The organism is Verrucomicrobia bacterium CG1_02_43_26 (assembly GCA_001872735.1).
Classification (GTDB): domain Bacteria; phylum Verrucomicrobiota; class Verrucomicrobiia; order Opitutales; family CG1-02-43-26; genus CG1-02-43-26.
This window is the reverse complement of record MNWT01000014.1, coordinates 115343-170855: the sequence shown is the minus strand read 5'-3', so window position 1 is coordinate 170855 and position 55513 is coordinate 115343. Positions and strand designations below refer to the sequence as shown.

The following is a 55513-nucleotide window of genomic DNA, read 5'->3' as shown; positions in this document are numbered from 1 at the left end:
TGTACTTCTGTTTCCCATTCGGTGCCTTTCCGTTTTTTACAACATCTTCACTCCCGCAATGATAGCATTTGATCGTTTCTTGAACCACTCCTTCATTACATCTCTTTACTTACCTTTTTTAAACTCTTTTTTGCCTCGTCATTCGAGTCGTAATCATTACCCCAAAAATCAACAATTGAAACTTCTAATAAGCCTATTGAACTCAGAGAACTGACAACACTCAGCAAAGAATCTGAGTTTAGACTTTCTGATAAAGCAAGAACGGTGGAAGAGATCCTCAACGACGCTGTTTCAGAAAAAAATGGCGATTTAGTGGAAAGTTTATTAACCTTTAGCGAAAAAAGCAAAATGCGCCCAATAGATTTTCTCGCCAAAGAGGGAAACCTTTTGGAAACACTAAAAGAATATTATAATGATGGGAGACTTACGAAACATGAAATTGCAACAGTGCTATCAGAACCTTTAGACAGCAGTAAGCCAATGTGGATTTTATTTAATCTTCGAGGTTCTGCGAATCAATGTGCTCTCCGGGATATTTTAGGTGAGGGTAAGATTTTTACTGATTCTAAAGAATTAGCAGATTTTATTCATGACCGTCTGGAAAAGAGCAAAGAAGAAGAACTTTTGGGAAAACTACAGGAACACTATAATAATAAAAATCTCACAAAAGATGAGTTTAAAGAATCAGTATTAATATCAGCATCAAGGCGTGATGATTGTAATAATTTGATCAATTGGCTAAAAGAAATAGGGTGTGATGGCGTTGAACTCCTGAGCGTAATTGAAGACAATCCCTCTGTTAAACGGGGCCAAATTGATTACCGAATTTTTTTTAACCCAATACGTATGGAAATCGAGGAAACTCTGGTCGATTGGGAAGTAATAGACCAGAAGAAAGAGGAAAGGGATCAGTAAATACACTAAAGTAGTGAACGCAATGGTCAACCGCTGCGGAGAATAGATAATCCTTTTCTGAAAGCGGGCTAGAAAACATTTTAAGCCTGATCTTGCTGCTAAATCTGGAAAATCATGGGCGATGGCGGTATTACCGATTACCAAGTTCGCATCGTTGACAATGCCTTACACTTCTTTCAATAAAATACTACCCTTTTAGCCTTTACCTTCCCTCAGAATTCCATAAACTACTTAAAGGCTTATGTTTATTGACGAAAAAATAGTCCGCTTAAAGGCGGGTAATGGTGGTAACGGGTGTATGAGTTTTCGTAGAGAAAAATACATCCCCAAAGGTGGCCCGGATGGTGGCGATGGCGGCAAGGGTGGCGATATCGTTCTCGTTTGCGATGAGAACATGAATGACCTCACGCCTTATCATTTTAAAGCCCACTACCAAGCCAAAGCCGGCCAAGATGGCGCCGGCAGAAACTGTACCGGTGTCAGCGGAGAAAGCTGCGAGCTCAAAATGCCCCCGGGTACAATCGTCTATGATCAAGATTCTGGCATAAGGGTAGCCGAGCTCCTCGTCCCTGGCCAACGCGTTGTGCTGCTTCAAGGCGGCAAGGGCGGCTTGGGCAACATCCACTTTAAATCTTCCGTAAACCGCGCTCCCCGGCAAGCCATTCCGGGCGAACAGGTCGAGGAAAAGGAGTTCAAGCTCGTCCTCAAATTTATAGCAAACATCGGCCTGGTAGGTTTCCCTAATGCTGGTAAATCTTCCCTGCAGGGTTTGCTGACAAAAGCCCATCCAAAGACAGCTCCTTATCCTTTCACAACAAAGGTACCTAATATCGGTGTCATCGAATACGAAAATCACTACGATCGTCTTCTTTTGGCAGATATCCCAGGGCTCATCAAGGGTGCTAGTGAAAACAAGGGCCTTGGCCATCGTTTCTTAAGGCATATCGAGCGTTGTAGCCTCTTGCTGTTTATTTTAGACATGGCTGGTGTAGATAACCGTGACCCTTTAGAGGATTACGCCCAACTGCGTGAAGAGCTCCGCTTATTCGATCCTAAATTGCTGGAAAAACCGCACATGATTGCCGCCAATAAGATGGACCTCCCAGAGGCTAAGGAGAATTTAAAGCGTTTTCAGAAAAAGCATAAGGGTCTTTTTATTCGCCCTATATCCTGCCTGGAGGGCACAGGAATTAAAGAGCTCAAAGAAGACTTATACGCAGACTTGCGTTCTTCAGACATTTCTGATAATTAATAGGGTAAGGACAACTCACATCCTTTCCCCCCCATTCCCTCTCCTGAGGTTTCCCCCTTCCCCATTAACAATGGAAAATTTCAGATCTCTTATCCTACGCTCAAATCGTTATTTGGGCTCTGCTTTGCTTGAAGCCAATTACATTACCCAACAGCAGCTAGAAGAAGCAAATGATATTCTCGTTGCAAAGCTAAAAAGCGGTAATTGGCAGGATTCTTCTCTCCTCAAAATCCTTTTATTTGATCTCAATGCTTTTCAGGAATCTATCCTCTGGGAAACATCACAAAACACATTGATCGATATCGCTTCGTATAATATCCCAGACCCCAAAGCACTCGGCATATCCCATGAGCTCTGTAAGTCCACTTGGTGCCTGCCGTTCGGCCATGAGGAAAAATTTTATTTCATCGCCACCTCCTATTCCCTCTGCAAGCCCGCGATCGATTACTGGGAGGATAAGCTCGATGGTAAAATCATTTGGTACACCACCCCCATGGAATCCTTGATTGCAATGCTACACAAGCTCCCCAATACCCTCCAAAGCGCTATTTCACATTAATCTTAAGAAAGGATTACCCCTATGCCCAAAAGTATTTTAATTCTAGATGATGATGAAACGTTTAATACACTGTTAACCGACATTTTTGCCCACGCGGACTACAGTGTCACTTCCATTAAAGATCCCGAGCTCGCCATCGAAAGTTTCAAAAACCATCACTACGACCTCGTGGTAACAGACCAAAAAATGCCCAAGATCTTAGGCATCGATTTCATCAAACAAATCAAAAACATACGCCCCGAAATCCCTTGCATCATGGTATCCGGTTACCTGGATCCCGAATCCATCAGGCAACTGGTCAAAGAAGGCGTTGGCGGTGTTTTCCTAAAACCGTTAAACGTTTTTTCTTTATTAGACAAAACAGCTGAGCTTCTCAAAAGTCTCCACCCTGAAATAAAAAAGGGGCGCACCCTCCCGTTGCCAACAGCTGAGAATCATAAGGAACGGCATAGTACAGACACGCTTCACCCTTGCTCTTTTAAGGCTTTCCCCTGCAATTCCCCAAAAACGAACGAATTCGCCTACTGGCTCTACACGCACCATAATTTCAAAACAAGTCTCGTTCTAATCGCGCCTCCAGGAACGCATCTCAAAGAAATCTCGTTCGACTTAAATCGTTTTCCAAAAAATGTAAACGAAAATTTTGTCTTCTTAAATAAAGAAGATATCGAGCCCAATGCCATCCTCAAGGCCATCAAACCCGCCGAACATCAGGATCGCATCACAATCGTCACCCCTATGGTCACAGACCTCTCCCCCGAGCAATTGCGCGTCCTCGAGGATCTGGTTTCAAAAAAGAATAAATTTGAGGAAATTAAAAAGCCTATGCGTTTTTTATTCTTCTTTAGTAAATCTCCGGATCGTCTTATCGAGGAAAATAAAATCCCAGAGGGCTTGTACTTATTCCTGGGCACACTCGAGTTCACGGTTCCTAAACTCTCCGAATGCCCGGAGGATGTCCCCATACTAGCCCAACACTTAGTTACCCAAGAGGCTAAAATATTGGGCAGAAGAGAGATTCCAAAACTAAACACAGCTGCCTTAACTCATTTAGCCCAACAATCTTGGCCCAATAATTTCGAAGAACTCAAGGCGCTTATCGAAAAAGCCGTTAAACGAGCTACCAACAATCAAATCACAGAGGAAGACTTGAAAAAGGCCAGTGAAAGCACCCCCGTTGTCCTGGATTTGAAAACATTGCTGAAAGCGGATCGAGATGATTATATGCAGGCGGTCTACGTTCTTACTGGCTACGATATCGAAACAACGAAAGCGTTACTCCGTATCTAAATTCAAGGTTGCTCGTTTTCGGCTTTTAGCTTAGCATTACAGGGGTATAACAATGTCCCAGGGTAAAAAATACGCGTTTTCTCAAAAGGAAACGGAGCTCATCTCAGAACTCCGCGGTATCCCCTATCCCTCCCGAAAACTTAACCTCTCCACCCTCTTTTCCATAGACAGCCTCCTGGAGCGGAATTTCAAGAAATACAACATCGGCCGCAAAACCTCAGAAATGGTCATTATGGAAAACTGGAAGGCCATTGTCGGTTCCCAAAGAGCCCATCGTTGCTGCCCATCTAAAATAATCGAGGGCGGAGTTCTTATTATCACTATTAATAACCCCATTCTGCGTAACGAGCTCTATTTCGAACGCAGACAGATCTTAAACAAAATTCACGCCCTCCCGGGTTGCGAATCCATTAAGGATATCCTCCTGGATCTTGGGTAGATAGGCCAACGATTAAGGAGGAAATACATTACAGGCTACCGAGCATCGCCTGCATATCAACAATAATGAATCTCTTCATTTTCCCCTTGCTTTTGTCCAACAAATACCGTCTAATGATCAACAGCGTTAGAGAACCGCTCATTCAGGCGCTTCTCCGTAATTTACTCAAATTGAGGTTTCTAACGGAATTTCTGGCGAGGGGCTGGAAATTCGATCCGCTAAGGGGCAGATCCGCAAATTACGAATCAACAGATATATAAAATGACACAAGGTATAGACAAACAACAGATCATCGAAGACTTCAAAATCAACCCGAAGGATACCGGTTCCAGCGAGGTTCAAATCGCCCTCGTAACCGCTCGCATCAAGCACCTCACAGGTCACTTGAAGCTTCATCCAAAGGACTTTCATTCTCGCAAGGGTCTCATCGCCCTAACAAACCTGCGCAGAAAGCATCTCAATTATTTGAAGAAAAAAGATTTGGAAAAATATAACGACATGCTCCAGCGCTTAAGCCTGCGTCGATAATTGGATGTTCTTGCCCACCCATCGCGGTATCAACCATCCCTATAATGTAATGTTTGTCAGCTAATAAGCGTCCTAACCGCCTATTAGCTTTTAATTTTTAAAGAGAAAAGAAATATATGAAACAAAAACACACTGTAACTGTGGACGAACTGGGAATCACTTTTTCCACCGGTTCCATCGCTAAACAAGCTAACGGGGCTGTAGTAGTAAGCCTGGCAGACACCAATGTCTTCGTTAGCGCCGTCGTCGCAAACTCCGTAAGACCCGATCAGGACTTTTTCCCATTAACGGTAGACTACCGGGAAAAATTCTCTGCCGCAGGTCGCTTCCCTGGAGGTTTTATCAAAAGAGAAGGCCGCCCCAGCGAAAAGGAAATCCTCACGTCTCGTCTGTGTGACCGCCCACTCCGTCCTTTATTCGATAAGGGTTTTATAAACGAAGTTCAGGTCATCGGTATTCTATTGTCCGCAGACATGGAAAATGAGCCCGATATCTTAATGGTAAATGGTGCTTCCGCTGCTCTCATGTGCTCCGATATTCCTTGGAATGGACCTGTAGGTTGTGTTCGCGTAGGCGAAATTGATGGCGAATTTGTGGCAAACCCAACAAACGATCAGCTTTTTGAATCCACTCTGGACCTCATTTATGTCGGTACGGAAAAGGAAATGCTTATGATCGAGGGTAGCGCAGACCAGCTCCCGGATGAGCGTTTTATCGAAGCGTTAGAGTTCGCTCACCAAAAGGTTCAAAAAATCATTGATGCCCAAAAGGAGCTCGCTAAACTCGTCAATAAGACCAAGAAGGAGTTTAAACTCATCAAGGCAGACGAAAAGGTTCTCGAAATCTGTAAAAAGGTTGCCGATAAAAAAATCGCAGAAGCTGTCTTCCAAGACCAGCGTTCTGAACGCGATGCCGCAGTCTCTGCTATTAAGGAAGAGGCTATTGAGGCCGTAAAAAAGGAGCTCGGCGAGGAAAACTTTGACGGAAACCAAGTTCGCTTGGCTTTCGAAGAAATTCAAGAACACGTATACCGTCACAATATCCTTGATGCCGGTAAACGCGCGGATGGTCGCGGGCCTAAAGATTTGCGTACAATTGAATGTGAGACAGATGTTCTGCCTCGTGTTCACGGTTCCGCTATCTTCGCTCGTGGCGAAACGCAAGCCCTCGTCTTGGCAACCCTCGGCACTAGCCGCGATTCCCAAGATCTCGATGGCCTCACCGGCGGTGCGCAATCCAAGTCCTTCTTGCTACACTATAACTTCCCTCCTTTCTCCGTAGGCGAAACAGGGCGTTTTGGTTTCACAAGTAGGCGCGAAATCGGCCACGGTGCCCTCGCAGAAAGATCTCTCCTTCCGGTCTTACCACCAGAAGAGGATTTTCCTTACTCAATTCGTCTCGTCTCAGAGGTTATGGAATCTAATGGATCAACGTCCATGGCTTCCATTTGCGGCGGTTGCTTAGCTCTCATGGATGCTGGTGTTCCTATCAGCTCCCCGGTAGCAGGCATCTCCGTAGGCCTCGTCACTGAAAATGATAACAAGGGTGACATATCTAAATATGTCCTCTTAACTGATATTTTAGGTGCTGAAGACCATTTCGGTGATATGGATTTCAAAATCGCCGGAACAAGTCAAGGTATCACAGGCTTCCAGCTTGATCTCAAAATTAAAGGCCTTCCTTTAGAAATAGCTAAAGAGGCTATCCAACAAAACAAGGAAGCCCGCTTCCAAATCTTAAACAAAATGAAAGAAGAACTCCCAGAACCAAAACAAGAACTCAAGGCGCATGCCCCAAGAGTACACCAAATGCAGATTGATCCAGACAAAATTGGTCTATTGATCGGCCCAGGTGGTAAAAACATCAAGAAGATCACCGAAGTTAGTGGTGCTCAAATTGATATCAATGAAGACAATAGTGGTCGCATCTCTATCTTTGCGACTAGCCAGGAATCTATGGATCGCGCTATCAGCGAGGTCAATGCGATCACCAGCGACATCGAACCAGGTCAATCCTACAGCGCTACCGTTAAATCAGTACGCGAATTCGGTGTATTCGTAGAATGCCTACCAGGCAAAGAAGGTCTCGTTCACGTATCCGAACTTGCAGAAGGTCCAGTCGACAATGTCGAAGATGTCTGCAAACTAGGTGATGTTATGACCGTTAAATGTATCGGTATCGACGAAAAGGGCCGTGTACGCCTAAGTCGTCGTGCAGCTATTTGTGAAGAACAGGGTATCCCTTACGTTGCTAAAGAACGCCCAGCGTTTACTGGCAATCGTGAGCGCGGCGGTTTCGACCGTGGTGGCGATCGTGGCGGACCTCGTCGTAGTGGCGGTGGCGGTTTCGACCGTGGCGGACCTCGTCGTAGCGGCGGTGGCGGCGGTGACCGTGATCGTGGCAACAGGCGCGAGCGTTTCGACCAACGATAAGAAATTATTTTCAAATCAATCTCCAAAAGAGCCATTTATTATAAATGGCTCTTTTTTATTGCCTAAAAATATTCAACTCAACCAACATGCCAAAAAATATAGGATCGACTTACCGTAAAAAATATACACAATTCAACATCATGAATAATAATACTGAAACCATAAGACCAAGCAAAAGACAGAAATCTAATTATAAACTCGATACAGCAACAATCCCCAATGAACTTTGGTGTAAAATTATATCTTTTAGCAAAGTGTCAGGAACTGGGAAAAATTATTATAATAGATTTTTTCTCTTAAATCGTGACCTTTTCGAGAGAAAAGCAGAGATTATTGAGGAATATAATGCTCCTTACAATTATAGCACGGCTATTGCGGATCGTGAAATGGATACCATTTTAGAACAATACGAGAAGATTCAATCTAAAATCAAAAGAAAAGAAATCCTTGAACTCAAAAATAAAGTACATGGCTTATCTAAAAATAAAATATTCCTCGATGCCTTTATTAACCGTTTTTATAACGAGTCAGTAACGGATCCGCTGACGTGGAGTAAATCCGATAAAATGTGGAGTTTACTCGTAACAAGTCCCCATTTAGCTTACACCAAAAGGGAAATTTTAGAAAAAATTGGCAAGGCGGCAAAGGTTAACAAAAACCTAAAAAATTATTGCTCCACGAATATTGCTCGTAAATTCACTTACTCTAAAATTAAGCTCGATGAAGTTATAAATGCAATGTCACTGGTAATCGACCATACAGTTGATCGTATTGATCCCGCGCGCAAGAAGTTTGATGTAGCATTCTCCGCGAGGCTTAATAATTTGATCGATGATAAAAATAATATTAACCTTCCGCAAGCCTTTCAGCTACACGGGTTAATGAGGCAGGAATTGGAGGGTACTCCTTTTCTTAATCCCCAACACGTAGAGCTACTTAATCTTGAAAGCGTAGCGTTAATGGCTGAAATCTATCTCGTCTACAAAGCAAGAGAAGACTCAGTGAACGCAAATACATTCCTCTCGATGATAGAAAAATCGCTTCGTGGTAAGGGTAGCAAAGCTAAGGCATACGGGTTTATTGCACGTCTATATAAACAGGAGCAACCTTATCTGCGGGATGTTCCTGACTGGAACTATGACTCTCACACGAGTTCTATCCTTACCCAAGATTATTCTTTTTCGCGCAATCATTACTTCAGCGTTGCAAAGGATGCTATGGCTCGATTAAGGCAGCTCAATAATGATCCAAGGATCCCAACGTTCCAAAAGGCAGAAATTGCTAACGAATATAAAGCTACGCTCGCCCATTATGTCAATCACTGCATCGAAATGGGTGAACTCGATGAATTAAAACAGTATATTCCTGAAGTCGAGCTATACTGTAATGATTCCAAACATCATGCGGTATTAGCCTATGTAAAATGGTGCGTTATCTTAAATAAATTGGATGATGCAAAACAGTATATTTCCGAATTAGCTTTAAACACTCAAGAGCTCAAGTATCGTGTAGCAGTAGCTGCCTATGTTGAAGCGTGCGTTATGTCGAAGAAATGGGATGAAGCAAAACAGTATATTGCCACCACTCAAGATACTACTCTCTATTATACGGCTTATAGCACCATCAAAATGAAAAATCCGGAAGATGCCGAAGTCTTCCTTTCTGAACTTCCAGAGGACATTCAGGCGTTTATCGTCACCAAAGAAAGCGAATAGGCAAAAAAAATCCCAGTAGTGGCCAATAAACATTCTACTACGATCAAGAGCATATACTCTCTCAAAAAGGCCTACTCCCATCAGTAGGTCTTTTTATTAGTGTCGAATTTCCCTAAACAGAACCCCTGTCCCGTACCTCTCTTTTTTGCGTCACATCTCCCCTCGCCCCCTCCATCATAAAGAAGTTTAACCTTGACCTTTCTCCCCATATAAGGCGTTATAAAGGGGTTTATTTCAATAATTTAAGGATATTACTAGTATGGCTGTCGATCGACTAAAGGGTGTTAAGGATAATTACGATGTTATCGTCATAGGAAGTGGTCTGGCTGGGCTTTCCGGGGCAAATTATTTGGCCAAACAGGGGCACTCCGTCCTCCTTCTCGAGCACCATTACAAATTCGGGGGTCTGGCTACGTGGTTCACCCGTACACGGGGTCATATTTTTGATATCTCTCTGCACGGTTTCCCGTTCGGTATGGTCAAATCTGCCAGAAAATATTGGTCTAAAGAAATCGCAGATTCTATCATCCAGCTCAAGCACATCCGTCTCGTAAACCCGGATTTTGATATCGATACGTCTTTCAATCGTGAGGACTTTACGCGCATCCTTAACGAAAAATTCAATGTCCCGATGCAAAAGATCGAGGATTTCTTCATCCACTTGCGTAATATGAATTTCTATGATGATGACAAGCGCACCACAGGCGAACTATTCGAAGAGTTCTTCCCTGGCCGCTCAGATATCCATCGTCTATTAATAGAACCTATCGCCTATGCTAATGGTTCCACACTAGACGACCCTGCTATCACCTTTGGTATCGTTTTCTCAAACTTCATGAGCAAGGGCGTTTTCCTCTTCCAGGGGGGCACGGATACCTTGATTGGTAAAATGATAACTGAGCTCGAAGCCAATGGTGTTGAAATGCGCAAATTCTGTCTCGTGGAAAAGATCCTCACGGAAAAACTAGGCCCGGATCAAAAGGAAACGGTACGAGGCGTACGTGTCAATGGCCGGGACATCTCTTGCAAAGCCGTTTTATCAAACTCCAACATCAAGACCACTTTATTTAACCTTTTAGGCAAAGAACACCTACCGGCAGACTTCGCCGCCGAGGCCGAAGCGGTTCGAGTAAACACGAGTTCTTGCCAGGTCTACATGGGCTTAAGAGCGGGTGAAAAGCTCCCTGAAATCGGCGATTTAATTTTTACTTCCGAGGCTACGCCTTTCTCTAGCAACGAGCTCACAGACTTCCATACAAAAAGTCGTACATTCTCCGTTTACTACCCAAACACACGTCCACACGCAAAAGAAGAGCGTTACGCCGTTGTCGCTTCGCTCAATGCTAAGTGGGAAGACTGGGCCTATTTGTCAGACGAAGACTACGCTCGCGAAAAGCAAAGGCTTGCGGACGAATCCGTCGCACACTTGGAAAAATTCGCCCCTGGCATCACTGAAAAGCTGGACTGGATCGAGGTCGCCACGCCTAGAACGGTTCACAAGTACACGCGTCACGCCAATGGTACCTCTTTCGGCACCAAGTTCGAGGGGCTTAAGGTTTCCATGGAAATTTCAGAAAAGGTCACCGGATTATACCATGCGGGCTCCGTTGGTATCATCATGTCTGGCTGGCTAGGTGCCATTAACTACGGCATCATCACCGCAAACAAGATGGATAAGTTCCTCTACAACCCGGAAGCCAAAAACGTCCCAGAAGAAGCGCTCGCAACATCATGAACACCTCCGCTCCAAAAGCTTTAGAAGAAGTCCTGGCAACAATCCCTCATCGTCCTCCTTTTCTCTTTGTCGATGAGGTCGTTTCACTATCCGAGGACGCTATCATAACCAAACGCGTCATCCGCGCAGAGGAGCCTTACTTCGAAGGCCATTACCCGGGCAACCCTATCATGCCGGGCGTCCTGCTCAGCGAAGCCGTCTTTCAATCCGGTGCGATCTATTTAATCAAAAAGCTCAAAGCCGAGGGTATCTCTGCCGAGGACAAAACACCTGTTCTCTCTCGCATCAAGGAGGCCAAATTCAAACGCATGGTCAAACCGGGCGACACGCTTTTCATAGAAGTAAAATTGCAGGAAAAAATGGGCCAGTTCTTCTTCATGCAAGGCACTATTCGCAAGGACGAAAAAGTTGTCATGACAATTGAATTTGCTCTAGCTTTGGTAGACGAGTAATGAAAAAGCTTGTGGCATTATAAGATTGACTTCATGTACATATCATGTACATAATATAAGTATGAAAAGTGATCTTGCAAACATACACTGCTTAATGCCAGTCTCTACCAAGAAAAAAGCCGAAAAGGTCTTCAAGCGATTGGGCATTAATAAAACAGAAGCCATACGCATGTTTTTTCAGCAGGTAGCTTTGCGTAATTCCATTCCTTTCGAAGTCAGCGTTCCAAACAAAGAAACGATTGCAGCCATAGAAGAGGGCAGAAAAGAGCTTCATAAACTAAAATCCTACGCCACAGTTGAGGAAATGTTTGAGGATTTAGAAAATGAAATTGAATGAACCTCGTCAAGTAATCCCAACAACTCCATACAAAAAAGATCTTAAATCTATCAAGAAACAGAAAAAAGATCTCGAGCTTTTAAAGGAAATTTTAAACAAGTTGCGAGTTGATGAACCACTACCTCAAAATAACCTTGATCACAACTTGAAAGGTTCCTATCACACCTGCCGCGAATGCCACATTACTCCAGACTGGCTATTGATTTATGAAAAAATTCCAGGCAAGCTCGTTCTGCATCGCACCGGTTCGCATGCCAAGTTGTTTGAAAAGAATCGTAAATAGTTGGACATTTAAAGCTATTACCATTAGCATTTTTTCGGTACGCAGCTGCTTTTCCTACCCAACCAACAATGGCTAACTTCCTAAATCTAACCGGCAAAACATTCTTAATCTTCGGAGTCGCAAACCGTAAGAGCGTCGCCTACTTCATCGCTAAAACCTTAGAAGAAGAGGGCGCCACTGTCCTCTACAGCGTTCGTTCCGAAAAACGCAAGGAATCCCTCCAAAAACTCTTGGGAAACAAGCCTGTCTACATCTGCGATGTCGAGTTCCCGGAGCAAATCAAAGCGCTTGCCGCGCAAATCAGCGCCCAGCACCCCAGTCTGGATGGCATCGTCCACTCCATTGCGTTTGCTAACTACTCCGAAGGCTTAAAACCGTTTCACGAAACCAATCGTAAGGACTACCTTCAAGCCACGGTCATCTCCAGTTTCTCGCTCATAGAAATCGCTAATGCGTTTAAACCTTATTTAAATAAACACGCTTCCGTAGTCGCTATCAGCATTTCCTCCCAAGTCACCGCGGAAAACTACGGCTACATGAGCCCCATAAAGGCTTCTCTAGACTCCTCCGTCCGCTACCTCGCAAAATCTTTTAGCAAAGACACCCAAGTCCGTTTCAACACCGTCAACGCTGGCCCGCTTAAAACCAGTGCTTCCGCAGGTATCCCGGGTTATATGGACAACTATATTTTCGCGGAAAAATTGACGCTTCGTAAACAAGCCCTCACCACCCAAGAGGTAGCAGACACCGCTGTATACCTTCTAAGTGAGCGTTCTAGCGGCATCAATGCCCAGGGTATCGTTGTAAACGCAGGCATGGACTGGAATTACTTTGACAACGAAGTCGTCCACGCTGCCACTCGCCTACCTTCTTCTGTTTAATTTTTTCCAGCCATGCGTTTCGAAAATGTCGTCATAGAATCCATCGCCTACGCGCTTCCGGATAACATTATAACTTCAGACGAAATTGAGCAACGTCTCGCGCCTCTATACGACAAATTAAAACTCCCTTACGGCCGCCTGGAGCTCATGACGGGTATCAAGCAACGCCACCACTGGCCGATCAACATGCTACCGTCCGAGGCTTCTGCCCTCGCTGGCAAAAGGGTTTTAGAGAACTCTCAATTTAAGCCAACGGAAATAGACCTCATCATCCACTGCGGCGTCTGCCGAGATCGTCTCGAGCCCGCCACCGCAGCCTACGTACATGGTCTCTTAGGCCTTAGTCCAAACACCCAAATCATGGACGTCTCGAACGCTTGCCTAGGTTTCCTAAACGGTATGATCGTCGCGGCAGGCATGATCCAAAGTAACCTCATTCGCTCCGCCTTGGTCGTCTCCGGCGAAAACGGCCACTCTCTTTTAGAAAACACCATACAAGAGCTCTTACAAAAAGACCTCTCCCGCAAAGCCATCAAGCCCTACTTCGCAAACCTCACGATCGGCTCCGGCGCCACCGCCGCCATTCTTTCCCATAACAAAATCGTAAAAGAACCAAAACTACGCCTCCACTCCGCCGTCATAGAAACAGATTCTTCCGCAAACAAGCTATGCGAAGGTGGCAGCACGACAGAGGGCCTCCAAATGCAAACAGACTCCGAGCAACTCCTGGAAGCCGGCATCGCAGTTGCCTCCCGCGCCTGGAGCAAATTCGCCCAAACCTCAAACTGGAATAACAAAGACATAAACCGCGTCATCTGCCACCAAGTCGGCCGCCAACACCAAAAACGTCTCTTCGAAGCCCTGAACCTTCCCCTAGAGAAAGACTTCTCCACCTACGAAACCCTCGGCAACATCGGCTCCGTCTCCGTCCCCATTACGCTAGCCAAAGCCCTCGAAGCAAACCAAATTTCCCCCAACAACAAAATCGCCCTCCTGGGCATCGGCTCCGGCCTCTGCAGCATCATGATGGGCCTGGAAAGCTGAAATTCACAATTCAAGTTTTTCTTGAAGGGCGCTATACTGTTGTTGATGTTTTACCGAATTCATTTTCATCAACTTTCTTATATTTTGCAGCTTCCATTTAACCGCGGGAAGTTCTTTGAGCCTCGCAATGTTTATTAAGCTCCACTCCGGCCTGCCTTCTTTAAAGCTAAGTAGAAATCTCTTGTCGTTAACTGTAAGAGTTTGTTTGATCTCCCTAACCAAGCGTCTTCGAGTTTCCTCATACATCTCATAAGAAAATTTGGCATTTGCCATACCTTCAAACTTATTATTATAAACAGCTTTCTGGTCCGTCATGTTAGGCGTTAGTAATTCATTTATCGGCCTACCATGGCTCAATAAGCCGGCAATAAACCCCTGTTTTATGTCTTCACCCATACCTTCATTTTCAAAAAGATAATAAATATCAAAGAGATCTCGTGGATGTTGTCGATCCAATGCGGCACAGATTTTTCCGCCGTACAATTCTCCATTCGAAATCACTTTCATTTCCACGAATGCTTCAAATTCTTCAGCAACCTTTGGAGCGCATGTCAACAAACGAGTATCTAATAATGCTCCACGCATAACTGGGCTAACTTCAATTTTAACTTGTGCCTCGTCTTGAGTACATATCAATTTTACTTCACTATCCTCTGAGCAAGGTTTGGATTGTATCGTCATATCTTTAAAAACTCGTTCGAGTTTTTTCTTGATCGACTTGAGCGCAAGGCCAATATTATGCAGAGTCGCTTTTCTATCATCAAAAAGCGTGTAAGTTAAATCGATATCGACAGACAATCTTGGAAAATCACGTACAAACAAATTGATTGCCGTCCCTCCTTTCAGTGCGAAACACTCTTCTTCTGCAACAAAAGGAATAATCCGCAAAAGTAATTCTACTTGTGCTCTGTAACTTTCAAACATAATCTATAAGCTCTTTGGGCAAACAAAGCTGATACTTCTTATCGTAAACACCTTTCTTCACAATCATACGATCGCCGGAACCCAGATCAATCTCTCCCAATTTTAAATGCTTAAATACGGGCAACTGCGCTTTGTCTGCCATATACAGAAAAAGTCGTTTCACTTTTATCGAAGAACACTGAACGAGTAGATCCTGAACTATTTGCGGCCTCAAATTCACCAGTCCTTCCAATATTTGATAGCACTCCAAAAGATCAAATTTATCAGGGCAAAGGTACAGGCTCTCCAGTATCGCTCTTTCCAAGCTCGATACAGCTATTCCCACGCCTTTGTAATCAAGAGAATTGATGGCGACTTCTTCCGGTAACATCGATGTCTTCACCTCCTCTATCACTAGTCCCCAATCATACTCTAAAAACCATTTAGGCAATCTTGTGTTTACTAAAGAAAACAAAAAAACTTCATCGGACTTCAGCCTTACATAATGTGCATTGCCTCTCAAAAATAACGCTGTCGGTCCTCCTACGTGTATCGGCAAACCTACCTGCTTCTGTAAACTACTCAACCCGCCATACCACTTCACTTCATCATTCACCCTTTTATACGCGCCCCAACCAATAGACTCTATCCACTTATCCCTTATATAATGCTGAACCAGTTGCGTGGATATCGATAAATCCTTAAACCAAGCAGTAGTAGCCACTGTCCCAAATGGCCACTTTTCTAACAAATTCTTTAATTTTTTTCCTCCTTCCATACCTATGGTTTGTTTATAAGCATATTTTTAATGACTTTCAAGTAAAAAACTTTAAAATTATCACTAAAAACATACCTGTGGCTTGTTTCTGTTGATTTATTTAAAGATTTTAAAACTAAAGCACGCTCCTACTGTTCATCGGCTCCGGCCTCTGCAGCATCATGATGGGCCTGGAAAGCTAGTAAAACTTCCCCCTATTTAAATGCCAGCATCCAGATTTGCCTTTCTTACCATGGTAAGGTAAGGTTCATTTAAACAACCCCCATTTACCCCTATGGCGCCTACCCCACCCACTCGTTTTGCGTGCATCGCCGCACGCTGGTTCTGGATACTCATCTACGCCCTCATCGGCGTCCTAACGAGTGCCTACACAGCGCCGATCTTCCAAAAATATATCCTGCCGCTCTATAATACGCTCTACTATCGCCTAGGCTGGAATAAATGGGAAATCTTCGACATCCCCTTATCAGAATACGATTTTCTCTTTTTCATCCTCCTCATCGGCCTCCTTATCGCCCGTCCGCCCATGCCCACAAGGAAGTTCTGGCAATGGGATTACTGGGGCAATCAGCTCTGCTACCCTTCCATCTTCTGGTCTATATTATTAGGGGGCATCATGATCTCATTGTCTTTCAATGCCTGGCTATGGGCAATGGGTGTTGCCATTACACTCTGTATACTAGGAGTTATATGGTCGTGTATAAGTAAAAAAATAGATTGGAAACCCGGAATCGGCCTAGGTGGTTTACTAATACTAATAGCTTTTATATCATTCTCATTTTTCAGTTTTACAGCAGACGTTTCTTCCAACTCCGAAGGTTACTGGTTATACACCGTATTTAAACAACCGGTAATGATTTTTACAGACGATGGATGGACACCTTATTTTATAGTAGCTTTGGTAAAATCGCTCTCAGCATTTTATAATCCCTACTGGTCATTTCGTTTAGAATATATTTTCGGTTTCTTCCTCCCAACATTTGCCTTGGCGCTTTTGTTCTTTTTCTTAGGCTCAGAAATTAAAAGATTAATCAAAAATCAAAAAACTAAAGAAAAAAAACTATCTAAACCCCTACAAAAAACACCAGATAACAATGATCAAGTACCATTTTGTTTTACAGATCCCAATACAGAATCAATAAGCGCCCTCATCCAATGGATTGAAACAGATAACCCCATTGAAGAAAACGGCGATCGTTTTCATTACAAAGAGCATGCTCATTACCTCTCAGACTACTTATCTGACAACAACAAAGACTCCTACTGCCTCACTATCCTAGGCGGTCACGGAAGCGGTAAAACCACGCTCACAAATCTTATCAAAAAGGAGTTAAAAGAGAAGAAAAGCAATATCCTCTTTGTAACACGTCAAACCTGGGAATCAGATAACTATAAAAACACAATCAGCATTATACTCGATGCCATCATCCATGAACTCTCACAGCACGTAGAAGCAGCCGGCCTAAGAGACATAACCGGGAAATATCTGGATTCCATCCTAGCCAAAAACAGTTCCTTATGGTCTTTCCTAACACGCATCTTCACCAGACATTTCACCTCAGAAGATGTCTTAAGACGCATTTCCAAAGCCCTCATCGCCATAGACAAGCGCATATGCGTTGTCATAGAAGACATCGATCGGAACATCCTCCTCCTAGACGACAAGCCTAACGGCAGAAACCAAAAAGCCAAAGAAGCCTTTGAAGGTTTCCTATACAGGCTCAAAGAAGCTACAAACATATCTTATATCCTGAATATAGACCCCAGAGCCTACCAATTCATGGATCTCCAAAAGCTCTCTGACAAAACCTTTGTAATACCAAAAATAAAACCGGAACTAATAGAAAAAATTGTCATTCCTATAAGAAAGTACTTAATAGAATACAGTGAAACAGAAGGCGATATCGATCCCTGCAAAGCAGAACGGCCCAAACCAAACGAATTACCAATACCCAACTACTTGCTAGCTTATTTTTTAGAATACCCTAGAATCTTAAAGCTAGCCCTGCGCAGAACACTAAACGCCTGGGGGCATAATAAAATTCGGGATGATATGAACAAGCTACACGGCGAAATTGATCTAGACAGCCTATTACTACTAAACGCCTTCCAAGAAAGAATGCCAAAAGTCTTTGCATTGTATTCGAATTATCAATACTATCGTGCTGAAAACATTAAGAAACACGAAAATAAAAATCCAGAGAATCCTTATCAAATAAGCATTAATACCATAACAGAAGAGGAAAATTACGACAAGGAGTATATTGATGTTCTGTTTGAATACTTGGATGATCGTTTCATCAAACCAGACCAGGAGGCTTCTGTACCGATATCAATACAAGGAATGGCGAATGATACTTGGCTAGTAAGCTATTTTGAGCGTTCTTTAATGGGTTATGTTCCTTCAACAGAGATTAAAGACCAAGAGATCATAAAATTCATAAAAAGTTTGTGCGAGGGAGAGGCCACCAATACACCACTAACCCAAGGAAAAGTTCTCAATAGTGAATATGCAAATTATGCCAAACGCGTGAGTCACTTTAATCGATACACCAGTATGATTTGCAGTACTGAGGCTTCATTAAATAAGTTTTTGGACTTATTGAGCGAAAATTACAAAGCCGCAATTAATAAATCCATTGAAAATGAACTAAACCCATATGCAGACATGGGGTGGGATGATCTAGTCATGCAGGATAAAAAAGTCTTATATGCTGACGATGCAAAAAATCAATCAATTATAACTGGGCTAGAGTTGTATCAAGGCATGAAAACAACAACTCAACAAAATCAATATCTCATTGATTTAACAGGTATGAACGAGTTAAGCAGACTCAAAAAAGAGGGTGACTTTAAAGAAAAAAGATATTCATCAGTCCTCAAATGGTTTGAGAAGATGATGGAATTCATCAAGGAAAAGGACTCGAAATATTTTATTCCATACTCTATCGGCATATTGAACCAAGCTTTGCATTTCTTTTATGATAATAAAATTGAACAGGAAATCATCAATGATTTTCAGAATGAAATAGCCAAAAGAATTGGAACCAAGGACAAGAAAAGTACTACCGTGTTTGACAATAATCGTTTGATCAATTTTTTCCATGCGTTGGATGGGAGGTTTAACGATCGAATAGAACTCAATCCAAAATTCACAGACTGGTTTGAGAAGATGCTAGATAACGATAAGGTCGCAAAGTCTATAGAACCTCAATTAGATTGGATTGAAATCGTAGAATTCAAAAAGAGCTTAACAAAGAATAAGCGCGAAATCGAAGAATTTAATAAAATCCTTAATTCGGACGAAACCAAACGCGAAGAATTCAAAATAACTTTCAAAAAAGATGCAATCGGACAAGATGAAATTCTAGAAGTCCTTAATTCGGACGAAACCAAAATTGTGGACTTTATAAGGATAATCAAAAGAGATGAGACCGGATACACTCAACTTAAAAAACGGTTTTATAGTAACAATGATTTCTGGGATAAAGTCTGGCAAAAGTTGCATAAGCCTCAGTCGTAAATCCCTGAAAAATAATGTCACAGAATCTATTTATCAATTGTAGAAAAATCAAAATCTAAGATTGAATCATAACTATCCCTGATTGTAAGCTTCAAAGGTTCTATACCAAATTTTTCGCTCCAGCCCTTTTCTTCGCAACCTTTCCTTTGTACGACAATAATAGAAGTATCTGAGTTTTTATAATCTCGAATTGCCTGATTAATGTGCTCATCTCTACCTCCATATCCTAAAACGATAATTTTTTTTGATTGCGAAATAAGCTTTTCGAAACGGTTGAAATAAGCATCTAATAGCGGTGATTGCTTAATAAGATCTAGCTTCTGACTTGGATTACACAAGACAATATGGGATCTCTTCGGTTTGTTATCCTCCAAGCTATAGCTTCTTTTCGACTTATAAATTTTACCATCTGCGCCCGTGTAGAACAAAGGAGATCCGTGCAAATGCAAATAATTTCCAAACCAATTACCACATTGTGGGGGGGGAAGATTCTCATAAATAAAACCATTACGGGAAAATCCGTCCCCTAGATAAGTTCTTGAAGGAAGGCATTTCAACACAGCATGTTCATCAAGAAACGTTTCATAAAGATAAGAGTCATAATTCAAGGTTGCGATGTGAACAGTAATCCCTTCTTTATCCTTTTTGGTCTTTATAAAGTCAGCTAACCCCTTAGTGAAGTTGTTTAGTTTTTCGAGTTTTTCTTTCCTATCGCATTCTTTATCATTTGTACACGATCGAACCTTTTGGTAAAAATAGTGTGCGACAGCAAACAAATAGCTAATATAGCTTTCGTTAAACTCGGAGATGCGTTTCTTGAAATCTTCCAGCATTATCTTTTCGCTCAAAGCATTCGGCAATCCACCTAAATCCTTCCGAATTCTCTCTAATCTAAAAAGGCAGTTTTGTACGTTCTCTAGCTCCACTTCATTTTTTGGACATCGCTCTTCTCCTAAACAATCATAAATAATTTTTTTCAAGTCTTCATCACCCTCAATATCTTCCCAAGCTTCTTCCATTCCACTTTCCAGACGAAACTTGTCATCGTCAATAGCTCGATTAATCCCGTTGCCAATCAAAAATAAATAATCGCGCATCATACACCTCCACCTATGCTATCCTTAACTACAGTATAGTCTTGGTTGAACGAAACTTCAAATTGTCATCAATCTTTCTGGAAGGGACCGCCATTACAGTGAACATAAAAACACTTAAATCAGTACACCCATACCGTATTTAAAAACCAAATACATCCATGCGACTTCTCAATCAACCCTAATCCCCCCATTTCCCTTTTTTTTCCTCGACCTCTAAAAAGGCGACCCTTTCCCTCCGTCCGCAACTATAGCTTCACCAGTCAACCCTTCAACAAAAATTAATCGACACTCCAACCCCGCCGCTCGCTCCGCTCGCGTCAGGAGACATCGTAGCCCTCATCCATCCGACTGCTTTTATGTAAAAAATACACAAAATCAAGACGGACCACCTTTTGCTTCCTTGACTCAAATAGAGGCACCCTGCCCTAACACCCTTTAAATAAATACTGCTCAAAAGAGCACTTCTTTTGTTTCAGGTGAAACAAACCTTGCCTTTTTATGCCTAACTAAAAAACAAAATATTATTAATAATAAACCGAAACGTGTCAATTTTACACGCTTTTATTACGAACAAAACAAGCCCCTCTATGAAGAAATAAATAACAACTCCGCCAGCATCGAAATAAAGAACTTATTAAAAAATAAAGTGTTACTTTATTTATAAAAATAATGTGTTATAATTAAATATAAAGGCATAACCAATAGCTAATCCCCCTATATGAAAAAACTCCCCAAACTTACCCTTTTTTCCGGCCTAATCGCGCTGCTCCTGACGGCATGCGCAGCAGGCGCATTAGCGCGCGCCAACACCCTGGATAGCGACCAGCCCTACAACGATGTAATTTCAACCTGGGGGAACTCATCAGGCTCTGAAGCCCAATACCCTGTCTCATCAGTTATCCTGAAAAGCTCTACGTCAACCACCCCTTTCTCTGTATCCTTTAAACCCATCCCAGGCTCCGAGGAAACGGTCTACATTGGCTATGATGTCACCCAGGTACCTAAACTGGATATCGCCGGCAAAAACCTCGTCCTAAAGGATGAAATTACCATCCCAAAGGGCGCACTGGCTGTCACCGTCCACGCCTCCACCATAGACGTCACGCTCATCAATGATGAGATCACCATCCCTATCAGCGGTACCTCAAAAATCATCCTAAGTCACCCCGCCCCCTACACATTAACGGTCAACCTGAAATCAGAGTACAAGTACAGCAATGATGGCACTTGGACGCTCATCCTCTACCCCAAAGAACAGGATCTCCAAACAATCCACACCGCCATCAATCCGGCTTCGGATACAACAGAATCAAATTAACCTTCCCCAAAACGAACATATTTATGAAATCACTCGCCCATTCCACATACCTGGCCGGCATAATTGCCACCGCTCTTCTGATCTCGGTTAACACCTCTTTCGCTGAAGCAGAGCGAGATTACGGTAATGGAGGGGAACCAAATCACACATACATCGCTCCAGAAACCAGTAAGCCAGTCGAAACAGTCGCACTTTTCAGCAGCAATACATTAAATTCAGTTTCTGTAGCTTTTAAACCAATAAGCCAGAGTCCCAAAAGTCTATATATCGGCGAAAACCATACCCCTGCATCCTCTATTAACTTTACCGGAGACAACGTAACACTCGAGTCCGACATCGATAACACCTTCCAGCGGGGCGCTATCTTAGTCACCGTCTACGGACCACACACCAACATCGTTCTAAGCAGTAACGCATTTTATGCCCCCTTAAATGGCGGCGTAAATATCTACCTAACAAGCCCAAGCACTCCCATCACCCTAAACGGCCATTTACAAACCCAATACTCCGATAGCAACGGCGGAACCTGGACAGTCATCATAACCCTAGACAACGGCCAGCTCGGTCAACTCCGTATCGCTGTAGGTCTATAAGAGGCAGCAGCCCGAAAGCCTGTCACCCCTCTTCCCCATCCCCCACATATAGCGGCAAATAACGTTCAGACAAGTACTCCAAAAAGTACTGGGAGGACATTTCTTTTCCCGTAGCCATCTTCACCAGCTCCTTCGTAGAGTACTGCTTCCCATACTGGTGTATATTCTCACGCAACCAGACCAATACCGGCGCAAAGTTACCCAAAGCGATCTCCTCATCCACATTCGGAATATCCTGCCGCAACTGCGCCCACAGCTGCGCCGCAATCATATTCCCCAATGCATAACTCGGAAAATACCCAAACGCCCCAATTGACCAATGTACATCCTGAAGAACACCCTCCATATCATTTTTCGGCGTATACCCCAAAAGTTCCTCCGAAAGTTTATTCCACGCCACCGGCAAATCACGAACTTGTAGCGAACCATCAAGCAACTTCTTCTCAAGCTCATACCGCAAAATAACATGCAAGTTATACGTAACCTCATCCGACTGCACCCTCACCGGATTAACCTCAACCGCATTAATCGCCCTATAGAAATCCTCCGAACTAATATCCCGAAGTTGCCTATAAAATAACCGCCTGTATTCACCTTCCCAATACTCCCAAAACACTCTACTATGGCCAATTTGATTCTCCCACAGGCGACTCTGAGACTCGTGCATCGCCATCACTAACGCCTCTCCTAACGGTGTACCAAGATACTGTTCCGGCTGCCCTTGCTCATACAGCCCGTGCCCAGCCTCATGTAATCCACCGAACACAGAAAATAAAGGTGCATCCTTAGCATAGTTAACCGTAATTCGGCAATCCTCACTAGATCCCCCACAAAACGGATGGATCGTTTTATCTAAACGGCCCTGCTCAAAATCAAATCCTATCCTGCCTATCACTTCCGTGATGAAAGCTTTTTGTTTTTTCACAGAAAACCCTTTCAATATATCCCTGGAAGGTTTTACAGAAGAGGCCTGTATCTGCGCGACAATGGGAGCAATTCCAGACTTCAATTCACCGAAGTATTGATCAATATCTGCCGCGGTAAACCCAGGATCATACCGATCCACCCAATACGCATAAGGATCATCAGCATAACCAACATGCCCGGCTTCCTCTCTAGCCATAACCAGGATTTCTTCCAATACAGGTGCAAACAACATGAAATCATTTGCATCACGAGCCTTTTTCCACGCCTGATACCCCTTGCTCTCCATTTCCTTTTTCCGAGCTACAAATTCCTCAGATAAACTCTTTTTGCGATCGTACTTCCTACGTGTCTCCCGAACCAAAGCCCTTTGTGCGGATGACAACTGATCACCATTAGACTCAAGAACGTTTAAATAGCCACCAATCTCTTGTTTAGTAAATTCCCGATACACCAATCTTGCCAATGTACCCTGCTGAAGGGCTCTAAAATCAGCACTTTGATCCGGCATATTCACTCTTTCATCCCATGTCAACAGATTGAGAATGGATTTGAGACGATGTACGTGCTTCAACTCCTCAACCAACTTATCATAAGTCACATGCACTTCTTTTGAATCCTTAGATTCAGCTTCAAGCGTTACATTATCAGCCATAAGAAATGGGGTGCACAGGGAGAGAAAAACCAGTAAATGCGCTAATTTGCACTTCATAATCATAACATTCAACGCACACCTATAGGTGAGGTCAAGTTTCTACTTGTAAAAATTTTACGTCTCAGGTATATTCATGTGCTCGTTAAAATGAATATATTCAAACACATCGCCATTGTAGGCCGCCCTAATGTAGGCAAAAGTCGTCTTTTCAACCGCCTTGTAGGCAAAAGAATGTCAATCGTACATGATGAGCCGGGCGTTACCCGTGATATTATTTCTGCTGTAGTAGATAACCACTTTACGTTGATGGACACAGGGGGCTTAGGCATGGCACCCGATATGACGAATCAGGCTATTCACAATGCAACCGAAGAACAGGTAGACTTTGCCATCCTCGCAGCACAGCTTGTTCTATTTGTCGTAGACGGCCAAAAGGGCTTATTACCTCATGATGAAGAAATCGCCAGCATGCTTCACCGCCACGGTAAACAGGTTATGCTCGTGGTCAATAAAATGGATCATCCGGAGAATACTACCCAACTCAATGATTTTTATCGCCTAGGCTTCAAACAAGTCTTTGGCGTATCCGCAGAACACGGTCATGGTTCCAGCGCCTTACAGAAGGCTATCCAGGACTTTGTAGGCCCTAAATCCGAGGCCACAGAAGATGAAACCGAACCAGAGAACCGTCGCCTTTCAATTTGCTTCGCGGGTCGCCCCAATGTGGGCAAATCTTCGCTTTCTAATTGCTTGTTAAAGGAAAATAGGATGATCGTCAGCGCTGTCCCTGGTACCACACGCGATGCCGTCCAAAAGGATTTCGATTTCACGACACCTAGCGGTAAAATATGGCCGTTTAGCCTCATCGATACAGCTGGCATGCGCTACAAGCAAAAGATGGATTCTTCCGTAGAATTTTACTCTACTTTGCGATCAACACAGTCTATGCAAGGCGCTGATGTTGTTTTCCTCGTTGTTGATGCCAAGGAAGGCGTGACAAAGCAAGACAAACGTATTGCGGGTGAAGTTTTAGAGGCTGGCCGACCCATGGCATTAATCGTAAACAAATGGGATCACGCTCAAGAAGCTTTTCAAAAGGGTGAAGTTGAGGGATATGATAATATCCGCGACTTTAGGGATAAGTTTGCCGAATTCGCATTAAAGGAGCTGTTTTTCCTCTCAAACACTCCGGTAATCTTTACCTCAGCGATTCAAAACTATTCCATGGACCGTATTTTAAAGGCCGCGCGGATGTTATTTGAAATACAATGCACAACAATTCCTACGTCAAAGGTTAATAAAACCGTTAGAGAGCTGCTCGAGAGAACACCTCCAACCATTGTTGGGAATAGGCGTTTTAAGGTTTATTACGCGCTTCAAAGCGGAACAAACCCCATCACCATAAAAGTTTTTTGTAATCAAGCACATCGCCTTGAGGACTCCTATAAACGCTATTTATTAACAAACTTTAATAACACCTTCGGCCTAAAGGGTTGTCCCGTCTTTTTTGACTTCGTCAGCAAACTGCCTCGCGAACAGCAAGATGCGCTAAAAGCCCGCAAAGGCAAAAGTAAGCCGAAAAAAGCTGGTATAGAGGTCGAAAGCAGCGATGATTAAGAACTAAACCTTGCTCGCCGACTGAATTTCCTTGCGATCATAGATCTTATGATCAACCGCTAGCAATGCCATCTTGTTTGCCTCGAGATACCCCCCAAATGCGAGTGTTGGGCCAACCATAGCCTTTTTCCCAAGTAACGTTCCAGGCTGAAGCACAGCATTACAGCCCACCTCCGCATAGTCCCCCATAATCGCGCCAATCTTGCGTAATGCAGTCGGCACACGGCCATAGGGCGTTTTTACAGATATATCCTGATGGTCTAACCTTAGATTTGCCAAAATCACACCTGCTCCCAAATGAGCCCCATTCCCCAAAATAGAGTCACCCACGTAATTAAAATGAGGTGTCTGTACATTGTCCATTAAGATACAATTTTTGTACTCGCAAGAATTACCTAAAACACAATTTGCCCCCACAATGACATTGCCACGAATATATACTCCCGGCCTAAGCTCGGTCTTAGGGCCAATGAAGCAAGGTCCCTCAATCACACCATAAATGGGCAGCTTAGCAGTAGGATCAATAAACACGTTTCCAGACACGCGTAGTCCTTCCGGTATATCCTTTTTTGTCTTTCCTCCCGAGAAATTAAACGACTCTAATGCTAATTGAATTTGAGGCAACCATTCCCATGGCGCAGCATCAGGTGAAAAAAAATCCCTAAAAGGGATTGATGCGGGTAAGTCAAAAAATACTGAAGCTTTCATGGGGCTTAAAAAAATGGAGCGAGCGAAGGGATTCGAACCCTCGACGTCCACCTTGGCAAGGTGGTGCTCTACCAACTGAGCTACGCTCGCACTCTCAATACTACTACTTGGTAAGAATAGAAAGTTATCTTATAAATCCAGCTCCTGAAGTCAAGCTTTTCCACTAACTTTTATTACAAAAATATCCTCCAGACGCCAAGTCATTCCCAGGCATTAGCTTGCAGATACCCCTACAGGCAGATCTTGTTTTTGATTAGGCTTCTTGTAAGGTACACGCGTGGGCTTTTTTGGGGTGTAATAAATAGCGTTCTTGTATAATTCTCTTTGGAAAATTTTGGAATACCTTGATACAGATTCAGCAGTCCCGACAATTAAAATACCATTACTATCTAAACGCTTGGAAAGCCTTTTTAGTAGATCTTCCTTAAAGGATTCATTGAAATATATGATGACGTTTTTGCATAAAATTAAATCGAAATATCCCAATTCATTTAATCTATTTTGCAGGTTGTGTTTTAAGAATTTCACGCGCTCGCGAATCGAATCTTTTATCTGCCAAGATAACTCGTTGTATCTAAAGTAGCGTTTTTGAAAGTCTTCATCTAAGCCACGCGCAATTTCCATAGGGCTGTAGATCCCTTCTTTGGCTTGATGGATCACTTTACTAGAAATATCTGTCGCGATAATCTGAAATTGCTCTGGTTTTAGATCAGATGCCATAACATTTGCTAGCATCGAATCAATGAGCATCGCAATAGAATACGGTTCCTGCCCCGTCGAGCAACCAGCGCTCCAAATACGTATCTTGTTTTTTGCCCCGCTACGCAACAGTTTCATAAAACCAGGGATAACTTTTTCGCGCAACAGCGCCCACATTCCATTTTCGCGAAACCACAGGGTCTCGTTTGTTGTTATCGCGTCAATGATCTTTTCTCGTATAATACCGGTAGCGTCATGTTTTGCTTTTAAATAAAACTCATAGTAATTTGAGCATTCTAGTTCACGGAAAAGTGGCCCAAATCGAGATTCAATCAAATACATTTTATCTTCGTTTAGGGAGATACTACAGTGCTCTTCAATATAACCTCGAAGCAGATCATACACTTTCTTGTCTAGATGGTTATTGACACTCATTCGACTAAATAATGTGAGTATTCGATTCCATGAAGTTGGTAGGAGCCCTATTTCTACGTGCTAATAGATTAATCGCTTCAGAAATAGAATCAATCGGCAAAATCTTATCGGCAAGGCCATCTTCTATTATATGCCTTGGCATGGCATCCACAATACAGGTATCAGGGCTCTGAACAATACAGTACAGGGGGTTAACTTTTCGTAGCGCTCGTACTCCGGCTGTGCCATCTCGCCCCATCCCGGTTAATATAATGACCAATATTTCTCCCGAAAAATTATTAGCTGTCGATTCGAATAAAACATCAATAGACGGGCGACACGAGTTTACTGGGGCGTTCTTATTTAATGCAATTTCATAGCCTCTACTTCCTTTAATAATGCCCATATGATGCCCACCTGGCGCAATGAGTACTTGGTTAGGAGAAACGATCATACCAGAAGCAGCTTCGCTAACGTCTATTTTTGATTCTTTCGCCAAATGCTTGGCCAATGATGCCGTATAAATTTCAGGCATGTGTTGAACAATAAGCACAGGACACCCGATATCACTATCCAAGAGCGGAATGACTTTTCGTAAAGCGCTTGGCCCACCAGTAGATGAGCCTATTAAAACCATATCTACTTTTGAAAGTCGCTTTCTGTGCTTGGCAATACGAGGGCCAAGCATTGAATGATTGGAAAAATTCCCCGAGTACACCAAGTCTACCACTTCTTTTAATCTGGCTTCTAACCTTAATTGCTGGGATTTGGCATCCAGGGTATTTGCTTTTTCTATGAACCCCAACGCGCCCAACTTTAATGCCTCCATCACTAGCGGATTGCTTTGGTCAACGACTCCACTAATCATAACAACCGGAAGGTTCGGATAATTTTTCTTGATCGCTTTAAATACCGCCAGGCCGTCCATATCCGGCATAAAAACATCTATAATAACCAAATCCACATCTAGCTTCTTGAGCTGCCTTAAGGCGCCTTCACCTGAATATGATTTACCGACACAATTTGTTTCAGGAAAAGCTTCTACGATTGACACTAATATGTTCCTGAAAACAATGCTGTCATCAATAATAAAAACGTTTAGTTTTGTATCCCGCATTCGCTAATTTGAAAAGTTTCTCGTACAATTAATGCCTCTTATTTCTATCGCCGGTCCCAGTAACCGTTCAATTTCATCCCGAAGGCTTTCTTTATTTAACTTGGATTGAAATGAATCCATACCCGCCTTCTCACCTTTTACACGATTCTTCTCCGTGCACAAAGTAGTCAAAGCAATCACAGGCTTATCTTTAAATCGCTCGTAGGACTTTATTTTACGCGCCAACTCATAACCATTCATAATCGGCATTTCTACATCCGTAAGCACTAAATCGTAATCATTCTCCTGCAACAGTTGCCATGCCTCCTGACCATTCTGAGCAACATCCACTTCGGCACCAAATTCACGTAAATATTTCGCAACCACTATCCTGAAAAATTCCGTATCTTCAGCAAATAATAATCGCTTCCCTTTCATGATAGATGAGGTCCTCTTCCAATCATACATCACAGGGTCTACGGTTTCAAACAGCCCATAAACATCTATAAACAATGTCATTGTCTCGTTAATTAATGTGGAACCTAATATTCCTTTGGCTTTGATCGTTTCTTCATCCAATTTCAAATCGCTCTGCACAATGTCTACGATCTCGCTCACCAGAATACCCATAGGCTTGCGTACAAACTTGGGTATAATAACAAATAACTTCTCTGCCTTTGAGTCCAATGGGGTGACTTCTATATAATCATGTAGCCGGATTAATCTCATCGAGGCTTCACGATGTGTCATAAATTCTTTTTCCCCAAAATGCTCTATCTCGGTTGTATTTATTTTTTCGATACGATCGATCATTGAAATATTAATCGCAAAAACTTCTTCCGGCCCGCTTTTAAATAGAAGTATGGGCTGATGCTCAATCACGCAGTTTATGCTATTTTTTACGGCTTGTAGTTTCCCTTCATCTTTAAATTCGGAAAACTCCATGCTCGCGGCATGCGCAATACAATTAGGATCCAGTATCATGGCAATTTTGCCATCTCCTAAAATCGTTGTCCCGGAATAACATTTTGAGTCGTGAAAATAATCGCTGAGGGGCTTAACAACAACTTCCTCTACGTCAAATAGTTCGTCTACAATAAGGCCGTAGCGTTCTTGGTCCGCCTTTAACACCAATATATAGCCTTCTTGCTTTAATGACAACGTGGAGAGGTTAGATCGCTTCACCGCTTCGGGTTTAACTTCGTTTAGCTGCTCTACAGATTCACCGGACGCGCGTTTATCTGTCCCTTCCATATCAAGCAATGTCGCTAAATCAACCAGCGGAAGCATCTTATCTCTTAATCTTAAAATAGGGCACCCCCTAACTGCTTGTATTTTGTTAATCTTACTGATTTTTACGATCTCTTCTAAATGTATCTGCGGAACCGCAAAGCACCGATTCCGAGAAGCTGCGATCATGGCTGGAATAATGGCTAAAGTTAAGGGCAAGCGCATAGTCACATACGTGTATTTGCCTTTTACAGAATCTAACTCCACATTCCCGCCCAAACGCTCAATATTTGCGCGCACAACATCCATCCCAATTCCTCTACCGGAAATCTCGGTCACTTCGCTCGCTGTCGAAAACCCGGGGGTAAACACCAGCTGAAATGCTAATTGATCATTTAATAAATTGGCCTCCTCGGGTGTGATCAACCCTTTTTCAATCGCCTTATTCTTGATACTAAGAGGATCCATCCCCTTACCATCGTCCCAAACACTGATTTGAACTTGGCTTCCCACATGGCTGGCCATAAGTTTAATCGTTCCCGTTCGCGGCTTGCCTTTCTCTAATCGAGCTTCAGGAAATTCTATCCCGTGATCCACACAATTGCGTATCATATGCGTGAGGGGATCTGATAACATCTGCACGATAGATTTATCAATCTCAACGCCTATCCCGAATGTCTTAAATTCCACTTCCTTTCCCAACTTGCTGGATAAATCCCGAACCACTCGGTTAAACTTTTCAAAAAGATTCCCAATCGGCTGCAGTCGCGTCTGCATCACCTTCTCCTGCATCATTGAAGTCACCGACCGGATCTTCTGCATCACCCCGCCTAATCCGGATTTAGGCATATCTAGTTTACTTAATACGCGCATTAATTGATTTCTGGCCAATACCATTTCACCTGCAAGATTCATCAAATCATCCAAAAGGGGCACAGCTATCCGTATTGTCTCATCAGGTTTATGGGTGGCATGCTCTCCTAAACTAAAAGCAAAATTGACCGCATTGATGCCTTTTGTCTGAAACATGGCTCTTGTTTTTTTATCCAAGAATCGTGTAGCTTTTCGTTTTGCTTGGTTAAATTTTTGCTCTGCTTTAGCCAGAGAAACTAAATCCCTTATATTGTCTGAACCGTTTTTATCTTCTTTTTTATTACCGATTCGCTCTAAATGAGCTTTCCAATTTTTAATAGTTTTTTCAGGAATTTTTTCAATCTGCTCAATCGCTATATCCCACGCCATCTGTATCAGCTCCGTATCCATGGTTGAGGAAAAGAGCACTTTACAGTCAATGTCCGCTTCAATCGGGTTTTCTAGCCCATCGATTTCCGCTATATCCGTATTTGAATCTAAATATTCTCCAAAGGATGATATATACGAAAAGAAATCAACTAACTTGCGGTTTTTCTCATGAACATCTCGTTTCAAATTGACGGTGATAACATAAAATAAATGCCCGTTACTGATGGATTCTTGCAGCATCTCTGCAGTAGCCTTAAATATCCGCAAATTTTCCGGCAGGTCGATATTCATCTCCAAGGCCTCTTTAAATAAACCAGCGGATCCTTTCTGCTTTTCTCCGATTAATTTTTCAACAGCTTCACGCTCTTTGCCAATATCTATTCCTTCACTATTTACGGCATCGTTTACTAAAATGCGCAACTTGTCCGCACCGGATAATAGCGTATCCACAATTTTCGCATTCACCTCGAGCTCGCCTTCGCGTATCTTTGATATCACGCTCTCCATAACGTGAGCCAATGAGGAGATATTATTAAGGCCAAAAAACCCGGACGTTCCCTTGATCGAATGAACTCCTCGAAAAATTCGATTTACTAATTCCTTGTCGGTACTGCTCTTCTCTAACTTAAGCAAATCCGGCTCCAAGCTATCCAAATGTTCGCTGGACTCTTGAACGAAAACGTCCAACATTTCCTCGCTTTCAAATGACATAACTAAACCGAATTACACATTAGCCTCAATACCAAACCTTTCCTTCATCTTCACGAATGAAAATAACTTCATATTCGATTGCGAGCACCCCGTAATCTTAAATTTAATCGAACGCTTCTGGCACTCCTGATACACACTGATCAACAGGTTCAACCCCTGAGAATCGATAAGATCCACATCTTTTATATCCAGCGTAATCGTATCTATATCCCCACTTTCGTGAAATATTTCTTGAAACTGGCTCTTCTTTCGCGAAACAGATGTTGATATCAAATCTTCATGTATCGATATCGTCAAATCTCCATTTTCTAATGTGCGCTTCATTTTTTGACCTTCCTATAATTCATTAACGTTTAGGCTAATAGCTCTTCCTGTTCCATTGATAAAATCTCTACCGGTTTCAATATGGGCAACAGTTGATTATCTAACTTAACAATGCCTTCTAAAAATTTACTGGATACACCCAAATCGTGTTTGTCTTGCAACTTTGTCAGCTCTGCACTGATAACATCGCCTATCTCATCCACATACAGCCCCACGATATCATCACACGTCCACATATCCGCACGGCGGTGAAGATAGTTTAACCGCTCCAACTCAGCGTTACTCTTCAGCACAATATATACGCCCTGTTGTCCAGGTGTCCTTGCTTTTATACCAAGAAGCCCCATCACGTCCAAAACCGTTACGATCTGGCCACGTAGGTTAATCAGCCCTTTCACAAAGTAAGGTGCGCGATCCACACACCGAATCTCCAAACTACGATTAACTTCCCGCACAAACAAAATGTCTATGCCAAACATATCATCGCCCAACTTAAACGTAATAAATTGACGATGAGCCATAACATTAATAATGGATAGGGGAGTTTATCAAGAAGGGGGGTATTGTCTTTGGATTAAACCTATATTGGGCTTGATCAGAATATGGAGCCGGCTGTCAGACTCGAACTGACGACCGTCCGCTTACAAGGCGGGTGCTCTACCAACTGAGCTAAGCCGGCGCAATAGGCGCTTCCATAAACAATATATGGCAGCTTTTTAGCACAAATGCCAGCTTTTATTTTAATTAAATGCCTAAAAAAACGAGTCTCTATCAGCATTTCTAAAACGTCCGGTTTGCAAAACCATTAACATCTCGCAATCAATGCTTTCCAACTTCAGCAAATAGAACCCAACTCTTTCTTACATATATCAACCAATATAGAAAGATTTGCGCTTGACCGCAATATTTCACGTCCCTTATCATTAAATCGTTATCTAAACCTTTATTTAAACCCAAGCACCCAATTCAATATGTCTGAAAAAGATCAAAATAAAAACGAGAAGCAATCTTGTTGCAGCACTGAAAAATGTTGCCCTTCAAAATGCCTTAACTGGTCTCGCGCCGTTAAAGCGGGCATCATAGCCACAGTAGCCATGACAATTGTCATGTTCTTACTGGGCATGAATTCCCTATATCTCCTCGGAGAACTCGCTTTAGGTAATGCAGCTAGTCTCTTCGCTATCTACTTAGTAGGTGCTATCATTCACTTCGGTGTTGGTATTATTTACGCAATTATCTTTGCGCTCATCTTCGCTCCCATCCCTTGCATGAATGCTGCTGTAAAAGGAATCATCTACGGAACAATCCTAACAATCATTGCCTGGTTTGCATTGCCTCCCGTTATAGCTAAAGTGCAAGACATGCAACAATCCAATAATCCTTGTATGGTTATGGTCGTCGAAGAAGAGGAGGTCATCACGATCACAGAAAACGTCTGCCAACCCTGCAACCCTTGCATGGCTAACCCATGCAAATCTATGACTCAAATGAATCCATGTAATCCCTGCAATCCATGCAACGCGGCCACTTCTAGCGCATTTATGGGCATGCTCATCAGCTGGATCAACCACGTTACCTATGGTCTTGTGCTCGGTTTAGTATACTGCCGCAAAAAGGCTAGGAAAGATAAATTTTAAACACTTCCCCCCAAAAAAAACTAAAAGGGTCTTCGTTTAATAAACGTAGGCCTTTTTTTTATTTCGATGCACAGATTTCTTTTTCTTCTGGCTTAATAATATAAGAGGGCTTGGCATCTTCCAACTTCTCTAGATAATCCAGGGTATAGTGTAGTCCTCTACTCTCCTTCCGCTGCATCGCGCACTCGATTACAAGAAGTGCCACTTGGGTCAAATTACGCAGCTCTAGCAACTTAGGTTCCACTTTAAAGTCCCAATAATACTCGTTAATCTCGTTACTCAAATTCTGTATCCGTGTCTTTGCCCGTTGCAAGCGTTTTGTAGACCGCACAATGCCCACATAGTCCCACATGGTTTGTTTCAATTCTTCCCAATTATGAGAAAGGACAACGCGCTCATCAGAATCTTGTATATCCCCGCTCACCCAGGAGGGTAATGGCATAGAGTCGTCTTGATATCTTTTTAAATAATCAATAACAGATCTTGCCCCTCGTCTCGCCATCACAACAGCTTCTAATAAAGAATTACTTGCTAAACGATTTGCACCATGAAGTCCCGTACAAGCTGCCTCACCACAAGCATACAGGCCGGGCAATTCCGTTTCCGCGCTTATGTTTGTTACAATGCCGCCACATAAATAATGCGCTGCTGGAACAACGGGAATATAATCTTTTGCCATATTGATACCTCGTTGAAGGAGGGTCTCAAAAATATGGGGAAATCGCTTTTTTAAATAATCTTCGCTTTCATGTGTAATGTCTAGCCACACATGCTTAGATCCCGATTGTTTCATCTCCAAATCAATAGCTCTTGCCACAATGTCCCTCGAGGCCAGATCTCCTCTGGTATCATATTTTGGCATAAAGGAATTCCCTTCCATATCACGTAATATGGCACCTTCTCCACGAATTGCTTCACTGATCAAAAATCTGTCGTCGTCTTTTGTATAAAGCGCGGTTGGGTGAAATTGCACGAACTCCATATTACTGATTCCTACCCCGGCTCGATACGCCATTGCTATCCCGTCTCCGGTGGCAATATCCGGATTCGTTGTAAACTGGTAGGCTTGCCCGATTCCGCCGGTTGCGATTAATATCACTTTTGCGGCAAAGGTCTTCACTTCTCCTTTGTTCGTATCCAGCGCATACAAGCCCAATACTTCATTATGCTTACTATAGTGCTCCGGGAAGTTTTTCTTCAGCGTAATCAGATCAATTGCAAAAAAGTGTTCCAATACTTCAATATTTTTTAGCTTGGCTACGGAATCTAACAACGCACTTTCAATAACTTTTCCGGTCACATCGTTTGCGTGCAATATCCTGCGCTGCGAATGCCCACCTTCTTGACCGAGCGAAAAGCTGCCGTTCTGTTCCTGGCTAAACTGAACGCCAAATTGTATCAATTCTTCAATACAGGCTGGTGCTTCTTCTACAATTTTACGGGCCACGCTTTCATCATTTAAACCGTCTCCGGCATCCAAGGTGTCTTTAATATGTAAATCAAATGCATCACCTTTACTGGTTACACAGGCAATCCCGCCTTGCGCGTAATTTGTATTAGAATCCGCACGGTTCTTTTTTGTGATAATCGCAACGGAGTAACCTTTCTGGGCAACTTCTAACGCAAAACTCAGACCGGCTATGCCGCTCCCTACTACAACAACATCGTACCCCATTTGTGCCATCTAAAGAATTATATTATCTATCAATCGATACTCGTCTAGCCACACGGCTGTCATAAGCAAAGTTTGCCCGGGTACCACTTCTCTTAAGGGTTTCATCGTAACTTTATCGACAACTGACACATAAATCACGCGCAATCTCAAGCTCTGGCGTAACTTATGCGTCGCTTCAGCAATAATTCTGTCCACATTACGCATTCCTTGATCCGCCATTTTCTTACCGGCTTCCAGGGCTTCATAAACTTTTCTCGCATCGTTTCGTTGCGCATCTGTCATTAAAAAATAACTCGAGCTGTAAACCACGCCGTGTTCATCCCGCACAATCGGAATCTCACACAGTTTCACGTCAAATTGTAAATCTTTTATCATTTTAGTAACCACTGCGGTCAATTGTGCGTCCCGTTGTCCTAGGCATAGCCCATCGGGTTTAATCGCGTTTAGGTAAACAGCGATCAATGTGGTCACACCTTTAAAGTAATAGGGTCTGGATTTCCCGCATAAATCTTTGCTCAATTCATCTTCGGCCACGCTCGTGGAAAAGCCTTTTGGGTAAATTTCTTCAACGCTCGGAGCAAATAGGATATCGATTCCTCTGGCTTCACACTTTTTTTTATCTCCTTCGAGATCTTTCGGGTACTTTGCTAAGGTTTCATTTGGCCCAAACTGCTTCGGGTTTACGAAAACGGCCACAATCACAATATCAGCCTTCTTTTTCGCTTCGTCAAACAACCGCAAATGGCCTTCATGAAGGTATCCCATGGTTGATACCAAGCCTATCGTCTTCCCTTCCTTGCGTAACGCATCGACTTTTTCTTTTATATCTTTAATGCGTTCGTATACTTCCATATCAGATGGTATTTGTGGCTGACTTTTTATGATTTTATACTATCTAATATATGTAGTACAATAACAATTCTCTCATGCTCTCCCATTCCTACATCCAAGATCTCTTTGCGGAACGCATCGGCGGTAAACTCTACGGTAAATCCACCGAACTCTATAAATTTGCTAAAATTAAGCTCGCTAAAAATGAGGCTATTCTGGAAAAACCTCATTTAGATATCATCGATATGGGCGTGGGTGAGCCGGATGATATGGCTTTCCCGGAAATCGTCAGCGCGCTCCAGTTAGAGGCAGCTCTCCCCGAAAATCGCACCTACGCGGATAATGGTTGTCGCGAATTCAAGGCAGCGGTTGCTCATTATATGCTTAATCTGTTTAACGTTAAGTTAAACCCGGATACCAATATCATCCACTCCATCGGCAGCAAATCCGCTTTATCAATCCTCCCTACGTGCTTTATTAACCCGGGGGATGTCGCTCTCATGACGATTCCTGGTTACAATATCTTTGCAACCCATACCCGTTATCTGGGGGGGGAGGTGTTTAATCTCCCGCTAACCGAGGATAATCATTATTTGCCGGATCTCAACGCTATTCCAAATGAGATAGTAGAGCGCGCAAAGGTTTTGGTGCTTAATTATCCTAATAACCCAACGGGCGCTTCAGCTCCCCTTGAATTCTATAGGGATGCGATCGCCTGGGCTCGTCAAAATGAAATCATAATTATCCAAGATGCCGCCTACTCCGCCCTCGTCTACGATGGTGTTTACCGTTCCATATTCCAGGTTCCTGAAGCGATGGAAAATTGTATCGAGGTTCATTCCCTTTCGAAGAGTTTTAATATGACGGGTTGGCGAATGGGCTGGGTCTGTGGTAACCCTTTAATCATAAAGGCCTACGGTGATGTCAAAAACAATACAGACTCCGGCCAATTCCTCGCTATCCAAAAGGCAGCTGCGCTTGCCCTTTATACACCGCAAATTACCGACAAGATAATGAAGAAGTACTCACGGCGTATGCATCTTCTTATGGGTGCGCTCAGTGAATTGGGCTTTATCGTCTCAATGCCTAAGGGTAGCTTTTTCTTGTATACAAAAGCGCCCAGGTCTGCCAAAAGGGGTAGCGAAATAACCCATTTCTCCAATGCGGAGGACTTTAGTCAATGGCTTATCCGTGAACATCTTATCAGCACGGTTCCTTGGGATGATACCGAAGCGGGTATTCGCTTCTCGGTCACGTTCCACGCCCCTTCCCCTGTTGAGGAAATGTACGTGGTTGATGAAATCAAAGCGCGGCTCCAAAATTATATATTTACTTTCTAAGAGTGACAATCCTCAGTAACGTCGCATGCTGGGGTCAATTTTGCGCGCCCAGCCTTCTATCCCGCCCATTAAATTAGTGGCATTGTCCCACCCTTTTTCACGTAAGAAATTGGTCATATAAAGGCTTCGCCCACCGTGGTGGCAATATACAACCACTGTCTTGTTTTTTGGTATCTGTTGAAAACGTTCAGGAAGCTCCCCCATCGGTATATGAACAGATCCTTCTAGTCGGCATATATCTACTTCGTAGCTTTCGCGCACATCTAGTAACAATACTTCGCCGGATTTCAGCCAGTCTGCTACCGTTTCAGCTTCTACTTCGTAGGGCAATCCTTCGGTCACCAAATGGTCTTCTCTATTCAGCGTACACTCAAATTCATAATTGCTAGCTTCAATCGAAATTATCCTGGGGTGTGTCCCGCATAGGGGGCACTTGGGGTCTTTCTTAATATGCATTTTCTGAAAGCGTCCCGCTAAGCTTGCTACAGTCAACATCTGGCCGCTTAAGGGTTCTCCTAAACCCACAATAAACTTAAGCGCTTCCATCGCTTGCAGGCTGCCTATAACACCACAAAGCGCCCCCAATATCCCTGCTTCAGAGCAGTTCGGAACGGTTCCGGGCTCCGGCACTTCCGGAAACAAACAGCGGTAACAGGGCCCGTCTTTATAAGCTTCAAAAACGGTTACCTGGCCTTCATATTGAAATAGGCTACCGTAAACAAGTGGTTTATTGAGCATATAGGCCGCGTCGTTCATTAAATAGCGTGTGGGAAAATTATCTGTCCCGTCCACCACAAGGTCGTACTGCGCTAATATCTCTAAAACATTGTCCGGCCGAACGCCTGTTTCATGTATAACCAATCGGCAATGGGGGTTCAAGTTAGCTAACCGTTCTTTGGCCGAATCCACTTTTTTGCGCTCTATACCAAGGGTATCATGCAAGACTTGTCGTTGCAAATTATGCTCTTCAATAACATCCATATCGGCCAACCCAAGGGTGCCCACACCTGCCGCGCATAAATACATAGCTACAGGGCTACCCAGCCCCCCTAATCCAACAATCAATACGCGCGCGCGCTTAAGTTTCTCTTGCCCAAGCTTTCCGATTCCTGGCAAAATAACATTGCGTCCATATCGCGCCAGTTCTTCTGATGTCAGTTCGTCCATTATCCTTTTATTAATATTTGAAATTTCTTCCTTCAAATGTTATTTGTTTTTACACAATTTATCAAACTAGAATATAGTAAATAAAAATCATTATATGAAAAATAAATATGTGGTCATTATCGCGGGGGGCAAGGGGGAACGTTTCTGGCCTATGAGCCGTCTCTCTCATCCTAAGCACGTACAAGCTATTGTCGGCAGCAAGCCTATCATCGTCCAAACGCTTGAAAGGCTCGAGGGTATCGTCCCTAAGGAAAACATGCTTATCATCACGAATGCCACTCAAAAAGAGGCTATCTGTGATGTCTGTAAGGATTTTATAACACCGGACCAGGTAATCATCGAACCTGAAGGGCGGGATACCGCCGCTGCCGTTGGCTTAGCGAGTGTTCTTGTTAAGCGCAAGAATCCGGATGCTGTCTTAGCTATCTTCCCGGCCGATCATGTCATTAATAACAGGGACGATTTCCAGGGTACGTTAAATGCTGCTTTTTCTGCCGCGCAAAGGGATTCTGTCTTGGTAACGATTGGCATCAAGCCTCGCGAGGCTTCTACATCCTATGGTTACATCCAGCGTGGCAAGGAATGGGAGAACTTCGCTGGCTACACGGCTTTCTTTGTCCGTCGTTTCGTTGAAAAACCGGATAAATCAACGGCAACGGAATATATCGTTTCGGGTGACTACTACTGGAATGCCGGTATGTTCATCTGGTCCGCAAAGGCCATCCTTTCCGCTTTTGAGGAACATGCTCCTAATCTCTTCGCTTCTCTCAAACAAATAGATTCCGAGCTCGCGGCTAATAAACCGATCGATGGGGTCTTAAAGGATATTTTCCCTAAAATGGAAAGGATTTCGATCGACTACGCGGTCATGGAAAAGGCGATCAATGTCGTTGTCATTGAATCAAGGTTCGACTGGGATGATGTTGGTGAATGGGAGGCCATCGCTCGCCACTTTCCTCAAGATAGTGCCGGTAATGTCATCAATGGTACTGCTTTTGCTGAGGACTCGAATAACAACATCATCGTCAACACAGATGGTCACTTAACCGCTGTCATTGGCATCAGCGATATGGTGATTGTTCAGACCAAAGATGCTACGTTGATCTGTCCTAGAAATCGCACAAAGGATATCAAGGCTTTGGTTCAAAATTTGTCTCAAGACGCTAACCTAAAGAAATACACTTGAACTACCTAGGGATCGATTACGGGGAAAAACGCATAGGGCTCAGTTTCGCGGATGAGCTGGGTATCGCTCTGCCCATCCCGCCTGCTATCGGAAAATCGTTAGAGGATCGTCTCCAACAAATTTCAGATGTAATCAAACAACGCAGGGTCGGGGCTATCGTCATCGGCTACCCGTACAACATGGATGGTTCCATCGGTTTCAAGGCAAAGGAGGTGGATCAATTTATCGATATCCTAAAAGTGCGTTTCCAGCTCCCTATTCATAAAACGGATGAGCGGCTCACGTCCGCTCAGGCGGAGTTTGACATGCAAAGCATAATGCATAAAAAAAAGCGCAAAACGATTGCCCAACAACAAAGGGATCGTAAAACGGGTGATATAGATTCGCGGGCCGCAACGTTAATCCTTCAAGAGTTCCTCAATGCGTTGGAGGGGTAAATGTGCTTACGATGGTACCAACTTCTTCGGCTGGCAAAGTCAATCGGGGGGCAATACTATACAGGATTTTCTCGAAGCGCGTCTTCACGTCATTTTCAAACAACCCGTCCGTGTCCATAGCTCAGGGCGTACAGATTCGGGTGTCCATGCCAAGGAACACGTTTTCCATTTTGATGCCGATTGGGTCCACTCCACACCGGAGCTCCTAAGAGCACTCCGTTGCGGCCTCCCAGCAGGCATCCAGGTCTACGACATCAAAAGGGTATCGGATAAATTTCACGCGCGCTATTCCACCAAGGGTAAGCGTTACGTCTATCGCTTCCACAGGGGTTATGCCCCGCCCATGGAATCTCGCTACACCCATTCTATAGGGGATAGACCAGTAGACGTTAAGGCCATGCAAGAGGCCGCTAAATACTTAGTCGGCGAACACGACTTCAGTGCTTTCGGTGCCGCTCGTGAGGACAATGTTAAGGATAATCCCAACAAAAATATCTGGAGGGTTGATATCCTGGCCCGTGGCTCCAAAATCCGTTTAATAACAGAGGGCAGTGGCTATTTGTACAAAATGGTTCGTAGCATGGCGGGTACGTTGCTAGAGGTCGGTTTAGGTAAAATGGAACCCACTCGCGTCAAAGAGATTCTAGATAGCCGAGTTCGCTCGCGGCTCGTAGTAACCGCCCCGTCCAAGGGGCTCTGTCTCGAAAGGGTCTATTATTAAATGAGTATGACAAAGCGCCTCACCAAACCTTTTTTTCCCTTCGCTCCTCTTAAGGGTTCAAAGTACAAGGGTCTCTACTGGCTAGCCGCTATCTTTTTCGGCTCAATTTTAATCGCTATGGCGGTAACGCCTCTTATCTACGATTTCGTCCAGAATTGGCACGCGTCTTCCCCTAATCAACTCAACACCTACCTCTCAAAAAAGGGTATCCATATTTATTTTAATCGTGTGCGTTTGGCCGCTGTTATTGCGTTACTCCCCTGGATGCTCTACTCCTGCGGCCTCTTTCAATGGTCCGCAATAGGTCTAAACTTCACGCAACAGGGCTTCAATCGAGCATTCAGGTGGTTCTTCATCGGCGCTTCACTGATTTTCTTCATGGCTGCTTTCCGCTTTATATACGCCTCTGGTTTTTCTCTTCCCGTCATTGCAGACACCCTTTATGAGAAAATAAGATTAATCAAACACCTCTCGCTTCCCCTTATTTTCATCTCTGCCATCGCAGTCGGTGTACTCGAAGAGGTTCTCTTTCGTGCCATCATCTTTCGTTTCTTCTATCAAGCGCTTACGCCTATCATCGCAATCGTCCTTAGCAGCTGCTTCTTCGCCTACGCCCATTTCAAAATCCATGCCAGCCCGGATGCAGGTGTCTACACAATCGCCCTAAATAACATCTTTGGCATCGGCAAAAGCTTTAATTTAATCGAATTCATAAACCTCGCTTTACTGGGTGCCTTTCACAGTCTTTTGCTCATACGGACAGGTTCGCTCATGCCTTGTATCGGCTTCCACGCGGGCACAGTCTTTATCATGCTCTTCACGCGAAAATATTTCGCGATAACAGATACCGCTGTCCCGGCTTTCCTGGGCACAACAAAGCTGATCGATGGGGTCTTACCGCTCATTGTTCTTGCGCTTCTGGTCTCTGCGCTTTACTTCGACTGTTTTCACAGAAAATATGCTCAAGTTCGTTAAAATTCTTCTCGATTGGCTCTACCCCAGAGACTGCCTTTCTTGCCAAACGCGTTTAACGAAGAATAGTTCTCTCCAATACCTCTGCCAACCGTGCGCACATAAAATCGAATGGGTACACTCCCCTCACTGCAAAACATGTGGCTACCCTTTCTACGGAGATGTCTCTGGTGAACGCGTTTGCCCTAAGTGTGTTGAGCTCGATCCCGTATTCTCAAATGGCAAAACGGCTTTTTTATTAAGGGGCACGGGTAGGAAGATCATCCACGAGTTAAAATATCACCGGGGTCTCTATTTAGAAAGGGACTTAAGTGCTCTTCTATCACAGCAAACCGAGTTTATAAATTTCATCAACAACGCCGTCTTGGTACCCGTCCCGCTCCATGCAAAAAAGGAGCGTAAGCGCGGCTTCAATCAAAGCCTCTTTATCGCAAACGTCTTAGCAAACGCAGCACAAAACACTAAGGTAATGGAGCTCCTTCAGCGCACCAAGAACACAAAAACCCAAACGCGTATGAATCGCCAGGAGCGTCTTAAAAATGTGCGTAAGGCTTTTGCTTTAAATAAAAACAAATCGCTAGACCCAGACGTCCGTTATATCATCATAGACGACGTTTTCACAACAGGCTCAACAACAAATACGTGTGCTCATATTCTCAAAAAACACGGCGCAAAACATATCGATATCCTCACCATCGGCCACGGCTGATCTCTTCAACTCCCTAACCCCTAAACAACAATATCGGTACCTGCGATGTCTGGATAAGCTCCTTAGTCGTACTGCCAAAAAAAAGGCTGTGCATTTTTGAATGCCCGTATGCCCCCATTGATAACAGATCGATATCGTGCTCTTTTATATAGTCCGTAACAGCCACAGCAACAGCCTCTTCATGGTGCAAGTGTGCTATCACTTGAATGCCGCTTTCTTTTATTTTATTTTCCGCGTATGCCAGACTTCTTTCAGCCCCTGGTGTCTTTTCGGTCACACATAATATATGGCATTCCAAATCTTCAAAAAGGAGCTGACTGCTTACATATTCAATCGCTTTATTGGAGCTGGGGCTTCCATCATACGCAATTAGAAATCGTTTAACTTCTCTGGTTTCTTTAGTAGCAATCAACAATGACTTGTGCGTGGCGTGAGCCAAGCGATCTAAATGCGCGCCAACATAACCCGCTTTGGCATTATCCTGCTCGCCTCCTTTTCCAACCACAATTAGTTCTGCCTGATCTCCTATTTCGGCAATCGTTTCAACCAAGGAGCCTCGGCGATGCAATATCTCTGGCTGCTCAATCCCATTTTCTGCCAACACTTTTTTGGCACGTTCTAAGATCTCTACGCCTTTATGCTGCTCTAGCTTACCGTGCTCTTCGTCTATTTTTGTGAGTTCTTTAAGCAAACTGCTTTTTGCGCCCAATCCTATACTGCCACTCAAATCCACTTTCGCTTTCATTTCTGTATGAGGCGCTGCAATATGTAACAGACATACACGCATCCCCGTCTGCTTTGCCGCCCACGCGCTTAATCGGCAAATACTATCGGCGTAGGTTGATCCGTCTATACAGGCAATAATTTTACTCATAGTCTTTCCCAATCTTTAGTGTGTGAGATCCAGCTCGGTAACATCCGTTTTATTATGAATACCAAGGTTTTCTACAATTGTAGCACTTGCTTCGTTTAAGCCAAGCAATTTCACCTCTGTGCCTTCTCGTCTGAATTTAAGTACGACTTTATCAAGTGCCCCAACGGCTGATAAATCCCAAAAATGGGCTTTATGTACATCAATAGTCACGTTCTCAACCACTTCTTTAAAATCAAAAAATGTGGCAAAGCGTTCCGCGGATGCAAAAAATACTTGTCCTTGTACGGTATATACGCGCTGGCCATGCTCATCTCGCTCAGATTTTACAACCAATAGGCGAGACACTTTCTTCGCAAAGAAGAGCGCGCTCATCAACACTCCCGCAAACACGCCTTTGGCCAGGTCATGGGTAATCACCACCACGATAACCGTCGTAATCATCACTAGGCTTGATGTTCTCGGATGGCTTCTCAGGTTCTTTACAGATGTCCAGCTAAAGGTACCAATGGCTACCATAATCATCACCGCCACCAATGCGCCCATCGGTATTTGTTTCACCCAATCCGCTAATACCAAGATCAGAAACAATAAAAAGCATCCCGCAAACAGGGTTGAAAGTCTTCCTCGCCCACCGGATTTCACATTAATCACAGATTGCCCGATCATGGCACACCCGGCCATCCCGCCAAAAAATCCGGTCACTATATTGGCAATCCCTTGTCCCGCGCATTCTTTGTTTTTCTTACTGGGCGTATCCGTTAAGTCATCGATGATCACAGCAGTCATCAGCGATTCCAACAAACCAACCGCCGCCAGTGTCAGTGAAAAGGGTAATATAATTTGTAGCGTTTCCAGCGTCAGGGGTATGTTCGGTATGAGGAACATCGGTAGCGTACTGGGTAACTCGCCCATATCTCCTACCGTTCGCAAATCAAGCCCCATCATGATACTTAGCACTGTCAAAACAACAATCGCTACCAATGGCGAGGGTACGGCTCGGGTGATATAGGGAAATAGGTAAATAATGCCTAACCCTGCAGCTACCATCGCGTACATCTGCCATCCCGCACCGTAAAACTCGGGTAACTGTGCCATAAAAATAAGTATCGCCAGCGCGTTTACAAACCCTGTGACAACAGACTTCGACACAAATCGTAATAATGAGCCTAATTTAAATATACCGGCAAATACCTGCATAACTCCGGTTAACACGGTCGCGGCCAATAAATATTCCAAACCGTGCTCTTTTACTAGCGTTATCATCACCAACGCCATGGCTCCCGTCGCTGCGGAAATCATTCCTGGCCGTCCTCCCACAAAGGCAATCACTACCGTAATACAGAAGGAGGCATATAAGCCTACTTTGGGATCCACTCCCGCAATAATAGAAAACGCAATGGCTTCGGGAATAAGTGCGAGGGCCACTACCATTCCGGCCAGTAAATCTCCTCTTACATTGCCAAACCATTCAGATTTTAATCGAGAAAGTAACATGTCTTAACTTTTTTGTTTTTTTATAAAACGCCATGGCCCATACTTTTACGAAACCATGCCATTTTTTTTATTATTGATCCAATTACCCCTTATAAAGTAGTCCATCATGATAAACCTTACCTATTATAAGTCAAGGCCTTATAGACCAACGCGTCTACTGCTGCGCTCTACCATAGAGGGGCACAAAACTTAAATTTCATCCATCGAAATATCATTTACTTGCAAAGCGTTCACGTTTATAGTTTAATACTAAACTAAATAATACATAGCTCATGGCGTTATTCAGTAAACCAAAATACTCAACTCTTGATGTTAAGAAAAAAAAGGACATCCCGGCAGGATTGTGGACTAAATGTCCCAAGACAGGCGAGATCGTCTACAACAAGGATTTGGAGAATAACTTAAATGTTGTCCCAAATAGTGGTTACCATTTCCCTATCAGCGCACCTGCTAGAATCCAGTCCTTATTAGACGCAGGTAGTTTTGTCGAAATGGATAGCGAGCTGTGTTCCGCTAACCCGTTACAATTCAAGGGCGTCTCTTGCTATGATGAAAAACTCAAGCAATATAAAAAGAAAACGGGCTTAAATGATGCCGTTATTACAGGTACAGGTACCATGGGTGGCACGCCGGTAAACATTTCTGTAATGGATTTTCGCTTCCTCGGAGCCAGTATGGGTTCCGTAGTGGGTGAAAAAATTACGCGTTGTATTGAGCGCGCAATCAAACAAAGAACTCCTGTCATTATCGTCTCCGCTTCTGGTGGCGCACGTATGTATGAGGGAATCCTCAGCTTAATGCAAATGGCAAAAACAAGTGCCGCATTATCCAGGCTCGCTTTAGCAGGTCTTCCTTATATTTCTGTTCTCACAAACCCTACTATGGCAGGTGTCATGGCTAGTTTCGCTTCTCTCGGGGATATTATCTTAGCAGAACCGGGTGCGCTTATCGGTTTCGCGGGGCCTCGGGTCATTAAGGAAACCACCCAACAGGAGCTTCCCGAGGGTTTCCAAACATCAGAATTTCTTTTAGAGCGTGGTTTAATAGATCAGATCGTAACCCGTCACGAATTGCGCGATCGTATTACATATCTCATCAAAACATTGTCTCACAATCAAAAAAGCGAGCTCGCTAGCGCTTAATTTTGACACCCAAGATATGGGGTACACTAAAGCCCAGGAATATCTTTACTCGCTTCGCAACTCGGGTTCAAAACTGGGTCTGGAGCGTATAAAAATATTGGCAGAGGAATTGTCTAACCCGCAAAACAACTTTCCTTCTATCCATGTAACAGGCACCAATGGCAAGGGTAGCGTATGCTCCATACTGGATTCCATTTATCGTACCGCAGGGTATAAAACAGGGTTACATACCTCTCCTCATCTCGTCTATCTCGGTGAGCGTATTCGCGTTAATGGCCAAAACCTTTCTCGGGATAAAATCGTACAATACACAGAGGAGCTCTCCTCTATCGCTGACAAATCAGGCGTTTCGTTTTTTGAGTTCATGACAGGTATAACGTTCTTGGAATTCGCGCGAGAAGGGGTAGACATCGCCATCATCGAGGTCGGCTTAGGCGGCGAGCATGATTCCACCAATATCATAAATCCCGAAATCTCCGTCATCACTTCCATCAGCAAGGATCACACAAACATCCTCGGTAACTCTCTCTCTGAAATCGCTCACGCCAAAGCCGGTATCATAAAACAAAATACACCGGTCGTCATCGGCGTTCTCCCCCTTGAGGCAGAAGCGGTTATTCGTAAAGTCGCAAAACAAAAAAACGCCCCCGTCTACGCTATCTCAGGAAGTAATTATCCGGAAACAGCGCTTCATGGTTCTTGCCAACGCGAAAATGCTGCCATCGCCAGTTTAGTCGTAAATATCCTGCAAAGCAAATTTCCGGTATCAGAAGCCGCAAAATCAAAGGGGCTAATGTCCGTAACCTGCAGGGGTCGCTGGGAAAAAATTAAACTCATTACCGGCCAAACCTTGATTCTCGATGCTTCTCACAACGAGGGTTCCGCTGCCATTTTAGCTAAAAATCTAGCAGAGCTCCACGCACAAACCGGTAAGCAATTCACTTTTGTCTGTGGCACACTTGGGGAAGACCGCGCCCAAGCCATCTTCGCTACAATAGCTGCACACGCACACGAAATTTATCTCGTGACCATTAACCAACCTCGTGCCACCCCAGCTAATGAACTTTTAAAGATAGCTCCCCCAAAGGCTTCCATAAAATCACTTTCACAGCTTTTCAGTAGCCCAAACCGTTTTTTGCCTGAAAACAGTTCCGATATCATCATCGTCACAGGCTCCATCTACCTTCTCGGCGAAGTACTATCGTTAATAGACGAAACAGCTGCCCTCCATAACGAAGTTTGCCTCCAAGATAAAATTTAGGACATCGTCTTATTTCATCACTCCCCAAAGCCCCTAAAATGGCTACAAAAGCTGTTTTGAATCCTTTAGAATGGCTCAAAATTAATTTCAAAGACCCAAAGCGCAATAAAACAAAAATTTCGGAACTCTGAACTCAGAAGTTAAAACCCCATACTCCATACTCAAAAAACTAAAACATAATTCAGTACTCAGAAGTTAAAAATCCGTACTCCATACTCAAAAAACTAAAACATAATTCAGTACTCAGAAGTTAAAAATCCGTACTCCATAACCAAAAAAACTAAAAAATTACTCGGTACCCAGAAATTAAAACCCCGTACTCAAAAAAATTAAAAAACTAAAAAATTACTCTTGCTTAAAAAAACGATGCTAGGTAAAATCATTTTATGCCGCAAAGCCTTTTAGGCGATAATTCATAAAATGATTTTACCTAGCATCGTTAAAAAATTCAGATTCTGAACACTCATCAAGTTAGTTTCTGAGTAACTTGATACCTCACTCCATCGGCTTCCATTTTATAAAGTAGGTGTCTAATTCGTAGACATCCCTGCAATCGATTGCTATAATGGCGCTATAATCTTCCAAAACATCCCATAACACTCTAATCCCTCCCCGTTTTGCCAGACAAGTTTAGCATATACGAAGTCATCGGCATGATCATCGCCGGCCTTGGCCTTTTCTTTATCGGCGTTCGGCTCATCGGCTCAAGTCTTCGTTTGGTCGCGGGAAGGCGTTTCCGCACCTTCATTACTAAAATAACTTACAAGGGATGGGTCAGCGCCATGTTTGGTATCATGTCAGGTGCTATCACTCAAAGCACCTCTGCTGTCACTTTTATTATGACGGGTATGATTTCCGCCGGCCTGATGACAACCCGGCGCGCCATGCCCATGGTTCTCTGGTCAAACGCCGGCAACTGTATCCTCGTCTTCCTCGCCGTCATAAATTTCCATCTCATGGTGCTCTACATGCTAGGTATGGTGGGTTTCCTCTATTACATTGATTTAGATAAATCCAAACTCCTCAAACCGGCTGTAGGCGCTCTTCTCGGCGTAAGTTTATTATTCTACGGCTTGGATTTAATGAAGATGGGTGCCGTCCCTCTCAGAGACTATCATTGGTTCTTCGAATTCATGGTCGCGGCCAATAAATCCTACATTCTCGGTTTGCTCGGAGCCGCCGCACTGGCTTTTATTGCCCAATCCGCCGCCACCATCTCTGCTATCGCCATCGCTCTTGCCAACACTGGCGTCTTGGATAAAGCCAGCGCGTTCATGATCATCTACGGCACCAACCTCGGTACCGCCTGCACAACCTTTGTCTTGTCCACCAAACTCAAAGGCCCCCCTAAACAACTGGCCATCTTTCAGGTAGGTTTTAAATTTTTCTCGCTCTTCATTTTTGTTTCCTTGTTCTATATCGAGATCTATTTCCATATCCCGCTGGTCATGGCGCTTATGAAGAAAATCACCCCCCACTTACATCTCCAGTTAGCGCTCGTCTACCTCACATTTCAGATCGTTGGAGCAGGCATCATCACTTTATTTATCCCCGCACTCCACAGGCTACTTAACAAGCTTTTTCCGGAAACCGCCGAGGAACAACTTAGCCGACCCAAATTCCTCCACGACCAAGCGCTTCTTATTCCGGAAACGGCTCTCTCTCTCATCGAACGGGAGCAACTCCGCGTCCTCAAGCGCTACCCGCACTATTTCGACGAGCTGCGCGAAGATGCCACGCGTCAATACAATACCGCTTTCCTCCACATCGGTACCGATAATTTAATCAAAGAAATATCAGACTTCACCACCGAACTCATCGACAAGGAGCTCACGCGTAGCTTGCTCAATCGTATCCTCAACTACAAGATTCGCGCGGAAATTCTCACAAACATGGATGATTGTCTCAGCGAACTCATCCTTCCTATTGAAAAAAGTTCCTTTTCCCCTGAACTCCAACAATTCATAACCAACATCAGCGAATCCCTCCACACGCTTCTCTTAATTGTAATCGATGTTGTTGAATCAGAAGACCCCATGGACATCAACCTCCTTCTCAAAATCACCGAGGATAAGGGCGAAATTATTGAAAAAATTCATACCCATATCAGAAAAAACAATCCCAAGCTCTTGGCCGAAGAACAAGAGGTCATGGAATACATCTCAAGCCGCTTCGAGCGCATGATCTGGATGATTCGCTATCTCGTCCGTCTAGTCGAAAAGCTAAACAAAGAAAAGTTAGCCTAATTACTTTTAGTTAAATGCAGGCGTAAAGGGCATCCGCGCATACACTCCTTGCGGATCATTAAATGAATTAATAAACAGCACGTCTTCATTAAACTTACGCTTTACACGACTCAGAAAGCGGCTTCCTTTCGCAGCAGGCTCAGAATAATCATCCAGAAAATTCTTGATCAACTCTTCCACAAAACCGTGTTTATCAGGAAACTCAGCCACATCCCAATGTCCTTCTAACTTAGCCAACGCCGCCGCCTCAGCTATAGCGTCTTTCAAACCCCCAATTTCATCCACTAAACCAATCTCTTTTGCTCGTATGCCAGACCACACACGCCCGCCTGCAATTGCTGTCACAGCCGTTAAGGGCATATCCCTTCCCTCAGCCACTTTATACAAGAAAGCATTATAAATAAAATTCGTCTGATGCTGAAAAATCGCCATCTCCGTCGGTGTCTTGGGTCTCGAAAGGGTCCCTATATCAGCTAACGGTGAGGACTTCACGCCATCGAAAAAGATGCCATAGTCTTTTGCGATTTTCTCCACGTTAAACAATAATCCAAACACACCTATAGAGCCGGTCACCGTCGTCGGATCCGCAAATATTTTATCCGAATACGCCGATATCCAATACCCGCCGGATGCCGCCACAGATCCAAATGACACCACTACCGGCTTCACGTTTTTCAACAATTGCACTTCCCGCTGAATAATCTCAGACGCATACGCGCTCCCTCCCGGGCTGTTCACCCGAAGCACCACCGCCTTCACATCAGCATCTTGACGCAGCTCACGTAACAATTTCGAAAAGCTATCCCCTCCAATCTGGTTTCTCAAACCTCCTCCATCAACAATCTCGCCCTCAGCATAGACGACAGCCACCTGATTTTTAGAAAAATAGCTACTCCACCCATCTGTATCAATCTTCTCAACATACTTCCCTAAACTAACCTGGTTAAACGTATTCGTCTTCTCATTACGCCCAGCTATCTCCTCCAAATCATGCAAAATATTATCCCAATACCCCATCTCATCAATCAACTTAAGCTTCAACGCCGTACTCGTATTTAAAATACCAAAACGCGAGCTCGCTTGTTTAAAATTATCCGAAGGAATCTTTCTACTCGTAACAACATCCTGCGCTACATCCCTCCACATATCATCAATGAGCAACGTCCCCTGCTCCCTTTCCGCCTCACTCATCTTCGCCTCCGTAAATATTTCTGTTGCAGACTTATACTTACCCGCCTTCGTCACCTGCACCCCAATTCCATACCTCTGAAAACAAACCCCAAAATACGGCATCTCCATTGAAAAACCCACCACTTCCACGTTCCCAAAAGGATTCTGATAAACCTTATCGGCCACACTCATCAAATAATAATCATGAAAAGACGCATTCTCCATATACGCCAAAACAGGTTTCCCCGTAGCCTTAAACACTTCAATAGCCTCCCTCACCTCATGCAACGCCGCAAAACTACTACCATAACCAGCAGGCATCAAGTTCCCATAAATAAATAACGCCTTTATCCGGTCATCCTTCGCCGCATACTCAATCCCGTTAACAACATCCAACAAATGTATCGACGTTTCATGCTCCTGATCATACACATCCATAATCAACTCATTAAAGCCCTCACTCGCCGGCGCATCGGGTATATTCATGGATATATCAAAAACAAGCACCGCGTTACTGGGCACGCCCACTTCCTTCTTCTCAAACATCGCCAACGCCACAAACACCAACGCCACGCCCATAAGAATAACCCCAAAAAGCACGATCCACATCGCAACCAGATTCGCCAATACTAACCTAAAGAATGATAACATGTTACCATTCTAATCAGAAACATCCCTCCCGCACAAGTCGTAAGGATAACCTACACTCCTTGGCAACAATTACGTACGTATGCCTCTACCATCGCCATTGAGCGAACTTTCCAGGCACCTGCTTTCAGGGCATGCTCTTTTGCTCTAACAACATCTCCCGCACACAAATAAACACTACAAAGCATTAGATTACAACGATCCTTCCATACCCCCGTCTCCGCCACACATTCGATGGCCTCCGCCACTTTCCCCATTTCAACATAAGCTTTAAAAATCTCAAAATAAGCACTCCCATGCCATTTGACAGATTTCTCCGCACGCGCTTTCGCATCTCCAAAAAACCCACCCTTAGCATACCCGCCACAAAGATAAAGATACGAATGGCATTTATACTTCCCGGACTTCTCTGCAAACCAGTCCAATTCCTTCAAAAGGCACTTTTCTTCAACAAACAGTTTTATGACTCTATAATAATCAACATCGCCCCACCCTTTCGTCAACGCCTGCAATTCAGCTTCCACCACTGCCAGAAGCGCATCATCCCCGCGCCCCCCATCATACTCATCCATTAACTCATGATACAACGTCAACCGCCTCAACACCCCCGAAACCGCATTTATATCCTTTCCCACAAACCGAATAGGGCTTATATCCATACACTCCCCCAAGACTCCCCTCGCAACAACGCTTGCAATCTGCCTTGAAATAGCCCCGCCCTTATCCCTCAAATCCCTATATTTACTCCCCACAAAACTCCCCCAAACCCGCAAAATCATCTCATCCTCAACAAAAAAACGATCCATTCGCGGAATAAACACGCCCCCATAATTCCCCAAACAATACTTCATACAATACAACTTTACCGCATCATCCTCCAATCCAAGCAGCTCCACCGCCCGCTCCTTTACCGAAAAGAAAATATTCTTATCCACATAAACAAAAAATTCCCGGCAAACAAACTGCACCGCAGAAGCATCATTACCGATCAAGTCCCCAATCGGCACATAAGAAAAAATTTCAACAAACATTTCCGCCGGCATCTCCTCAAGCGCACCGGAAATACCCCTCCGCCCGCCATCACTCCCCAACCCCCAATGAACAGACGTCTTATTAAGCTTATTGCAGTTATTAATCCCTAGATTCCCCATAGATCATGCTATACAACCTATATCTGCAAAAATAATCACCTTTTACAACACGCAAACGTCTCCTCTTTTCATTTACACGTAAGGTTCTATAATTTGTCTTCTAAAGGGCTACTGCTTAAGATAAAATCAAAATTACCCTACCCCCCATGAGTAATCAAAAATTGTCTCGTTCCTACTGTATTACAAAACGCTGGCTACTAATACTTGCCTACGCCATTATCGGCGTACTCGCCGCCGCCTTCACCGGCCCTCTCTTTCAACGGTTCATCTTCCACTACTTCGACGGCTTCTTCCTCCTCCTGGGCTGGAACCAATACGCCATCTTAGATGTCCTCATTTCTCGCTACGTATTTTTCATGTTCGTTCTATACGTTGCCATACGCATCGTCCGTCCGCCTTTGCCGAAGGACTGGAAGGTTGTCAGAAATTATTTCTGCTACCCGTCTATTTTTATGTCGGTGGCCATCGGGGTGGTGATGTTGGCCATGCCTTCTACTACTTGGATTTTGATCCTGCTTGTAGTACTTGTTATATTACTTATCTTAACGAGATTTTTAAAACATTCACCTTTCGCAATTACTGCTGCAGGAGGTTTTCTACTAGGTCTAGCGTTGGTCGTAGTTGTATTTTTCATTGATCGACCTTTTAGCCTCTTCGAAGCTTATGTTTACACAGAGTCATACAAGAACATCGTTTCAGTTCAGTTCATACCTCCCTTTTTTCAAAAATTCTACGCAAACGAAGGCATGGCCTTAGTAACGGCAAAGTACAGTTTTTTCAAATTCCTCCCTTCGTTTGTCGTAGTATCGCTCATCCCGTTTCTTGTTTATTTCCTATTGGCTTTTCTAAAAACTTCCAATAAGAAATCCAGCGACTCCCCCGCAAAGGATAATCCTGATGCGAAAAAAAATGATAAGCCTAAAACACACAATCTTTCCGATTTATCTGATGACGAGCTAATGGATTGGCTTAAATATGACAAACCTATTGAAGATGTAGGAACAGACTATTTTAACTATCATCAATATGCGGATCACTTAGCAAAAATAATAAAAAGCTCCCCGGGAAAAACTATAGCCATTCTAGGAGACTACGGATCCGGCAAAACAAGTTTGAATAACTTGATCATGGAAAAAGTAAATCCCAGAAATTCATACAATGATTCAAACATCATATTTGTTCGAAAAGAAACCTGGGCTGCAGATGACTACAAAAACGTTATTCAAATACTCATAGATGAATTGGTAGAAAGCCTATCTGATCACCTAGAGTCCTTTGGCCTAAAAAACGTTTCAGATAAATACATGAAGTCCACCCTAAAAGGAAATGGTTCCTGGTGGAGCATCGCTTTAGGCGCCCTTACAGAGCACCTTTCCCCCACAAACTCCCTTGAAAAAATATCAGAAGCCCTCGCTGCTATCGATAAAAATGTCGTCTTAATCATAGAAGACCTGGATCGAGAAATCGGCAAATACTTCCAGCCATCTGATTTAGATCCCTTACTATACAATCTTAGAGAAGCAAAACGGATCTCATTCATTTTGAATGTAAAGCCCGATGTCATCGAAGATGCAGCAAAAATAATCGACTATGAATTTATTATCCCCCGCATTAAAGAAGATCTACTAGTAGAGGTTTTTAGCAGAGTTCGTAATGCCACTTATAATCGCTTTGAGGACATCGATCCCCTTAAAGAGAAACGTGAAAAAGTTAAATTTGCTTTTATAAGAGATATCCTGAATTACTTTATAGGTAATCCAAGAAGCTTAAAAACTGCATTGAGAAGAACAGCTACAGACTGGGGGTACTACGATACAGACAATCATCATGAAGCATCTTACTTGCATGGCGAAGTCGATATAGATCAATTATTTTTACTGAATATGCTGCGGATCAGACATAGGAAAGAGTTTTATAAATACATAGATTACAAGAGGGGTGAAAGACTGGAAAAAACTTCAGAGGAGAAGCAAAAAGACCATAGCATCCAAACAGATAAAGAAAAGAATTCAAAGGATAAAGCTGAAAAAGATCACTTATGTCGATTATTTCAATTCTTAGATCATGGCTATCTAAGGGATATTCTAAAATCAGAGCCCGAATCGCTCGATAAATTTCCTACGCTAGATGGTAGATCTTCAATAAATGAAAGGTATTTATTAAATCCTGATAACGAAACACTACAGGGAATGCAAAATTTAGTTAGCGAAGGAAATTCTATCGAGCGATATAATCCAAGTACATTTATGGCAAATTACTTCGAACGAGCTGTCAATGGATTCGTACCTCCTAGCGAAGTTAGAGACCAAGATGCTTTATCTCTCATTCAAAATGTGTCTTGCAAAAAAACAAGAGATGAAGCAATTCAGCGTATAGTGGAAAAGGAGGATACGGATTACAGAGGAAGAATTGAACATTTTCTTCCTTATGTGTTAGTCTGTAATCACAAAGAGAATCCTCTGCAAACATTCTCTTGCTTTTTTAATTTTTTGGAGGAATTGTATATAGAAATTCTCAAAAAGAAGCAAAAGGACATCTATAAGTACATGATATTCCAAGCAAATCGGTTTGAGTACAGTAACGAGAATTTAAAGAACCTTTATCTATTTGAGGGAGATCGGCTCATTTCACAAAACAAAGAGAAAGTGCTAAATACAGTAAAAGACTGGATGAACAGAATCGTTGATATAACCTACGATAAGCAGTATCAGGATTTGCCGATTAATAGGAATAGACCCAACAATCTATTTTCAATTTTTGGGTACTACACAGATGTGTTTAGCGATAATCCAGATCAGTTAGTCAACTTTGCCAAGTCTTTTCAAGATAAAATAGAACCAAAGCTACAAACAGACAACGCTCCCCTTTATTTTAGCGATTTCCATAAGCCCTTGGAGCTACTTTTTAATTATATGCAAAAGCATAGACAGTGTAGCGTAAATTCATTTTTCACCGATAAATTTCGAGGCCTCATTTTGAAAAATCTAGATAGTGAACAGCAAATTGTTAATCTTGGTTATTTCTTTAATCTACTAAAGGGATGTAAAAAAGATATAGAAAATCAGTTATGGAAAGAATACAAGAGCAAGGGCGTAATGAAAGTGCTACAGTTCCTGAAAAAGCGCACTACGAAACAAAAAGTTAAAAGCGAAATCAGG

General features: G+C 43.4%; 46 protein-coding genes and 2 tRNA genes (1 of these 48 only partly in view). 29 read left to right on the top strand and 19 right to left on the bottom strand.

Translation table 11 applies throughout. The features are described from left to right. Positions 1-264 precede the first annotated feature (264 nt). The 14 genes from AUJ82_05630 (at position 265) to AUJ82_05565 (ending at position 13862) form a co-directional block, all read left to right on the top strand. Positions 265-915, top strand: coding sequence for a hypothetical protein (locus AUJ82_05630; protein ID OIO59709.1), 651 nt, complete (start codon positions 265-267; stop codon positions 913-915). Positions 916-1156: 241 nt separating this feature from the next. Next, complete coding sequence (locus AUJ82_05625) at positions 1157-2167, top strand: GTPase ObgE (GenBank protein ID OIO59708.1); 1011 nt, start codon at positions 1157-1159, stop codon at positions 2165-2167. Between the two features lie 70 nt (positions 2168-2237). Further along, positions 2238-2726 (top strand): hypothetical protein, encoded by a 489-nt coding sequence (locus AUJ82_05620; protein ID OIO59707.1) that lies wholly within the window; start codon positions 2238-2240, stop codon positions 2724-2726. Positions 2727-2747: 21 nt separating this feature from the next. Next, on the top strand, positions 2748-4016 hold the full coding sequence (locus AUJ82_05615; GenBank protein ID OIO59706.1) for a hypothetical protein: 1269 nt from the start codon (positions 2748-2750) through the stop codon (positions 4014-4016). A 52-nt stretch (positions 4017-4068) separates the two neighbouring features. Continuing rightward, complete coding sequence (locus tag AUJ82_05610) at positions 4069-4455, top strand: hypothetical protein (GenBank protein ID OIO59705.1); 387 nt, start codon at positions 4069-4071, stop codon at positions 4453-4455. 261 nt (positions 4456-4716) lie between these two features. Further along, positions 4717-4983 (top strand): 30S ribosomal protein S15, encoded by a 267-nt coding sequence (locus tag AUJ82_05605; protein ID OIO59704.1) that lies wholly within the window; start codon positions 4717-4719, stop codon positions 4981-4983. A gap of 116 nt (positions 4984-5099) precedes the next feature. Beyond that, positions 5100-7415: a polyribonucleotide nucleotidyltransferase gene (locus AUJ82_05600; GenBank protein ID OIO59703.1), complete on the top strand. Its 2316-nt coding sequence runs from the start codon at positions 5100-5102 to the stop codon at positions 7413-7415. An 86-nt stretch (positions 7416-7501) separates the two neighbouring features. Further along, positions 7502-9130: a hypothetical protein gene (locus tag AUJ82_05595; GenBank protein OIO59702.1), complete on the top strand. Its 1629-nt coding sequence runs from the start codon at positions 7502-7504 to the stop codon at positions 9128-9130. 259 nt (positions 9131-9389) lie between these two features. Beyond that, complete coding sequence (locus tag AUJ82_05590; protein ID OIO59701.1) at positions 9390-10865, top strand: phytoene dehydrogenase; 1476 nt, start codon at positions 9390-9392, stop codon at positions 10863-10865. After that, positions 10862-11317, top strand: a complete 456-nt coding sequence (locus AUJ82_05585) for a beta-hydroxyacyl-ACP dehydratase (GenBank protein ID OIO59700.1) — start codon at positions 10862-10864, stop codon at positions 11315-11317. The genes AUJ82_05590 and AUJ82_05585 overlap by 4 nt, the downstream gene beginning before the upstream one ends. Positions 11318-11378: 61 nt before the next feature. Further along, positions 11379-11654 carry a hypothetical protein gene (locus AUJ82_05580; GenBank protein ID OIO59699.1) on the top strand — a complete coding sequence of 92 codons (276 nt, stop codon included), beginning with the start codon at positions 11379-11381 and terminating at the stop codon, positions 11652-11654. Continuing rightward, positions 11641-11937, top strand: a complete 297-nt coding sequence (locus tag AUJ82_05575) for a hypothetical protein (protein ID OIO59698.1) — start codon at positions 11641-11643, stop codon at positions 11935-11937. The genes AUJ82_05580 and AUJ82_05575 overlap by 14 nt, the downstream gene beginning before the upstream one ends. Before the next feature lie 68 nt (positions 11938-12005). Then, the gene (locus tag AUJ82_05570) at positions 12006-12818 is read left to right on the top strand and encodes an enoyl-ACP reductase (GenBank protein ID OIO59697.1); all 813 of its coding nucleotides are present in this window, start codon (positions 12006-12008) and stop codon (positions 12816-12818) included. A 12-nt stretch (positions 12819-12830) separates the two neighbouring features. Then, a complete protein-coding gene (locus AUJ82_05565; protein ID OIO59696.1) occupies positions 12831-13862 on the top strand; it encodes a 3-oxoacyl-ACP synthase III in 1032 nt (343 codons plus the stop codon). Between the two features lie 3 nt (positions 13863-13865). On the opposite strand, the gene AUJ82_05560 is transcribed toward AUJ82_05565, so the two are convergent. Beyond that, complete coding sequence (locus AUJ82_05560; protein OIO59695.1) at positions 13866-14786, bottom strand: hypothetical protein; 921 nt, start codon at positions 14784-14786, stop codon at positions 13866-13868. After that, positions 14779-15543, bottom strand: coding sequence for a hypothetical protein (locus AUJ82_05555; protein ID OIO59694.1), 765 nt, complete (start codon positions 15541-15543; stop codon positions 14779-14781). Before AUJ82_05555 ends, AUJ82_05560 begins: the two co-directional genes overlap by 8 nt. Positions 15544-15817: 274 nt before the next feature. On the opposite strand from AUJ82_05555, the gene AUJ82_05550 reads away from it, so the two are divergent. Next, positions 15818-19066, top strand: coding sequence for a hypothetical protein (locus tag AUJ82_05550; GenBank protein ID OIO59693.1), 3249 nt, complete (start codon positions 15818-15820; stop codon positions 19064-19066). Between the two features lie 26 nt (positions 19067-19092). On the opposite strand, the gene AUJ82_05545 is transcribed toward AUJ82_05550, so the two are convergent. Further along, positions 19093-20166: a hypothetical protein gene (locus tag AUJ82_05545; protein OIO59692.1), complete on the bottom strand. Its 1074-nt coding sequence runs from the start codon at positions 20164-20166 to the stop codon at positions 19093-19095. Positions 20167-20881: 715 nt separating this feature from the next. On the opposite strand from AUJ82_05545, the gene AUJ82_05540 reads away from it, so the two are divergent. After that, positions 20882-21481 (top strand): hypothetical protein, encoded by a 600-nt coding sequence (locus AUJ82_05540; protein OIO59691.1) that lies wholly within the window; start codon positions 20882-20884, stop codon positions 21479-21481. A gap of 23 nt (positions 21482-21504) precedes the next feature. After that, a complete protein-coding gene (locus AUJ82_05535; GenBank protein OIO59690.1) occupies positions 21505-22074 on the top strand; it encodes a hypothetical protein in 570 nt (189 codons plus the stop codon). 22 nt (positions 22075-22096) lie between these two features. Here the strand turns inward: AUJ82_05535 and AUJ82_05530 are convergent, their stop codons facing one another. Further along, on the bottom strand, positions 22097-23653 hold the full coding sequence (locus tag AUJ82_05530; protein ID OIO59716.1) for a hypothetical protein: 1557 nt from the start codon (positions 23651-23653) through the stop codon (positions 22097-22099). Between the two features lie 147 nt (positions 23654-23800). On the opposite strand from AUJ82_05530, the gene AUJ82_05525 reads away from it, so the two are divergent. Then, entirely contained in the window at positions 23801-25270 is a 1470-nt protein-coding gene (locus tag AUJ82_05525; protein OIO59689.1) for a ribosome biogenesis GTPase Der, read from the top strand. A 3-nt stretch (positions 25271-25273) separates the two neighbouring features. Here the strand turns inward: AUJ82_05525 and AUJ82_05520 are convergent, their stop codons facing one another. The 8 genes from AUJ82_05520 to AUJ82_05485 form a co-directional block, all read right to left on the bottom strand. Next, the gene (locus AUJ82_05520; protein OIO59688.1) at positions 25274-25978 is read right to left on the bottom strand and encodes a UDP-N-acetylglucosamine diphosphorylase; all 705 of its coding nucleotides are present in this window, start codon (positions 25976-25978) and stop codon (positions 25274-25276) included. Between the two features lie 14 nt (positions 25979-25992). Further along, positions 25993-26068, bottom strand: a tRNA-Gly gene (locus tag AUJ82_05515). A 123-nt stretch (positions 26069-26191) separates the two neighbouring features. Further along, positions 26192-27082: a hypothetical protein gene (locus AUJ82_05510; GenBank protein ID OIO59687.1), complete on the bottom strand. Its 891-nt coding sequence runs from the start codon at positions 27080-27082 to the stop codon at positions 26192-26194. 34 nt (positions 27083-27116) lie between these two features. Next, positions 27117-28208 (bottom strand): hypothetical protein, encoded by a 1092-nt coding sequence (locus tag AUJ82_05505; GenBank protein OIO59686.1) that lies wholly within the window; start codon positions 28206-28208, stop codon positions 27117-27119. A gap of 3 nt (positions 28209-28211) precedes the next feature. After that, complete coding sequence (locus AUJ82_05500) at positions 28212-31370, bottom strand: hypothetical protein (GenBank protein ID OIO59685.1); 3159 nt, start codon at positions 31368-31370, stop codon at positions 28212-28214. 12 nt (positions 31371-31382) lie between these two features. Continuing rightward, complete coding sequence (locus AUJ82_05495; protein ID OIO59684.1) at positions 31383-31694, bottom strand: hypothetical protein; 312 nt, start codon at positions 31692-31694, stop codon at positions 31383-31385. Positions 31695-31723: 29 nt separating this feature from the next. Then, on the bottom strand, positions 31724-32215 hold the full coding sequence (locus AUJ82_05490; protein ID OIO59683.1) for a hypothetical protein: 492 nt from the start codon (positions 32213-32215) through the stop codon (positions 31724-31726). Positions 32216-32297: 82 nt separating this feature from the next. Further along, positions 32298-32373, bottom strand: a tRNA-Thr gene (locus tag AUJ82_05485). Between the two features lie 292 nt (positions 32374-32665). On the opposite strand from AUJ82_05485, the gene AUJ82_05480 reads away from it, so the two are divergent. After that, positions 32666-33331 (top strand): hypothetical protein, encoded by a 666-nt coding sequence (locus AUJ82_05480; GenBank protein OIO59682.1) that lies wholly within the window; start codon positions 32666-32668, stop codon positions 33329-33331. Between the two features lie 58 nt (positions 33332-33389). Here the strand turns inward: AUJ82_05480 and AUJ82_05475 are convergent, their stop codons facing one another. Continuing rightward, positions 33390-35006 carry an L-aspartate oxidase gene (locus AUJ82_05475; protein ID OIO59715.1) on the bottom strand — a complete coding sequence of 539 codons (1617 nt, stop codon included), beginning with the start codon at positions 35004-35006 and terminating at the stop codon, positions 33390-33392. 9 nt (positions 35007-35015) lie between these two features. Next, on the bottom strand, positions 35016-35858 hold the full coding sequence (locus tag AUJ82_05470) for a pantoate--beta-alanine ligase (protein ID OIO59681.1): 843 nt from the start codon (positions 35856-35858) through the stop codon (positions 35016-35018). Positions 35859-35932: 74 nt separating this feature from the next. Between AUJ82_05470 and AUJ82_05465 the strand changes: the two genes are divergently transcribed. Further along, on the top strand, positions 35933-37177 hold the full coding sequence (locus AUJ82_05465) for an aspartate aminotransferase (protein ID OIO59680.1): 1245 nt from the start codon (positions 35933-35935) through the stop codon (positions 37175-37177). 12 nt (positions 37178-37189) lie between these two features. Here the strand turns inward: AUJ82_05465 and AUJ82_05460 are convergent, their stop codons facing one another. Further along, complete coding sequence (locus AUJ82_05460) at positions 37190-38344, bottom strand: molybdenum cofactor biosynthesis protein MoeB (GenBank protein OIO59679.1); 1155 nt, start codon at positions 38342-38344, stop codon at positions 37190-37192. 94 nt (positions 38345-38438) lie between these two features. On the opposite strand from AUJ82_05460, the gene AUJ82_05455 reads away from it, so the two are divergent. From AUJ82_05455 to AUJ82_05435, 5 genes are read left to right on the top strand one after another with little or no spacing between them, the layout of a single operon-like run. Continuing rightward, complete coding sequence (locus AUJ82_05455) at positions 38439-39530, top strand: mannose-1-phosphate guanyltransferase (protein ID OIO59678.1); 1092 nt, start codon at positions 38439-38441, stop codon at positions 39528-39530. Continuing rightward, on the top strand, positions 39527-39967 hold the full coding sequence (locus AUJ82_05450) for a Holliday junction resolvase (protein OIO59677.1): 441 nt from the start codon (positions 39527-39529) through the stop codon (positions 39965-39967). The genes AUJ82_05455 and AUJ82_05450 overlap by 4 nt, the downstream gene beginning before the upstream one ends. Then, complete coding sequence (locus AUJ82_05445; protein ID OIO59676.1) at positions 39951-40688, top strand: tRNA pseudouridine(38-40) synthase TruA; 738 nt, start codon at positions 39951-39953, stop codon at positions 40686-40688. The genes AUJ82_05450 and AUJ82_05445 overlap by 17 nt, the downstream gene beginning before the upstream one ends. Then, on the top strand, positions 40689-41663 hold the full coding sequence (locus tag AUJ82_05440) for a hypothetical protein (GenBank protein ID OIO59675.1): 975 nt from the start codon (positions 40689-40691) through the stop codon (positions 41661-41663). Then, on the top strand, positions 41647-42369 hold the full coding sequence (locus AUJ82_05435) for a hypothetical protein (protein OIO59674.1): 723 nt from the start codon (positions 41647-41649) through the stop codon (positions 42367-42369). The genes AUJ82_05440 and AUJ82_05435 overlap by 17 nt, the downstream gene beginning before the upstream one ends. A gap of 13 nt (positions 42370-42382) precedes the next feature. On the opposite strand, the gene AUJ82_05430 is transcribed toward AUJ82_05435, so the two are convergent. Continuing rightward, positions 42383-43243 (bottom strand): hypothetical protein, encoded by an 861-nt coding sequence (locus tag AUJ82_05430; protein OIO59673.1) that lies wholly within the window; start codon positions 43241-43243, stop codon positions 42383-42385. Positions 43244-43258: 15 nt separating this feature from the next. After that, positions 43259-44737 carry a sodium-independent anion transporter gene (locus tag AUJ82_05425; protein OIO59672.1) on the bottom strand — a complete coding sequence of 493 codons (1479 nt, stop codon included), beginning with the start codon at positions 44735-44737 and terminating at the stop codon, positions 43259-43261. A 272-nt stretch (positions 44738-45009) separates the two neighbouring features. On the opposite strand from AUJ82_05425, the gene AUJ82_05420 reads away from it, so the two are divergent. The 3 genes from AUJ82_05420 (at position 45010) to AUJ82_05410 (ending at position 49386) form a co-directional block, all read left to right on the top strand. Next, positions 45010-45879 (top strand): acetyl-CoA carboxylase subunit beta, encoded by an 870-nt coding sequence (locus tag AUJ82_05420; protein OIO59671.1) that lies wholly within the window; start codon positions 45010-45012, stop codon positions 45877-45879. Between the two features lie 16 nt (positions 45880-45895). Then, a complete protein-coding gene (locus tag AUJ82_05415; GenBank protein OIO59670.1) occupies positions 45896-47140 on the top strand; it encodes a hypothetical protein in 1245 nt (414 codons plus the stop codon). 653 nt (positions 47141-47793) lie between these two features. Further along, entirely contained in the window at positions 47794-49386 is a 1593-nt protein-coding gene (locus AUJ82_05410) for a hypothetical protein (protein OIO59669.1), read from the top strand. A gap of 6 nt (positions 49387-49392) precedes the next feature. Here the strand turns inward: AUJ82_05410 and AUJ82_05405 are convergent, their stop codons facing one another. Together AUJ82_05405 and AUJ82_05400 are read right to left on the bottom strand one after the other, a co-directional pair. Further along, on the bottom strand, positions 49393-51207 hold the full coding sequence (locus AUJ82_05405) for a signal peptide peptidase SppA (protein OIO59668.1): 1815 nt from the start codon (positions 51205-51207) through the stop codon (positions 49393-49395). A gap of 50 nt (positions 51208-51257) precedes the next feature. After that, complete coding sequence (locus tag AUJ82_05400; GenBank protein OIO59667.1) at positions 51258-52355, bottom strand: hypothetical protein; 1098 nt, start codon at positions 52353-52355, stop codon at positions 51258-51260. A gap of 146 nt (positions 52356-52501) precedes the next feature. Between AUJ82_05400 and AUJ82_05395 the strand changes: the two genes are divergently transcribed. After that, positions 52502-55513: the 5' portion of a hypothetical protein gene (locus AUJ82_05395; protein ID OIO59666.1), read on the top strand. The gene runs 135 nt beyond the window's last position; 3012 of the gene's 3147 nt are visible here — the first part of the coding sequence; its start codon is at positions 52502-52504; its stop codon lies beyond the right edge, outside the window.

Bases quoted from the DNA above. Each gene is read 5' to 3' on its own strand.
- AUJ82_05580 (OIO59699.1), top strand. From the start codon at position 11,379: ATGAAAAGTGATCTTGCAAACATACACTGCTTAATGCCAGTCTCTACC.
- AUJ82_05625 (OIO59708.1), top strand. From the start codon at position 1,157: ATGTTTATTGACGAAAAAATAGTCCGCTTAAAGGCGGGTAATGGTGGT.
- AUJ82_05410 (OIO59669.1), top strand. From the start codon at position 47,794: ATGATCATCGCCGGCCTTGGCCTTTTCTTTATCGGCGTTCGGCTCATC.
- AUJ82_05490 (OIO59683.1), bottom strand. From the start codon at position 32,215: ATGGCTCATCGTCAATTTATTACGTTTAAGTTGGGCGATGATATGTTT.
- AUJ82_05610 (OIO59705.1), top strand. From the start codon at position 4,069: ATGTCCCAGGGTAAAAAATACGCGTTTTCTCAAAAGGAAACGGAGCTC.
- AUJ82_05440 (OIO59675.1), top strand. From the start codon at position 40,689: ATGAGTATGACAAAGCGCCTCACCAAACCTTTTTTTCCCTTCGCTCCT.
- AUJ82_05555 (OIO59694.1), bottom strand. From the start codon at position 15,543: ATGGAAGGAGGAAAAAAATTAAAGAATTTGTTAGAAAAGTGGCCATTT.
- AUJ82_05455 (OIO59678.1), top strand. From the start codon at position 38,439: ATGAAAAATAAATATGTGGTCATTATCGCGGGGGGCAAGGGGGAACGT.
- AUJ82_05540 (OIO59691.1), top strand. From the start codon at position 20,882: ATGAAAAAACTCCCCAAACTTACCCTTTTTTCCGGCCTAATCGCGCTG.
- AUJ82_05525 (OIO59689.1), top strand. From the start codon at position 23,801: ATGAATATATTCAAACACATCGCCATTGTAGGCCGCCCTAATGTAGGC.
- AUJ82_05545 (OIO59692.1), bottom strand. From the start codon at position 20,166: ATGATGCGCGATTATTTATTTTTGATTGGCAACGGGATTAATCGAGCT.
- AUJ82_05445 (OIO59676.1), top strand. From the start codon at position 39,951: ATGCGTTGGAGGGGTAAATGTGCTTACGATGGTACCAACTTCTTCGGC.
- AUJ82_05615 (OIO59706.1), top strand. From the start codon at position 2,748: ATGCCCAAAAGTATTTTAATTCTAGATGATGATGAAACGTTTAATACA.
- AUJ82_05505 (OIO59686.1), bottom strand. From the start codon at position 28,208: ATGCGGGATACAAAACTAAACGTTTTTATTATTGATGACAGCATTGTT.
- AUJ82_05435 (OIO59674.1), top strand. From the start codon at position 41,647: ATGCTCAAGTTCGTTAAAATTCTTCTCGATTGGCTCTACCCCAGAGAC.
- AUJ82_05465 (OIO59680.1), top strand. From the start codon at position 35,933: ATGCTCTCCCATTCCTACATCCAAGATCTCTTTGCGGAACGCATCGGC.
- AUJ82_05405 (OIO59668.1), bottom strand. From the start codon at position 51,207: ATGTTATCATTCTTTAGGTTAGTATTGGCGAATCTGGTTGCGATGTGG.
- AUJ82_05605 (OIO59704.1), top strand. From the start codon at position 4,717: ATGACACAAGGTATAGACAAACAACAGATCATCGAAGACTTCAAAATC.
- AUJ82_05585 (OIO59700.1), top strand. From the start codon at position 10,862: ATGAACACCTCCGCTCCAAAAGCTTTAGAAGAAGTCCTGGCAACAATC.
- AUJ82_05570 (OIO59697.1), top strand. From the start codon at position 12,006: ATGGCTAACTTCCTAAATCTAACCGGCAAAACATTCTTAATCTTCGGA.
- AUJ82_05430 (OIO59673.1), bottom strand. From the start codon at position 43,243: ATGAGTAAAATTATTGCCTGTATAGACGGATCAACCTACGCCGATAGT.
- AUJ82_05420 (OIO59671.1), top strand. From the start codon at position 45,010: ATGGCGTTATTCAGTAAACCAAAATACTCAACTCTTGATGTTAAGAAA.
- AUJ82_05535 (OIO59690.1), top strand. From the start codon at position 21,505: ATGAAATCACTCGCCCATTCCACATACCTGGCCGGCATAATTGCCACC.
- AUJ82_05530 (OIO59716.1), bottom strand. From the start codon at position 23,653: ATGGCTGATAATGTAACGCTTGAAGCTGAATCTAAGGATTCAAAAGAA.
- AUJ82_05470 (OIO59681.1), bottom strand. From the start codon at position 35,858: ATGGAAGTATACGAACGCATTAAAGATATAAAAGAAAAAGTCGATGCG.
- AUJ82_05400 (OIO59667.1), bottom strand. From the start codon at position 52,355: ATGGGGAATCTAGGGATTAATAACTGCAATAAGCTTAATAAGACGTCT.
- AUJ82_05495 (OIO59684.1), bottom strand. From the start codon at position 31,694: ATGAAGCGCACATTAGAAAATGGAGATTTGACGATATCGATACATGAA.
- AUJ82_05415 (OIO59670.1), top strand. From the start codon at position 45,896: ATGGGGTACACTAAAGCCCAGGAATATCTTTACTCGCTTCGCAACTCG.
- AUJ82_05600 (OIO59703.1), top strand. From the start codon at position 5,100: ATGAAACAAAAACACACTGTAACTGTGGACGAACTGGGAATCACTTTT.
- AUJ82_05620 (OIO59707.1), top strand. From the start codon at position 2,238: ATGGAAAATTTCAGATCTCTTATCCTACGCTCAAATCGTTATTTGGGC.
- AUJ82_05590 (OIO59701.1), top strand. From the start codon at position 9,390: ATGGCTGTCGATCGACTAAAGGGTGTTAAGGATAATTACGATGTTATC.
- AUJ82_05595 (OIO59702.1), top strand. From the start codon at position 7,502: ATGCCAAAAAATATAGGATCGACTTACCGTAAAAAATATACACAATTC.
- AUJ82_05520 (OIO59688.1), bottom strand. From the start codon at position 25,978: ATGAAAGCTTCAGTATTTTTTGACTTACCCGCATCAATCCCTTTTAGG.
- AUJ82_05575 (OIO59698.1), top strand. From the start codon at position 11,641: ATGAAATTGAATGAACCTCGTCAAGTAATCCCAACAACTCCATACAAA.
- AUJ82_05560 (OIO59695.1), bottom strand. From the start codon at position 14,786: ATGTTTGAAAGTTACAGAGCACAAGTAGAATTACTTTTGCGGATTATT.
- AUJ82_05500 (OIO59685.1), bottom strand. From the start codon at position 31,370: ATGTCATTTGAAAGCGAGGAAATGTTGGACGTTTTCGTTCAAGAGTCC.
- AUJ82_05460 (OIO59679.1), bottom strand. From the start codon at position 38,344: ATGGACGAACTGACATCAGAAGAACTGGCGCGATATGGACGCAATGTT.
- AUJ82_05550 (OIO59693.1), top strand. From the start codon at position 15,818: ATGGCGCCTACCCCACCCACTCGTTTTGCGTGCATCGCCGCACGCTGG.
- AUJ82_05475 (OIO59715.1), bottom strand. From the start codon at position 35,006: ATGGGGTACGATGTTGTTGTAGTAGGGAGCGGCATAGCCGGTCTGAGT.
- AUJ82_05425 (OIO59672.1), bottom strand. From the start codon at position 44,737: ATGTTACTTTCTCGATTAAAATCTGAATGGTTTGGCAATGTAAGAGGA.
- AUJ82_05480 (OIO59682.1), top strand. From the start codon at position 32,666: ATGTCTGAAAAAGATCAAAATAAAAACGAGAAGCAATCTTGTTGCAGC.
- AUJ82_05565 (OIO59696.1), top strand. From the start codon at position 12,831: ATGCGTTTCGAAAATGTCGTCATAGAATCCATCGCCTACGCGCTTCCG.